Annotated in this window: 35 protein-coding genes (1 of these 35 only partly in view); 31 read left to right on the forward strand and 4 right to left on the reverse strand. The window is 40.2% G+C overall.

All coding sequences use genetic code 11. The annotated features are described in order from the left end of the window. Both KQP79_RS01900 and KQP79_RS01905 read right to left on the reverse strand, forming a co-directional pair. Window positions 1–145, reverse strand: partial view of a PD-(D/E)XK nuclease family protein gene (locus KQP79_RS01900; RefSeq protein ID WP_061448321.1) — the 5' portion only. It extends 1025 nt beyond the left edge of the window; only the first 145 of its 1170 coding nucleotides appear in the window; it begins with the start codon at window positions 143–145; the stop codon falls past the left edge of the window. A 68-nt stretch (window positions 146–213) separates the two neighbouring features. Further along, window positions 214–702 (reverse strand): hypothetical protein, encoded by a 489-nt coding sequence (locus tag KQP79_RS01905; RefSeq protein WP_008775756.1) that lies wholly within the window; start codon window positions 700–702, stop codon window positions 214–216. Window positions 703–1638: 936 nt separating this feature from the next. On the opposite strand from KQP79_RS01905, the gene KQP79_RS01910 reads away from it, so the two are divergent. The 31 genes from KQP79_RS01910 (at window position 1639) to KQP79_RS02060 (ending at window position 54120) form a co-directional block, all read left to right on the forward strand. Next, window positions 1639–4608 carry a SusC/RagA family TonB-linked outer membrane protein gene (locus KQP79_RS01910; protein WP_234120569.1) on the forward strand — a complete coding sequence of 990 codons (2970 nt, stop codon included), beginning with the start codon at window positions 1639–1641 and terminating at the stop codon, window positions 4606–4608. Window positions 4609–4628: 20 nt separating this feature from the next. Further along, the gene (locus KQP79_RS01915) at window positions 4629–6212 is read left to right on the forward strand and encodes a RagB/SusD family nutrient uptake outer membrane protein (RefSeq protein ID WP_229077673.1); all 1584 of its coding nucleotides are present in this window, start codon (window positions 4629–4631) and stop codon (window positions 6210–6212) included. A 37-nt stretch (window positions 6213–6249) separates the two neighbouring features. Then, complete coding sequence (locus KQP79_RS01920) at window positions 6250–7143, forward strand: Calx-beta domain-containing protein (protein WP_061448323.1); 894 nt, start codon at window positions 6250–6252, stop codon at window positions 7141–7143. A gap of 35 nt (window positions 7144–7178) precedes the next feature. Continuing rightward, window positions 7179–7667 (forward strand): peroxiredoxin family protein, encoded by a 489-nt coding sequence (locus KQP79_RS01925; protein WP_061448324.1) that lies wholly within the window; start codon window positions 7179–7181, stop codon window positions 7665–7667. A gap of 33 nt (window positions 7668–7700) precedes the next feature. Continuing rightward, on the forward strand, window positions 7701–9305 hold the full coding sequence (locus tag KQP79_RS01930; protein ID WP_032849475.1) for a DUF6029 family protein: 1605 nt from the start codon (window positions 7701–7703) through the stop codon (window positions 9303–9305). 35 nt (window positions 9306–9340) lie between these two features. After that, entirely contained in the window at window positions 9341–10438 is a 1098-nt protein-coding gene (locus KQP79_RS01935; RefSeq protein WP_008775750.1) for an Omp28-related outer membrane protein, read from the forward strand. 5 nt (window positions 10439–10443) lie between these two features. Continuing rightward, window positions 10444–11562, forward strand: coding sequence for an Omp28-related outer membrane protein (locus KQP79_RS01940; protein ID WP_008640461.1), 1119 nt, complete (start codon window positions 10444–10446; stop codon window positions 11560–11562). Between the two features lie 9 nt (window positions 11563–11571). Next, complete coding sequence (locus KQP79_RS01945; protein WP_061448325.1) at window positions 11572–12636, forward strand: Omp28-related outer membrane protein; 1065 nt, start codon at window positions 11572–11574, stop codon at window positions 12634–12636. 21 nt (window positions 12637–12657) lie between these two features. Further along, the gene (locus tag KQP79_RS01950; RefSeq protein WP_061448326.1) at window positions 12658–14874 is read left to right on the forward strand and encodes a hypothetical protein; all 2217 of its coding nucleotides are present in this window, start codon (window positions 12658–12660) and stop codon (window positions 14872–14874) included. 83 nt (window positions 14875–14957) lie between these two features. After that, window positions 14958–17495: a PL29 family lyase N-terminal domain-containing protein gene (locus tag KQP79_RS01955; RefSeq protein WP_151939906.1), complete on the forward strand. Its 2538-nt coding sequence runs from the start codon at window positions 14958–14960 to the stop codon at window positions 17493–17495. 35 nt (window positions 17496–17530) lie between these two features. Beyond that, window positions 17531–19375 carry a S41 family peptidase gene (locus KQP79_RS01960; protein ID WP_061448327.1) on the forward strand — a complete coding sequence of 615 codons (1845 nt, stop codon included), beginning with the start codon at window positions 17531–17533 and terminating at the stop codon, window positions 19373–19375. 129 nt (window positions 19376–19504) lie between these two features. Next, window positions 19505–25534 carry an FG-GAP-like repeat-containing protein gene (locus KQP79_RS01965; protein WP_061448328.1) on the forward strand — a complete coding sequence of 2010 codons (6030 nt, stop codon included), beginning with the start codon at window positions 19505–19507 and terminating at the stop codon, window positions 25532–25534. 2 nt (window positions 25535–25536) lie between these two features. Continuing rightward, the gene (locus KQP79_RS01970) at window positions 25537–26028 is read left to right on the forward strand and encodes a hypothetical protein (protein ID WP_008640454.1); all 492 of its coding nucleotides are present in this window, start codon (window positions 25537–25539) and stop codon (window positions 26026–26028) included. Between the two features lie 57 nt (window positions 26029–26085). After that, entirely contained in the window at window positions 26086–28035 is a 1950-nt protein-coding gene (locus KQP79_RS01975) for a protein-disulfide reductase DsbD family protein (protein WP_061448329.1), read from the forward strand. 421 nt (window positions 28036–28456) lie between these two features. Then, window positions 28457–29191 carry a DUF5131 family protein gene (locus KQP79_RS01980; RefSeq protein ID WP_061448330.1) on the forward strand — a complete coding sequence of 245 codons (735 nt, stop codon included), beginning with the start codon at window positions 28457–28459 and terminating at the stop codon, window positions 29189–29191. Between the two features lie 141 nt (window positions 29192–29332). Next, window positions 29333–31429: a glycoside hydrolase family 127 protein gene (locus tag KQP79_RS01985; RefSeq protein ID WP_234120572.1), complete on the forward strand. Its 2097-nt coding sequence runs from the start codon at window positions 29333–29335 to the stop codon at window positions 31427–31429. A 35-nt stretch (window positions 31430–31464) separates the two neighbouring features. Next, window positions 31465–33324: a right-handed parallel beta-helix repeat-containing protein gene (locus tag KQP79_RS01990; RefSeq protein ID WP_032856026.1), complete on the forward strand. Its 1860-nt coding sequence runs from the start codon at window positions 31465–31467 to the stop codon at window positions 33322–33324. A gap of 162 nt (window positions 33325–33486) precedes the next feature. Beyond that, window positions 33487–35691, forward strand: a complete 2205-nt coding sequence (locus KQP79_RS01995; protein ID WP_055235032.1) for an alpha-L-rhamnosidase C-terminal domain-containing protein — start codon at window positions 33487–33489, stop codon at window positions 35689–35691. A 182-nt stretch (window positions 35692–35873) separates the two neighbouring features. Then, the gene (locus tag KQP79_RS02000; RefSeq protein WP_015531067.1) at window positions 35874–36494 is read left to right on the forward strand and encodes an RNA polymerase sigma factor; all 621 of its coding nucleotides are present in this window, start codon (window positions 35874–35876) and stop codon (window positions 36492–36494) included. A gap of 5 nt (window positions 36495–36499) precedes the next feature. Next, window positions 36500–37492: a FecR family protein gene (locus tag KQP79_RS02005; RefSeq protein ID WP_055235030.1), complete on the forward strand. Its 993-nt coding sequence runs from the start codon at window positions 36500–36502 to the stop codon at window positions 37490–37492. A 27-nt stretch (window positions 37493–37519) separates the two neighbouring features. Further along, entirely contained in the window at window positions 37520–38275 is a 756-nt protein-coding gene (locus KQP79_RS02010; RefSeq protein ID WP_052587824.1) for a creatininase family protein, read from the forward strand. 373 nt (window positions 38276–38648) lie between these two features. Next, window positions 38649–41897: a TonB-dependent receptor gene (locus KQP79_RS02015; RefSeq protein ID WP_061448331.1), complete on the forward strand. Its 3249-nt coding sequence runs from the start codon at window positions 38649–38651 to the stop codon at window positions 41895–41897. Between the two features lie 20 nt (window positions 41898–41917). Further along, window positions 41918–43666, forward strand: coding sequence for a RagB/SusD family nutrient uptake outer membrane protein (locus tag KQP79_RS02020; protein ID WP_061448364.1), 1749 nt, complete (start codon window positions 41918–41920; stop codon window positions 43664–43666). Window positions 43667–43682: 16 nt separating this feature from the next. Then, on the forward strand, window positions 43683–45365 hold the full coding sequence (locus tag KQP79_RS02025) for a hypothetical protein (protein ID WP_061448332.1): 1683 nt from the start codon (window positions 43683–43685) through the stop codon (window positions 45363–45365). Between the two features lie 13 nt (window positions 45366–45378). Then, window positions 45379–47091: a hypothetical protein gene (locus KQP79_RS02030; protein ID WP_061448365.1), complete on the forward strand. Its 1713-nt coding sequence runs from the start codon at window positions 45379–45381 to the stop codon at window positions 47089–47091. A gap of 3 nt (window positions 47092–47094) precedes the next feature. Beyond that, window positions 47095–48666 carry a PQQ-binding-like beta-propeller repeat protein gene (locus KQP79_RS02035; RefSeq protein ID WP_008775735.1) on the forward strand — a complete coding sequence of 524 codons (1572 nt, stop codon included), beginning with the start codon at window positions 47095–47097 and terminating at the stop codon, window positions 48664–48666. 22 nt (window positions 48667–48688) lie between these two features. Beyond that, window positions 48689–50242 (forward strand): hypothetical protein, encoded by a 1554-nt coding sequence (locus tag KQP79_RS02040; RefSeq protein WP_015531070.1) that lies wholly within the window; start codon window positions 48689–48691, stop codon window positions 50240–50242. 31 nt (window positions 50243–50273) lie between these two features. Further along, complete coding sequence (locus KQP79_RS02045) at window positions 50274–51191, forward strand: dihydrodipicolinate synthase family protein (RefSeq protein ID WP_009039611.1); 918 nt, start codon at window positions 50274–50276, stop codon at window positions 51189–51191. Between the two features lie 11 nt (window positions 51192–51202). Further along, window positions 51203–52405, forward strand: a complete 1203-nt coding sequence (locus tag KQP79_RS02050; RefSeq protein ID WP_009039610.1) for an AGE family epimerase/isomerase — start codon at window positions 51203–51205, stop codon at window positions 52403–52405. Next, window positions 52402–52848 carry a YhcH/YjgK/YiaL family protein gene (locus KQP79_RS02055; protein ID WP_004296059.1) on the forward strand — a complete coding sequence of 149 codons (447 nt, stop codon included), beginning with the start codon at window positions 52402–52404 and terminating at the stop codon, window positions 52846–52848. The genes KQP79_RS02050 and KQP79_RS02055 overlap by 4 nt, the downstream gene beginning before the upstream one ends. Window positions 52849–52884: 36 nt before the next feature. Beyond that, window positions 52885–54120, forward strand: coding sequence for an MFS transporter (locus KQP79_RS02060; protein WP_061448333.1), 1236 nt, complete (start codon window positions 52885–52887; stop codon window positions 54118–54120). A gap of 444 nt (window positions 54121–54564) precedes the next feature. Here the strand turns inward: KQP79_RS02060 and KQP79_RS02065 are convergent, their stop codons facing one another. Both KQP79_RS02065 and KQP79_RS02070 read right to left on the reverse strand, forming a co-directional pair. After that, a complete protein-coding gene (locus tag KQP79_RS02065) occupies window positions 54565–55095 on the reverse strand; it encodes a GNAT family N-acetyltransferase (RefSeq protein WP_061448334.1) in 531 nt (176 codons plus the stop codon). A gap of 114 nt (window positions 55096–55209) precedes the next feature. Then, entirely contained in the window at window positions 55210–57642 is a 2433-nt protein-coding gene (locus tag KQP79_RS02070) for an ATP-binding protein (RefSeq protein WP_061448335.1), read from the reverse strand. Window positions 57643–57671: the final 29 nt, after the last annotated feature.

A 57671-nucleotide genomic window follows, 5' to 3' on the forward strand; every position in this document is an offset into this window, starting at 1 on the left:
CGGAATGTAATCTTATCTCATCAGACCATAGTCCAAGCATGTTGAAAACATTGAAGTAATCTCCGTTTCGTTGCTTCTGCTTCATCCGTTCTTGCTCAACAAGACATACCTTGTCTATTTCGATTAAAAATTCATTCAATTCCATACTTTAGACATTTTGTTGCACACAAAAATAATAAAAAACGATCCATTTTATATGGGCCTATAAAAGAATCACCTATTTTTCTCCTCCTTCATCATCTTCCTCCACCTCTGAAATGCCCTCATCAAACTTTCTTCTTCCACTAACCCTACCATATTATAATGTTCGACAAAAGTTTCCATTGATTTTTTGAACATGATGCCGTGGCAGTATTTATTTTCCAGTAGAAATTCATAAAGTTCGGCCCTCATTTCTACTTCCATTGCTTTTTCAATGATAAGTGCACTGTTATGACCTATATAATTATATACATTTGGATTTTTGCCGTTTCTGGGATGGGGGAGGGTGAAGGTAATATTTCCGGTTTCGTGCCATGAGGCGTTGGGAGGGTGGGGAATGGATAGCTGGTGGAGAAAGTGGTAGATGGGCTGGGTGTCGAGAAGATGGATCGCGGAAAGTGAGGAAGAAGAGCGGTCTGGAGGTACGTCGAGGTGATTTTTGTAGCGCATGTACATGTAAGCCGCTAGATAGGGCTTGATCTGAAAAGTAACTGTAACCATTGTTTTTAGATTTGATTTGTAAAATATTTATCAGTGGAGTACCGTGTTTGATATTGGTATCCGTTTTCTCTTGTTGGAAATTTTACTTAAAAAGAAAGGCCGGGAGGACGCTTTTGTAATGCTTTGCTTTTCAGATAGTTACATAAGTGGGTTTTGGTTTTAAACCAACGGGTCGTTCCTTTAAAAGGAACGACCCGTTGCACACCGAGAAACACCTCGTTGGTTTTAATGCAACGAGGTGCTCCTTAAAATCAAGAGATAAAGCTAGAATAAATCTCTCGAAATTTTGAAATCATGAAATAACTTGTTTGTTTTTGATGTAAATAAATAGTACTATTGTATATTTACTTGTTTTTATCTATATAAAGAAATATACAGAGTGTCATATATGAAGAAATTTTAGATGAAGTCTATTTAACATAGTTTAAATGAGCCTCTTTTATATTTCTGATTTTATTTTATGTTTGAGGGAGATTTAAAATATAATTATAATGTAACTGAAAAGTAGAATAGGAAGGAAATCCAAGTAAAATGGCTAATAGTAGCTCCTTAAAACGAAAAAGCACTAAGTTCTATCAGAACTTAGTGCTTTTTCATATTCTATTCTTATTAAAATAAATATATAGTTCTTAAAATACAAATTATATCTCTTTTTCGGATTGTATTTATTAACAGTTCCGGTTTGGTATTATATAATGGAACAAAAGTATATATTCTTTTTGCAAAAAACAACGAAAAGACATATTTTTTTTATGGAATAGTCATCTAAATTGATAGAAAAAGTAAAATCAAGCAACATTTCTTTCCAGAATTACATATTTGATGTAAAAACACTACAAAAACAATGGATTATAATTAAGTTCTGATAGAACTTATCTAAGTGTAAAAAGTGAGTTTAAATGTTTTAGGGCTATTTAATAATTTAAAAAGAGATTTATGAAGAAAAAATTAGCGCTGCTATTTGGATACCTTTTTATAGGTATCGGGCTGATAACAGCTCAAACGCAGAAAGTCACGGGGACAGTTATTTCCGATGATGACAAACAACCTGTTGTAGGGGCTTCAATTGTTGTAAAAGGCACTAACTTAGGTACAATAACAGACATAGACGGGCATTTCACTTTATTGAATGTGCCAAATTCAGCAAAAATATTGCAAATCTCTTATATCGGTATGAAAACGGAGTCGGTTTCTGTTCAGCCGACTGTTAGAGTTATCTTAAAGTCTGATACACAACTGATGGATGAAGTTGTTGTGGTAGGTTACGGATCAGCAAAGAAACTAGGGTCAGTAGTCGGTTCGGTAACAACGGTAAATAATAGCAAGATAGCCAATAGACCGGTTGCTAATGCCGGAGATGCATTACAAGGACAAGTTGCCGGTTTACAAGTATTTACTCCCAGTGGAGAACCAAGTGGAAGTGTTGTAATGCGATTGCGTGGAGTCAGCTCGATCAATTCAAATACAGAACCTCTCTTTATTCTCGACGGTTCACCTATATCATCCGGAGCATTTACAGCATTAAATCCGAACGACATCGAAAGCATGACCGTATTGAAAGATGCTTCCTCAACAGCTATATATGGTTCTCGTGCTGCTAACGGGGTAGTAATAATGACTAGCAAGAAAGGAAAAATGGGACAGAAAGCCCGTGTTAGTATCAATGCGCAATATGGCTGGTCGAGAATGACTGGGGATAACATAGAGATGATGAATACCGAACAATGGCTTAACCTGCAGGAAATGCTGGATCCGGGAAAAGCATACGATACTACATTTCAAAAACGGAAAAAGTTCTATATAGATAATGGTATATCTACAGATTGGGCGGATGTCTTCTTCGGAGATGCAGCTCCTACACAACAATATGATGTAAATGTGGTCGGTGGTTCCGAAGGTATCAACTATTATATTTCATTTGGACATTATGATACAGAGGGAATTATGGATGATTCCTCATTGCGCCGTGAGACTTTGCGCAGTAATGTGGAAGTAAAGGTGACCGACTGGCTGAAAGCCGGGATTAACGTGAACCTTTCCTATCAGAAATATAACACGACAACTTTCGGAACGGAAGCTAATAGCGTTTATAATAAAGCGTATGCTGCCCGTATTTATCGTCCTGACCAAACAATAAACGAGATATTGACAGACGAAGAAGGTAACTTTACAGGATATGGAAAACGATTGGACTATTTTGACGATATGGGATATTATAATCCGTATTACTTGGCAGAACTTCAACCGAATGACCGGAGTACGGTACGTATCAATGGCAATACCTTCTTTAATATAAACCCAATAAAAGGATTGAATATACGTACCTCGCAGGCAGTAGATGCCTTTGATTATCGTAACTCCCATAAAGCCTATCCGGAAGGCCCCTTTGAAGGGGCAGGGGTGGCGTCCGAGTCTTTCGAACGTTATTATTCATTTACTTTCACCAATACGGCGGAATATAAGTTCAGTCTGTCAGACAAGCATCTTTTTACCGTGTTGGCCGGTCAGGAGTCCATTATCACAAAGAATGAGAATTTCTCGGCAACTTCTAAAAAAATGGTAGATTCACGAATGATGCTGATGGCAGCTGGAGCAGAGTCAGAAGTGCCGATACATTCGATGTATGACAAGGTTTTCAATTCTTATTTCGGCACAATCAGTTATAGTTTCGCTGATCGCTATTATGTCGATTTGGCAGCACGGCGGGACGGTTCTTCTCTGTTTGCCAAAAACAACCAGTGGGCAAACTTTTATTCTTTGGGAGCCATGTGGGATATGAGAAAAGAGAATTTCCTGCAGAACGTTTCATGGTTGAACAGTTTACAGTTGAAAGTGAGCTATGGAACAACTGGTAATTCCGGTATCAGCGCCTATAATGCGTTGGCATTGGTCGGCTCCGGTTTGCTGTATAACGGACAACCGGGTATTGCTCCTTCTACCGTCGGAAATGATAACCTGACATGGGAAAGCATGAAAACACTGAATGTAGGCATCAGTACAAGAGTGTTTGACCGCTTTTCTGTAGAACTGGAATTTTATAACCGTCAGACGGACGATATGTTGATGGGTTATCCATTGTCATACACTACCGGACATGGTAGTAGTGTGGAAAATGTAGCAAGTATGCGTAATCGTGGTTTCGATATTACTCTGGGAGTGGATATTCTGAAAACGAGAGATTTCTCATGGAGTGTCTCCGGGAATCTGAATTATAATAAGAATGAGATAACTAAACTGTTTAACGGATTGGATGAATATACCTTGCCCGATACTGGTTTAAAAATGAAGGTCGGCAAACCTTGGGGAGAATATTACTATGTAAGATGGGCAGGAGTCGATCCGCGTGACGGATATAATATGTGGTACGACAAAAATGGAAATTTGACGAAGAGTTACTCCGAAGAAGATGCAGTTTTTGTCGGCAAACAACGCTATGCGCCATGGTCCGGTGGCTTTGGTACCCAGTTCGGATGGAAAGGGATTTCTGTTAGTGCCGACTTCTCTTTTATGCTAGGCCAGTATATGTTGAATAATGAGCGCTTTTTTACAGAGAATCCCACTTTTGCAGGTTCGGACAATCAAACTGTAGAAATGCTTACCATGTGGCAGAAGCCGGGAGATATAACCAGAATTACCACTCCCGACTCCCCGATGCAGTTTGATACGCATTTACTGGAAAATGCTTCATTTATGCGTATGAAAAACCTGACTGTCGGGTACACCCTTCCGGTCAAACTGATTCAGAAAACAGGAGTAATCAGTAACGCCAGAATCTACTTTGTAGGACGTAATTTACTCACAGTGACTAAATATAAAGGATATGACCCGGAAGTAGACAGTAATATCCAATTGGGTAACTATCCCAATACGAAACAATATTCTTTCGGAGTCGAACTAACTTTCTAAAAACATAAAGAATGGTGAATATGAAGAAAATATCTATGATAGCATTGACTATACTGACACTTGGGGTGACTTCTTGTGATATGGATAAAATGCCATACGATGCTGTTCCTACAGAAGAAGCGTTAACGACCATAGTCGGTTTTGAAGAAGCACGTGCCGGTATCTATTCCGTATATTTAGGACTGACAGGAGGAAGCTATGTATTAGCTCCGGAAGTTCAGGCAGATGCCTTTAATGCAGTGGCGGATTTCTCTAATAAATATGGTGAGTTGCACCGTTGGACTTTCGAGAGCACCAACTCTACCGTAGAAACAATCTGGTCGAACTACTATGCCGCTATCGGACGTGTCAACTTCTTTATTGACGGGGTAGGTAAGATCGATGAGAATCCGGAAATCGAATTGACTGAAACCCAGAGACAACAGATTAATGTGTATGAGGGGGAAGCGTATTTTACAAGAGCATACTGCTACTTTTATCTAGCTACTTTATTTTGCCGCGATTACGATGTAGCTACCGCAGCAAGTACTCCGGGACTGCCGCTTCAGGTAAAATATGAGCCTAAACTTTCTGCTACCCAATATCCGGGACGATCTTCATTGGAAGATACTTACAAACAGATATTGGAGGACCTCGAAGAAGCCGAAGAACGTATTGAGACTGCAAAAAATGGCATTGCTGATTATGACAGGTATATTAATGGTGCATACGTGACAGTCAACACGGCTCCCAAGAATTGTGGGAATTATATCACGGTAGATGTAGTGACTGCCTTGAAAGCACGTGTTGCCCTGCAAATGGACGACTATGAAAATGCGGCCAAATATGCAGGTGACCTGGTTAATTCGAATAGATATCCATTATCGAACACAGCAACAGATTTTGAAAGCGTATGGAAGAATGACAAGGGAACGGAAACCATCTGGCAGATTGCCATGACTAGTGCCGACGATGCTGGTGTACCTCTGGGGACTATTTTCATTGGTTATCCGACTACAAAGAAGGATTATATTCCTACACAAACACTGATTGACCTATACAATGAAAAAGATATCCGGCTAAAGACTTATTTCGGGAAATACCACTTAACCGTATCGTCAGGTAATGCGGCGGATATCTATTTCTTTAATAAATATCCGGGCAATGAATATTACAATGCATTAGGAAGCGAAACACGCTATTTGAATCAGCCGAAACCATTCCGAATTGCTGAAATGTATCTGATTGCCACTGAAGCTAATGCAAAGATTGGAACGGCAGCTGCTGTGAAAAAGGGTAATGACGCTTTGAATGCATTAAAAAAAGCGCGAATCGAGGGATGGACTGATGCAACCTACGATCAGGAAGCTTTATTAAATGAAATCATGAACGAACGGGAACGGGAGCTTGTAGGTGAGGGATACCGGTTGATGGACTTGAAACGTTGGGGGAAAGGTGTGAAGCGTGGAAAACCGCAAAGCAAAGGACTGGTGCTTTTCCCGGGACAAGCAAGTACTGACGGACTGGATAAACCTGTGGATGACCAGCGGATGCTTTGGCCTATTCCTAAAACAGAAATGGATGCCAACCCTCAATTGGCAGGTCAGCAGAATCCGGGATATTAATCAATGAATAACGTAAATTATCAAACACTTGAGTAAAATGAACTATCTGAAAATATACACCCTTTTTCTATGTGCCGTTCTGATCGCCGCCTGTTCGGACGATGAGGAACAGTTTAATTCCGGAGCGGCTACGGTAAACTTGCAGGAAACTGTAATGACGGTGAAAGAATCTGCCGGTTTGTGTACTGTGCCTGTTGTTGTGACGGGCGAACATACCGGAACTATCCGTGTGACGTTCGAATTAAAAGATCATAATGCCAAAGAGGATGAAAACTATATTGTCACAACCAAAACGTTACTTATTCCTGCCGGGCAGGAAACAATGAATTTTGAGTTTAAGACCGTTGATGACAAGCTTGTTAATGACGACCGTTCTTTTGATGTTGAAATTGCTGATGTGGAAGGGGCGTCTATTGGTGAGAACAAGCGACTGACAGTGACTATCAAAGACAATGATTCAAGCTTTTATGAAACGCTTTCAGGAACTTGGATATTTACCGGAACGGCTTCTGCCACCAATGTTTCCAATGTGCCAGTGGGATTCTCCGTTAGAGTAAATACAGCGGAAGAAGGCACGGAGGCATACGAACACTATCTGGTCTGTTCGAATAAGAATGGATTTGATCCGGATAATGATATTGAATGGGAATTTAGTTGGCGGTTGCATTATGAATATGATTCGGAGGTGCAGAAAACCTACCTGTCCATTGTGCCGGGTGAAGATGTCGCTTCTTATGGCCCGTATACCATTCGTTTCAGGAGACTGGCTTTGGACGGAAGTACTTCTGACGTATATCGCGGAGAATATGATGCTGAAACTAAAACTGTCACTTTCGAGAATGCCAATTTGATAGGCGATATGTATAAGGACGGCTTGATACAAATACAGAAATTCAGGCTATTTGGCTGTAAGATGGAACACATCAGATAAAACAAGATTATTAACATAACAAATAAAAAGAACTTATGAGAGCATTAATTGTCTGCATTACGCTGTTGTTCGCTTTTCTAACTTGTACCATGGCACAAATACCATCAGTCAAGGTTGAAAATACGAAAGGAGCACAGGTAAACACCTCCTCCCTGATTAATCACAAAACACCTATGATTATTTCTTTTTGGGCAACAACCTGTAAACCATGTATTCGTGAATTGGACGCTATAAATGAACAATTGCCCGATTGGTTGGAAGAAGCCAATTTCCGTGTAGTAGCTGTTTCGACAGATGACAGCCGTTCTACTGCTAAAGCGCGTGCATTGGCAGAGGGACATGGATGGGATGATTTTATCATGTTGTACGATAAAAATCAGGAATTCATGCGAGCTATGAATGTAAGCCTGACTCCACAGGTATATGTAGTGGATGCCGATGGGAAGATTGTCTATTCACACACCGGGTACGCGCCGGGAAGTGAGCTGGAACTATTGAAAGCGATAAAAAAACTACAGAAATAGAAACTGTTATTATTCATAGATAAACGCAATGACATGACTAGAATAAGAATTCAGGTGTTGGCTTTAGTAGCGTTAGCGTCTACTCTAACCTATGCGCAGCAAGATAACAAAAAAGGTTATCTGACAGGGAGCTTTGAAACGAATACGATTTACTACAAGGATGATAGTAAGACAAAAGCAGAATCTCCGGAAGATCATTTCGGTTCGAACAATTATCTGAAACTGGATTACTATCAAGGTAAGTTTGCCGTAGGTGTACAGTTGGAAGCCTATGAACCGGTACTGGTGGGATACCCGACAGAATTGGAGAAAGCAAAACTAACCAACTATTACGTATCTTGGGCCGACAAGGATTTTTCCGTAACAGCGGGTACATTTTATGAGCAGTTTGGGAGTGGACTGCTATTCCGTAGTTGGGAGGACCGTATGCTTGGTTTGAATAATGCGGTGATGGGAGCACGTTTTACCTACAATTACAAGAATATTGTAAGGTTGAAGGCCATTTGGGGAACTCCACGTTTTGGAATGGACTTTTCCGACACACAAGTACGTGGCGTAGATGTAAGTTTCTCCTTATCTGAAATGCTTAGTTGGCAAAATACGTCCTTGAGTATCGAAGGAGGGGCATTGAACCGGTATGAGAAAATCAATATCGACCTCGAAGAAGAAGGGGGAAAACCTTATTCGAATGGCTTCTCGGGACGGGTAAATTTTGAACGCTCCGGATTTACAGCGAAAGGTGAATATGTGGACGGTGGCAATAAATATTATAATTTCATCCATGATGATAAACTTTATGCAAGGAAACGTGCCAATGCGCAATTGCTGGAGCTGGGATATAGCGGCAATGGGTTGGGGGTAAATCTGACCGGGCGCCGTTTGGAATGGATGAATAGTGAGATTATTGCCGGTAATGGTTCGACTTCGAATCTGTTGAATTATGTCCCGGCTATGAGTACGCAATATACCTATATGTTGACCAACTTGCATCCTCATACTCCACAAATAGGAGATGTGACAAATGCAGTTAGCGGTGAGATGGGCGGACAATTGGATGTCTTTTATCATTTCAAAAGAGGAACGGTCATTGGAGGTAAACGCGGTTTGAAATTACATGCTAACTTTTCTACCTATTATGCTTTAGAAAAAGAAGGAACAGCCCAGATAGGTAACTTGGCATTTCGTGACTTTAGTGTTGATGTGGAAAAGCAATGGACAAAGTCATTCAAAATGAACTTGCTTTATTCTATGCAAGAATATAGCCCTTCGTACGGAGCGAATAAAACGACTAATCTGTCGAATATTTTTGTAGCAGATTTACAATATAAGTTCACGCCTTCTTTTTCAACTCGCATGGAGTTGCAATACCTAACTACAAAAGAAGATCAGAAGGACTGGATGGCAGCTCTGTTGGAGATAAATTTTGCTCCGGCATGGAGCATTTACGGAAGTGATATGTATAATCACGGCAAGGATAAAATCCATTATTACAATGTGGGAGCCAGTTATGCCAAGTCACGTACGCGTATAGCCTTGAGTTATGGTCGTAACAAGGAAGGGTACGTCTGCTCTGGTGGAGTTTGCCGGACGATTCCTAAATATACAGGTGCCAACCTGACTATAACTACTTCATTTTGAGTTCATCGAAACATTTATTAATTAGAATATAGAATATGAGAAAATTTACAATGTTTTTTATGTCAAGTCTGATATGCTTGTGCGGATGTTTTACAGCGTGCAGCGGTAATTCTGACGACAATGGTGAAGAGCCGGATAACGGCGAAGTGACAGGACCTATTACTTTGACTGTGGATAAAGCCAAGATTGAAGCCAATGGAACAGATATGGCGACTTTTACGGTGACTGATGCCAATGGAAAAGTACTGACGACTTCCGAATATATGAAGAATGTATATTTTGAAGATGTAACTACCGGTGATTATTTGGAGAGACGGACCAATACGTTCTCGGCAGTAGAGAACGGGACACATAAGTTTAAGGCATATTACCTGGACTGGGAGTCGGATGAAGTTTCCGTAACCGCACAGAATCGTAAGAATTATGAACTTTTCTATCGTAAAGTAGGTGTCTTCAAAATGACGGGAACTTGGTGTACCTATTGTCCGGCCATGACTTCGGCATTGAAGAAAGTGGAAGAACTGATGCCGGGACGTATGGTAAAAATGGCTTTTCATTCTTCCAGCAGTTCCGCCACTGACCCGTTCCATTTGTCACAGACAAGCACAATCATGGGCCGTTTTGGAGCGTCCGGTTTTCCTACCTGTATCTATGATTTGAAAGTCATGTCGATAGACAGGAACGTGAGTGCTATCAAACAGACTTTACAAAGTCAAATCCGACAATATCCGGCAACCTGTGGAATTAAGGTAAATACATCTTATAATTCTTCTATGGGTGAGATTACGGTGGATGCCGCACTGAAGTCGAGCTTGGGAGGAGAATATGACCTTGTTTATGTCTTGGTGACTGATGGCTTAACAGCATCCGGAGGAAATGAGACCTCGTACGATTATACAGTAAGAGCTATTTCCAACAATTACCTGTCGATGTCAACCGACGGACGGTTTACTGTGAAGGCAAACGAGGAGCACACTGCCGCAACTTTCAGCATTTCTAATGCAAAGAACCTGAATCCTGCCACATCGCGTGTAGTGGTTTATGCATTACGTAAAGTGGATGACGCATATATGGTGGATAATATAACCGAATGTTCTATCAATGGTAGCATAGACTATCTCTATAATGATTGAGGCTTATGAAAAAAATATACTCGACAATTCTACCAATTGTAATGATCCTTTGTTTAGCAATGCTGTCATCCTGTTCCGGCAATTCGGACGAAACGGAGAATGGGGGGACGGATGACGGCATTTTGCGTATTACAGCTGATAAGACGGCTATACAGGCAGATGGAGTAGAAAAAGTGACCTTCACGGTCAAACTGGGTACAAAAGATGTAAGTGAAGAAAGCACAATGAACCTGATTTTGGTAAAGGAATCGGGAGAGGAAAACCTGGATTATGGTGTTCGTGCTTTCAGCACTTCAGTGCCGGGTACGTATGTCTTTAAAGCCCGCTATTATGAAGGAAAAGCAATGGTCAGTGAAAATGAAGTGACCGTTCAGGTTGCTCCCGTATCAGGAGGAACCAGCTATTATCATAAATTACTGGGGATGCAGTTTACTTCTGTCGGGTGCCAGGCCTGTCCGGCGCTTAGCACTACATTGAAAGCAATTCAGACTGAACAACCGGGGCGATTGGCTATCGCTTCTTTCCACATGGATTTCGGAGGAATGACGGATCCCATGAGTACAGCAGCTACCAATAATTACCGGACTAATATTCTCGGTAATTTCTCGGGACTGCCTCGTTTCTTTTACAATCTGCGTAAGGGTACTAAAGAAATGATCAGTATCAAGAGCCAGATTGAAGAAGAGCTTCAGAAAGAATTAAGTAACTATCCGGCTTCTTGTGGGGTAGCTGTTGAGTCTGTGTATAATGCTTCTGACCGTACAGTGAAGATTACTGGCAAATTAACTTCCAACGTAACAAACACTTATCGTTGTTTGATTTATCTGGTAGAGGATGGAATCAAATACTTTCAAACGAATGGCGCGAATGATTATACGCATAATAATGTGGTGCGCGCAGTGGTGTCCACATCATTGAACGGCGACCGTTTTAATGGGGAAGTAAATGCGGGAGTGGAATCTACCATGCAACGATCTTATCAGTTGGAACCGGGATGGAATGTGGATAATATGCGTGTGATAGTGTCGATGCTGACAACTTTGGATGGAGGAAAGACTTATACGTGTAACAATGTAAATGAGTGTAAACTTGGAGAATCAGCAGATTACTTGTATAACGAATAAAGAAGAGTTATGTGTATAAATGTCTATAAAATAATATTGCTGGTCTGTATGTGCTGTGTGGGAATATGCTGGATTTCTTGTTCAGGCAATTCCGATGATTCGGAGCAGACGGAAGTGATTTTGAGCGTCGATAAAAATACGTTGACTGCGGACGGAAAGGATATTATAACCTTTACGGTAATGCATGCGGGAATAGATGTAACTGCTGATGCAATCATCCGTTCCGTGATGGACGGACAAACTTTGGATGGAAATACCTTTTCTACTTCTAAAGCCGGAACCTACGCTTTTGAGGCATCTTATGGCAACTATGTATCCAAATTGATAACAGTAGTTGCAAAAAGTACATCAGGTACAGTATCCAATTTTGTGAGACGCATCTGCGCAATGGAGTTCACCGGAACATGGTGCGCCATGTGTCCGGCAGGAATGACCCGTCTGAATTATTTGATAAGTTCGAGTTACGAGGGAATTGTTTATCTGATGTCATTTCATGTTGATGGGACAAGTGCCGATCCAATGACAATTGAACAGTCATCGATTCTTTCCAGAAAGTTTGCTATCTCCGGTTATCCTTCATGTGTGGTTGATATGCGTGGGACAATGGGGCTATCTGAAAACTATAGTGTCATGCGGGCTATATTTAATGAGTCTTTGGAGAAATACCCTGCTCATTGCGGAGTAGCTATCAGTTCTGTTTATAATGAGGTTGATTCCGAAGCTAAAGTTACTGTGAAAGTGACTTCGGAGAAAACGGCTGATTACCGCCTGGTATTGTATGTTGTTGAAAATGGATTGAAGTATCAGCAGAATGACGGAGGCAACTATCGGGACTATACACATAATCATGTAGTCCGCAAATTACTTTCTGCTTCTGTAGAAGGTGACAAACTGGGACAAATTGCAGAAGATAAGGAAGAAGTAAAGGAGTATACTGTGGCATTAGACGATACATGGAAAGCAGAGAATCTTTCTTTTTATGCATTAGTAATGGATGAAAACGGCTATGTAAACAATTTGGCTGTTTGCGAAGCAATAAACGGCAATGCCGATTATGAATATGTAAATGATTAATCACATTTATCACTTAGAATTATGAAGAAGAAATTAATTAGCTTATTATTTTTATTAGGGCTGGTGTTAGTTATAAGCCCTATGGTGCTATCGTGTTCGGATAAGGATGAACCTGCTGTGGAACCTGACGTGCCGGTGACCCCGGATGTACCACTTCCTCCTGTACCAACTCCAATCAGATGGGTAGAAAACGAAGTGGATGGTGGTGAACGTGGGGTAGGCATCAAAGTGACTAGCAAAACTACCAACAACTTTGTGTTTGAATGTACCCCGGGAGATAAGGTGCAATCTTATCGTTTGGATGTTTATCCTTTATGTCGTATGTATAACTACTTATTTGAAAGTGGCGGTTCAGGTGCAAGTGAAGAAGAAATCGAAGATTTGATTCTGAAAGCTCTCTATAATTCGGAGGGTGCCGGTGCTTATACTTTCAACAGGAAAACATTAGGAGATAGTTACCCGAATACAGAGTTTGACTGGACAAATTCCAAATATGCTCAATCGGAGATTGTGCCGGGAGCAGAATATTTGATTATAACGGTAGGGTGTAATGATGAAGGCGGACAAAATCCGGCTGATATGAAAATCTGTTATTTGAAAACTCCTTCAGGAGATGTAGCAGGCCATCCTCGTGTTGAAATTGATGTTAAAGCAAGTTATCAGGCAGCTGCCATTCAATATGTCCCCAATGAGGATTGCAAGTATTTCTATCAGTTCTGTGCGGATTCCGAACCTATCGATGCGTTTATTGAAGCTTATGGACAGAATATGTATATCGACTTTATGAGACACTGGACACAGACATCAGAAGATGCACAGGTACCTGAAGAAGAATTATTATATATAGTTGATTTTGGATATAATGCCGATTCGAAAAGAAAATTTACGGCTACTACTATCGGACTGGATGAGAATAAGAATAAAGGAGATTATGTACGGCAGGATTTCCAATTGAAAGAAATTCCTGATAATCCGGACGAGGCGGAATGTGACCTGAAGATTGCAAAAACAGGTGCTTCTATTGTTAACATGGATGTAAAAATGGAGAAAACTTGTTATGCCATGTTTTATCGTATATTCAGCGCTGCTGACTGGGCACCTTATGAAAATGCCGATGAAGCAACAATGACGGCACTTGCACAAGCTTTAGATCAAGAAGGATGGGGGATTAAGAATATAAATTTCAGTCAGGAAGGCTCGTATGCAACTACAGATTACCAACATGCTCTTGATCCTAATACTTCTTATGTTGTTGCTTATGTAGGTCGTAATATGTATGGACAATTATCAGAAGTGAAGACGGAAACTTTTTCTACCAAAGCACGAGTAACGGATAATCCGGGAGCATCTAAAGCTACGATAGATATTGCCATTTCCGATCCGGGACGGACAAGCCTGAAATTAACCTATACTTATAATCAGGAAGCGGCAGTATATTATCATCAATACATTATGACGCCGGATTTACTTGAAGAAGGTAATAAGGCTGAACTGATTAAATATCTGATGTCAGAAAATTCAAATATATGGGCCGCAAATAAGAACGGAGGAGTAGAAAGTTTTGCTTGGAGCGGTTTGGATCCTGGAACGGAATATACATTCGCTTATATGGCAGAAGACTGGGATGGCGTATTGACAGATGTGAAGATTGTGAAAGCAACAACTGAAGCTATTATAGCAGGTCCGAATCCAACGATGCAACTGAATGCCTACATGAGTGATTTGGGCAACTTTACAGTTCAGTATTCTATTGTGAAGGATGTTGCCAAACTATATTATACCATTATAGAAGATAACTATTCCGCAAGTGGTGACTATACTTATCAGGAATGTATGGATGTATGGAAAGAGCGTTGTCTGGATTATGGTTTATCAGGTGTCAATTCAACTACTCAATCGTATGATAAGACAAGTGAAGCCAAACGACTGGTTGCTTTATGTGTGCCTATTGGTGCCGATGCTGATGGAAATGAAGTAATTGGCGACCTTTATACAGTATTCTATGATAAAGAAAAAGGTATTATTACTGATCCTTCCGTATTATTCCCCGATGCTCCGAAATTAAAAAAAGGAATAAAGGGAATAGCGAAGCCTCAAGTAGTGAAGAAAGATAACCGGGTTCCTGCAAAGCTGATTGTTAATGAACAGGTGAAAGTGAATACTCCGGGAGTCATGAGAAGTGAAAGTGTTATTTATCTTGATTTGAAGAAATTAGGCAAACATCCTCACTCCAAATAAATATCGGCAAAACTAAATTTACCGCACGATAGTGTGTAAATCTATCGTGCGGTTTTTCTCTAATCATTAAACTTTTTATGGGTATGAGAAGAAATCAATTTTTAGGTGGCATAGGAAAATGTATGTGTTTCCTGGCTGTATGTGTTATGACATTTTCGTCATGCTATAATGACGATGATTTGAAGAATTCGATTTCCGGTTTGGAAGATCGCATGGATAAGTTAGAAGCTTCTTTGCAAAGTGTACAAACTGATATTTCCACATTGAAGACGCTGACTGATGCTTTATCTCAAAATAAATCAATTGCTTCTGTGTTGGAGAATGAAGACGGAAGTTATACAATTAAGTTTTCAGATAAGACGGAAGTAACTATTCGTAATGGTGAAAACGGAGAAGATGCTCCGCAAATAACTGTGATAAAAAACGAAGAAGATGGCGTTTATTATTGGGGAATAACCAGTACAGACGGCAAGAAGACATTCCTGAAAGATGGAGAAGGGAATATGATGCCCGTGACGGCTGCTGCTCCTAAAATTCGCATTAATACGAATACAAAAGAGTGGGAGATTTCGACAGACGGTGGAAAGACTTGGGAACCTACGGGTGTGTATGCATCCGGCGAAGGGACGGGGGATACCTCTCTTTTCAGTGGAGTAAGTCAGGATGATGATTATGCATATTTCACTCTGAAAGATGGCACAATATTAAAGTTGTCGAAATCTAAGGAATTGAAATGTGAAATATTATCGGGAAAACAATATTTTGCAAACGGTGAGGAGAAACTGATTTCGGTTGAAATGAGTGGTATTTCTAAGTATACCGTAACAAAGCCTGACGGTTGGAAAGCTTCATTGACAGGAAAGGGATTGACTATTATTGCTCCTGTTGCAGAGAATCAGTATGCAGAAACGGGGGGCAAAGTGGCAATAATGGCTGTTGCGTCTAATGGGCAAAGCATAATCTCGGAGATTCCGGTGATAATAGGTGAGGCTCCTGTTACTATATCTGTTGAAGGTCAAACGATTTCTACTACTTTGACGAATGGTGTAGAAATGTATTATTTGGGAGTGCTGGAAATTAATGAATATAGTGCAGAGGCCGTAGCTGAATTAGTGAACGGATATGCTGCCCGTATGTACATGAAGACAGCAGCTCTTGATAAAGTTCCATTGGCAGAACTGATAGGTAAGGATCCTGAAGCCGGAAAGACATATATGATTTGGGCAGTACCTCCATCTGAAGCTGGTAGTGAATATTTGCCTGATGACGTGATTGCCAGCGTGATTAAGACTGCTGCAACAGTAGAACTGAAGGTTTCGGATATAACGTTTGAAGGTGCAACGGTTTCTGCAATCAGAAAGGGTTGTGACGTTTATTATACAGGGATTATAGATAAGCCGAATTATTCACCTGAAAGAGTGATTGAAGATCTGGCTTATGGGGGAGGAACCAAACAATATTCGGATTATAACGGGCCGTTGGAAGGTAAGGTGTTAGATTTTCTTCCAAAGGTAATACCTGGAACAACGTATGTACTTTGGGCTATTCCTTATAAAGAAGAAAAAGGGTATAAAACAGAAGAACTGGTAGCTGTGGAGATTCCTGTGCCTGCGTTGACGTATGACGGGACAGCGTCGATAAATATTAATAGTGTTGTTACTACGGTTTCAAGTGTAAGTGCGACTATTACTCCCGGAACTGACTGTTATAAGTTCTATTATTCTTATATGAAAGAGCAAACTCTGGCAAATTATGGTACCGACAAGGAAGTTATTTCTTATCTTATTAAAAATGGAGATTCTTCCAAAGAGGCAGAAAACTTTGAAAGAGCCTCTTTAGAACCGGGAACAAAAGGCTTTTTTATTGCAGTAGCATTAAATGAGAAAGGGCAACTCGGGTCATTAGTCAAAGTACAGGCTGATTCCAAAGAAATATCTTATAATTCATCAATTTCGGTAGATGTGTCAATAGAGGCAGGAACTGTGTCTACGACTTTAACGTTGACCCCGACTGGAAATCCGGAAAAGTTCCGTTATGTTCACATGAAATTGAGTGATTTCAAAAGCTATCCGTATTGGGGAAATGAAGAAATGGTAAAACAAGCATTAATTATGAATGATAATGTTACTGAAATTGTTGCTGCTGAACTGAAAAATCATCAACTGGTGATCGAGGACATAGCATTTAATTCGGAATATGTATTGTTCATGATAGCAGTTGATACTGATGGTAACCCTTCTTCAACCATAACAAAGAAGGAATACACCAGTGCGAAGCCTACTTACGTGCGAAAAGACAGAGACCCGGATTTATGGAATGCCAGTGTGCCGGAAGTGACGATTGACAAGATAGAAAAGGATAAGTTCTATACCGTTTCTTACACTGTGAAACCTAAGGCTGCCTGCAAAGTATTTTATGTATTTGCCGGACCGGCAGATTATCTGACTGGTATGTATGATGAACAAATCAGGTATGTAATGAAAAACGGAGTAAAACAAACAACTACTTATTCAGGAAGTGTTTATGGAACATTACCTACTAATATCAATGTAACCTGGATGGACGAAGAAGGACGTTTTTATGAGGTTTCTAAAACCGTAGTAGAAGCTCCGGCACAATAATCTTTTTAATTTTTCTAATTTAATAATAATGATAGATGAAAAACTTATTTAATAGCTTTTATAGTATAGTATTGCTTGCCTTGTGTCTGATTGCTTTCAGTAATTGTTCGGATAGCGACGACGGGGGAGATGTCGGTGATACTGATAATGGAATCACTGCGATTGGTACTGAAACGGAAAAGACGGCTTCTATTTATGGAGAGACTGTTGAAATTTCGTTTACGGCTTCTGGAAAATGGACTCCTTCTCTACAATATTCTACAGGAGCAGATTGGGCTACTATAACTAATACCAGTGGTAATTCTGCTGCCGGTAAAGGGGGATTAAAGGTGAAAATTAATAAAAACGAATCCGGAAAAGAACGAATATTGACTGTGGTTGTACAAGTGGAAGGATATAAAGCTCCTGTTACAGTATGTACTATCACACAAGGAGGAGGATCCGGAGCGGCAGTAGACCTAGCTCTTAATGAGTATATGGATAAATATTTGAAGGAACATTATCTCTTTAAAGAAGAATATAATACATTAGATGTAGATTATGCATCGGTTTCTTATGATAATTTTCTGTCAACTTATCTTTTACCAATGAAAACCAATAAAGAGGATGGCGGAACTTATCGTGCATTTTCAGTCAATGCAGGCAAGCGTTATATCTATTCTTATATTATGGAAACAGGTTCCAGTAGAACTCGTGCAAATACTCGTGCAACAAGTGTTGTAGGATCGGGACTTGGAACGTTTTTCTCTTCTTACATGCCGGATAAAACAACTATTGGATTAGCCATTGGATATGTATATCTAGAATCTCCTGCTCAAAAAGCCGGATTGAGACGGGGGGATGTAATTGTTGCTGTAAATGGTACGACTTTGAATAAGAGTAATTACCAGCAATATATGAGCACTTTGTTTTATGCAGGTGGAGGTGAAACTTTTAAGATCGGCTATAGGCGTAAAATCTTTGATGAAAACCGGGGCGACTATGATTTGGTGGATGGAACTACTACATTAACCACTGGTAGTTATAATAATAGTCCTATCTTGAACTCAATGTTTATCAAAGACAAAAAAGAGAATAAATTCAATATCGGTTATTTAGTTTATCTAGGTTTTGATTTGAATTTTGAGGAAGACTTGAAATATGTAATTCAACAGTTCAAGGCTGAAGGCATCACAGATTTGATTTTGGATTTACGTTTTAACAATGGAGGTTCTGTTGAATTAGCTCGTTATTTAGCCGCTTCTATCGCTGGTACATCACATCGTTCGGATGTATTTATGAGAATGCAACGTAATTCCGGTGCAGATGAATATATCCGTTTTGGAGATGGTGATGATCTAAATCTTAAATCTGTAAGAATCATCTGTTCGGAAGAAACGGCTTCCGCTAGTGAATTGATAATTAGCGGATTAAGAGGCATAGATTTTCCTGTGAAATTATTTGGTAGCCGTACGGAAGGAAAGAACGTAGGAATGGAAGTGCAAGAATATAAATATGGAAATAAATATTATGAATTTGCTCCAATTACTTTCCGTTCTTTCAATGCAAAAGACTGGGGAGATTATGCTGACGGTATTGACCCGGATGTCATGTTGAATAATCAAAACTCAAGCTATGAAGATGATATTGATAATGTATTCCCTTATGCTTTCGGAGATTGGGACAATTTTGATTTTAATTATCCATTGTATTGGGCACTATGCGATGTTCAAGGGGTGGATCCGACTACAGGAGAACCTGTTAAACGTAGTGGAAGAGCAGGTTTGACACGTTCTTCAAAAGATGAAATCATCAGAGTACCATCTGTACCTTTGAAACGCCCTGCGGGAACTTTTGGCTCGCTCATTTACAACAAGCCGGAAGTAGAAAACTTATATTAGTAAGACTAAATCTCTTGTGAAATAAATTTTCTCTTAAGTTAAAGGGGATGCTTCTCGATAAGGTGTTAGTGAGAGCATCCCCATTTTGCTTTAATACTATAAAATCACATGTAATAATTATGACATATTATGGGATTCTGGAAAATTGCATTAATAAGTTTATTATTAGGAAACAATTCGGTTTTATCACAGAATAATCGATTGTTTTATGACTATGATAATAATGGAAATCGAATTTCACGGACAAATAATATTGAGAGTAAAGATCGTCAAATAATGATTACTGCTTCTGTTGATATTCCATATTTGGAATATGATGTAGCTGTTGATGTAAATAATCATACTCTTGATACACTTTTAGCAGTAGGATCTACTCCTTATTTTTTTGATATAGCAGCAAATGGTGCTTCTATCTTTTCAATTCCTCTCTCATTGCCTGTTGGCAATGGTGGAATAGGACCTAATTTGGAAATTGTATACAATAGTTATAGTGGAGATGGAGTTTTAGGTACAGGAATAAATTTGTCATGTTTATCTTCGATAACTCGTAGTAATGAAGAGTCTAGATTTAATGAATTATATTCTTGGAATAAATATTATTTGGATGGTATACCTCTAATAGCAAAATGGGTGGATGGAAAAACAGTCTATTATAAAGAAAATAATGATTATTCCTTAATAACCAGAGATGACTATAAACGTTACTTTGTATTGACCACTCAAGATGGAATGAAATATTATTATGGTGATTACAAAGGTACCAGAGCATACCAATTATCTAATGCTGACCAGACTACTATTATTTCCTGGTATTTAGCTTGTCAAGAAGATCCTTATGGAAATTATATATTGTATAATTATCAACAAGATATTGAAAATGCAGATATATGGTTGAAGTCAATTGAATATACATTAAATGATTCATGCAATTACACACAAACCAATCGAATTGATTTCTTATATAATCGTGTGAAAGATGTTCCAACTGGTTTTCTGAATGGTTTCAGGGTTAAACGTGATAAGATATTGAAAGAAATTTTTGTTTTTGCAGGAAGTGAACAGGTACGTATCTATAAAATGAAGTATATCAAAGATGAAAAAGATATATATCCAAAACTTAATAACATACAAGAGTTTGGAAAGAATAATGTAGCATATAATCCTATTATAATAGGCTGGGGAAAGCATCAAGGTGAGAAATGTTTGCAAAAATATGCATTTGAACATCGTCCGACAGATGTGATCCAAGGAGACTTTAATGGTGATGGAATAGAAGATTTTCTAACAATAGATAAACAATATATAATGAGACCTCCAGAATATATGGATTCTATAAATATTGTATTAGAGGTCCAAACAATAGATAAAAAAGGAAATCGTGAAAAAATATGGACTACAACCATTTATGACCAAAATTATTCTTTTACTGTTATTCCTGGAGATTTTAATGGAGATGGTTTATTGGATTTAGCTATGTTAACTAAGGATGATACGCATTTCATAATTATGAAAGCGTATCTGAATGAGGAAGGTAAATTAGGTTATAAAACAACAACCCGTTTGGGGGGAGTTGCTAGTCCTGTATTAGTTGGGCATTTTGAGGGAAATAGAAAAGATCAACTCCTAATCGGAAATAAATGCTACTCTTTTGATGATGAATTAGTAAAATATACTTCCCTAGAAATAAAAGGGACTTTGCCAAACAATGGGAGTTATGCAGTCATAGATGTTGATGGAGATAAATATGACGATATCATTGTGTATGATAAAAAAAAGAAGGAGTTTGTGGCTTATGCTATTAATTCTTATGGGAGTATCTTTGAATTGACGCATTTTTCATTTAATGAAGGGGAAATTAATGATCTCAAATTCGGGTACTTCAATAATGATCGATATGCAGATATCTTTTTTTATTGTAAATCCGGGGAACAATACAAACAATTGATATATTATTATAATGGAAAAGAATTTATTAAAGGAGAAATTACAGAATCACATCCTAATTTATCTTTTTTAGTTGCGGATTTTAATAATGATGGTATATCGGAATTAATGTCCTGTTATTATACAATTGATCAAGATAAAGAGGCTAGAGCTACGATTGTTAGTTATCCCGGATGTCATTTTACGAATAATATCTATGATATTGATGTTACGGATTTATTTCTATCTCCTGATATTTCTCCTGGAACGACAAGATTAGATGATGTGTATTCGTATAAAGGAAAATCGTATGTTTATCCTATAAAACATGATCTTTTTGCCGGTGATTTTACAGGGGATGGTAGAGCTGATGTATTAGCCATTTCTCAATCCAGAGTAACAGGGCCGGGGGTGATTACACGTTTTCGTGACGTAAAATACAGTTTGGTAACTTTTGATGAACAATGTTCTTCTGATGTGGTGATTGATATCATAGATGGTAATGCGGGTAGGCGCTCTATTGAATATAATAGTCATGTACAATCACGTGTGAGTAAGAATCCGCTAATAAAAGGATTATATACTCATTGGAATAAGCAATACTCATTAATTCGAAATGTAAATTATGTACTAACATCCGATTTACATAAAGACATTCATATTGGTAAGAAGTCATATTCATATACTACTCCTTTTTATAGAAAGGATAAAGGTAACTTTGTTGGATTTGAAAAACAAATAATAACAGATTCTCTTTTAAATACTATAACGGTTAACACTTATAATGTATTAGGATCTCCCTGTGTATTATATCTTGCCAAAAGCGAGTATCGTGTTGGACATGAAATCGTTTCGTCTACTAACTATGGAGCTGAATTACATGATTTGTCAGGGAGCTATTATTTGAGACATACATCCGTTTTTGAAACAGACTTGGATAAGCAATGTGAAAAAGTGGAGCAATATACTTATGATGAAATAGATAATATCATAATCTCTGATGTTAGTTATCAAGGATTTGCTAGGGTAAATAATATGCCAGAAAAAAGAATTTTAACCAATTATCAATATGTACGTCCGGATAATCTATTATATAAAAAGAAACCTTCAAAAATTACAACTGTCTACACAAGAGATGGAGCTAATAGTATCACTCAAACAAAAAGATACGCTTATACTCCACAAGGAAAAATTTCTTTAGAATCATTTAATTCATATTTTAAAAGATATCAATATAATGTATGTGGTCTTTTGGTTGCGGAGAGTATAGAAGATTCTATCACTAAAAAACAATTTGTTTATGAATATGATACTAACTTTTTACATCGGAGTAAGACTATATCTCCGACAGGCTTAATCTCAACTAATACAGCTGATGTCTACGGAAATACTCTTATTAATACCGGACCGGGAAATCTGAAAACATATTATACTTATGATGATTTATTCAGACCTTATAAAATTAAGGCTCCCGATGGTACTGTTTCAGTCCGGAAAGCAATAAGAAGAGGACGTGATAAACAAGGATTCTATGTTGCGAATTATGTTATATTGAATGGAAATACAGAAAAAAGTATTATTTTTAATAATGCCATACACTACGATTGTCTGGGGAGAGAAATTCGAAAAGAAAAAGTTCTATTAAATGGAACACATGAGCATATTGATATTTTTTATAACGAAAAAGGGTTATCAGAAAAGTTGTATTCATATAGAGGGAAAGTTTTAGTAAATTCGAAAGAAATGTATTATGATAATAAGAATCGTATTATACAAGAGAAAATATCATCTCCAGTTGATGTGGGCAAAAATGGAAAAACTATAGACTATGTTTATTATGATCCAAATGTCAGGAGAGGGAAAAAGGTAAAAGCTGTAATAACTAATGCATCTACTACTGACTCTATTGTTACAACAATAATATATAATCGTACTGCTTTACCTGTATTAAAAATTGAAAATAGTGATTCAATAGTTTACCAATATGATAGTGCTGATAACTTAATTAAGGTACGAACGGTAAGATATCCGACAGAGGATAAATATACAGATTATGGATTGAGAGTTTCTCATTTCAATAATTCTACAGGTAAATCGACATATGAATATAATAATTTCAATGAATTAGTTAAAGAAGTTGATGGTCAAGGAAATAAGATTGAATATGCTTATGATAAAGAGGGAAGAATAATAACAAAAACGACAGGGAAAAATACTGTTCATTATATTTATGACGCACTTACTGGTTGGCTAAAAGGAATTGAATCTTTATCACATAAACTGGAATATTTATATGATAATATAGGACGGGTTATTGAAGAAAAGAAAACGACATTAGGGATACCGATGGTCAAGAAATATCAGTATGACAACTTTGGACGTTTATCAGTGTATACTTCTCCGTCTGGTTTCAAGCAAAAGAATGTATATGATGATAGATTTTGTGAATTGGTTGAGATTCGTGATATAACTACAGGCGATTCAAAAATTCTATGGAAACGCGCGAAGGTCGATTCTTTGGGATATATTTCACAGGTTATTAATGGAGAGAATCGAACAGTAGATTATACGTATAATAATCGTGGAGAATATACACATATTTATTCTCCGGGAGTTATTGATTTTTTATATCAATATGATCATCGTGATTTGATGCTTTCACGTAAAGAAAAGTTTTATACAGATGATTTATGGAAAGGATTTGATGAGTATTTCAGCTATGATACTTATGAAAGACTTATTGCATCTGAAAGAAAAGGAAAAACAGGCCAAGAGGTTTCATATTCTTCCGGTTATCGGATTGCATCAAAATCCGACATGGGAACTTATTTATATACTAGCGATAAATCTCGAATTCATAGCATATCCACAGTGTCAGAAAGAGATTATTATCCTTCACAGATATTAACCTTTTCAACAAATAATCGTATTGCTACAATACAAGAAAAAGATAAGATATGGACTTATGATTATGATGTGAATGAGATGCGTGCAAAAGCGGTGTTGGAAGAAAATGGTATTGTACGATTAACTAAATATTATTTTTCTAATTATGAAAAAGAATGTACTGATAACCAATCGACTGATATTGATTATATTTATGCAGGTGAAAATTTGGTAGCTTTAAGAAAGACTACTGAAAATCAGGTGGCTATATATTTTGTCTATTCTGATAATTTAGGTTCTATTCGATGCTTGACTGATTTTCAAGGGAATGTAGTACAACAGTTGGGGTATGACGCATGGGGGCAACGTCGCAATCCATTGACTGGCGAGAAATTGACTTCTATAGAATTGATCGATTCTTATCGTATTACGCGACGTGGATTTACAACTCATGAGCATATTGATGAAATGAACCTGATTAATATGAATGCGAGAATCTATGATCCTTTAATTGGTTGCTTTATTAGTGTTGATCCTCACGCTGCCATGAATTATATAATTAATCCTTATACTTATTGTAATGGCAATCCATTAAAATGGATTGATTTAACAGGAGAAGATATGTGGAGTACGTCTGACCCTGACTTGATAGACCGGATGTTTAATTTATACAAGGATGGCCAGAATATGTTTGGCAAACCTTATTCTGTAAGTAATGATTGGTTTTATCTAACTCATGATGAGTTTGTTAGAGCCTATGCAGTATATGGAGTTGCTGTATTTTCTTACAATGGTAGCTATGACTTGAGTAGTTATGGGACTATAAGTGATGGGGAAATCACAATTCATGGGAAGCTTCCGAAAAAAGAGGAAACTGGCATTCCTAGTGTAGGTGATGCTTATTCTATGATAAATTATGCAGTAGGGACATATACTGGAATAAAAGCTTACTCGCGTGTACATGATGGAATGTGGCGTGGAATGGATGGTAAATGGTACAAAACATCTTGGGGAGGTAACCAATATACAGGGGCTCGTAGTACTGTGATGAAAAAGGCTCTACGTTTAGAGAAAATTGGTAAATATATGTTCTGTCTTGATGCTGTAATTAATGGAGTTGTAATTTGGAACAATGCTTCTGAAAATAATTACGAACTTATATTCCAATCTTCGGCAAATATTGTTTTCGGATATATTTCTACTTATGGTGGACCTCCTGGAATGATTGTGGGAACAATGTATTATTCTATGACTTTCGCTCCTCATGGATTTACATTTTGTCCGATAACAGAACCGACTTTCTGTTCATCTGATAATACTTATGTTGAACCATATAAAAAAATATATTGAGAATGAATATACTTAAACAAATATATGAGATATATGAATATCTGTTTTATCGAACATATATATGGCAGCTTAGATTGTGGGGAGAAAAGCGGTCGCCAGAAGTAGCAGGGTTATTACTACCGACCTCATTGTTTACTTTTGTTTTTGTTGGCCCAATAGTTGGAGTATTACATTCATTGGAAGTACAAAACAATGAAGAGTTAGGTATACTTTTGGCTGTTATATTCACTTTTGCTGCTCATAGATTATTTGTTAGCGATGGACGATATTTGTCTATTGCTGATAAATATCGTAATGAAACTAAAGAAAAACAACGACAACGTATGAAACAAGTTTGGATTTTTTTAGCAATAAATCTTATTTGGGTAATATTCTGTATCTTCTTATTCATCAAAGTGATACCCCCGCCATCAAATGCAGATACTTCTAATAAGAATCCTTCTCCAGAATATATAGAGATGCTGAAAGATATAAGGGACCAACGACCACAATAGAATATGAACAGTGAAATAAATTTGTTGTATAATAGATTATAATTTAGAACTTAGAAAATGAGAATTATTTTATTTTTATTAGTAGGTTGGTACACAATCGGGAATATACAAGCACAAATCAAAGAGCCTGTAAAGTTCAAAAATGAGTTGAAAATGACATCTGAAACGGAAGCGGAAATCGTGTTTACTGCTTCGATAGAGAAAGGATGGCATGTGTATTCGACCGGGCTAGGGGATGATGGGCCTATTTCCGCTACTTTCAACATCAATGCGAGTAATCATGTAGAAACAATGGGTAAATTGCAACCTGTTGGAAAAGAAATCAGCATCTATGATAAGATGTTCGAGATGAATGTGCGCTATTTTGAAGATACGGTACAGTTTATCCAAAAAGTGAAATTTGCAGGAAATGATTACTTTATGGATGGGTTTCTGGAGTTTGGAGCTTGTAACGATGAAAGCTGTTTACCTCCGACTCAAATTCCTTTTAAATATGGGAAAAAAGCAGAAGCAGATTTAATAGTTGCAAAAGGGAAAGAAGAGGCTCCGGTAAATGTGGTAGAGAAGCAATCGGAAAGTGATCTTTGGAAACCGGTAATCAATGAATTGCAGGTGTTAGGTGAAGAACATTCTCAAGAGGATAAATCTTGGTTGTATGTCTTTGTCACTGGATTTCTTGGCGGATTATTGGCTTTGTTCACTCCCTGCGTATGGCCGATTATTCCTATGACTGTGAGTTTTTTCCTGAAAAGAAACAAGGATAAGAAGAAAGGGATTCGGGATGCATGGACTTATGGTGCTTCAATTGTCGTGATTTATGTAACACTGGGATTAGCAATTACTTTAATATTTGGTGCCAGTGCATTGAACGCTTTATCAACAAACGCCGTATTCAACATCCTTTTCTTCCTGATGTTGGTTGTTTTTGCAGCTTCTTTCTTTGGGGCATTTGAACTTACTTTACCTTCTAAATGGAGCAATGCAGTGGACAGCAAAGCGGAAGCGACGAGTGGCCTATTAAGCATTTTTCTGATGGCATTTACGTTATCTCTAGTGTCTTTCTCTTGCACAGGGCCGATTATCGGCTTTCTGCTCGTACAGGTTTCTACGACAGGTAGCGTGATTGCTCCTGCTATCGGAATGTTAGGTTTTGCCATCGCTTTGGCTTTACCATTCACACTGTTTGCTCTTTTTCCTTCGTGGCTGAAATCAATGCCTAAGTCAGGAGGGTGGATGAATGTAATTAAAGTGACATTGGGTTTTCTGGAACTGGCTTTTGCTTTGAAATTTTTGTCGGTTGCGGACTTAGCCTATGGCTGGAGAATCCTGGATAGGGAAACTTTCCTTGCGTTATGGATTGTGATTTTCGGACTGATGGGGTTATATCTATTGGGAAAGATCAAGTTTCCGCATGACGGTGATGAAAACAGGGTAGGCGTGGGGCGCTTCTTTCTTGCGCTTGTTTCTTTAGCATTTGCTGTATATATGATTCCCGGACTTTGGGGGGCACCTTTGAAAGCTGTTAGTGCATTTGCTCCTCCTGTGATGACACAAGACTTTAATTTATATTCGAATGAGGTCCACCCCAAATTCAAGGATTATGAAATAGGTATGGAGTATGCACGACAACAAGGAATGCCTGTGATGATCGATTTTACCGGATATGGTTGTGTGAATTGTCGTAAGATGGAGGCGGCTGTGTGGACAGATAGTAAAGTGGGTGGTATCATCAATGATAAGTATGTACTTATCTCTTTGTATGTGGATGATAAAACTCCATTGAATGAGCCTATAAATGTTGTAGAGAATGGAACGGAACGCACTTTACGAACAGTAGGCGATAAATGGAGCTATCTGCAACGGGTGAAGTTTGGAGCAAATGCCCAACCTTTTTATGTATTGCTGGATAATGACGGTAATCCGTTGAATAAATCTTATGCATACAATGAAGATATTCCAAAATATATAGAGTTCCTGCAGGAAGGGCTGGAGCGATATGTGAAATGATGGATATTAGACATTCAGCTTGTATGTTATGGCTTATAGCTAAAGTTTGGAATGAGAAAAAGAATAATTCTTTTTGGGCATTTTCATAGAAATACATAGAATAGTGTTATCTTTGTAAAGTGACATCGGGTTTAATAGAGCAAATTGTATAATAATATTTGTGTCTGACATATAAGCAGCATGAGGGCGAAAATTTCTGCTGTGATGCTCTGAATTACATGATCTGAAAATGTGAATGTTGCCCTTGTCAAGATGGGCAGATTAAGATAAAGATCCCTCGTGGATCGGCTGCCTGTGAAGGTCGCTCTATTGTTTGTTTTGTTTGTGTTTTGGTGCACCTTTTTTCTGATAAAGAATAAGGTGCACTCTTTTTATAGTTATGTATATGTAATATTAAATATATTTTTGAAGAAAAAAAAAGATGGGTGAAAAAGCTTCAATGTGGAATCTATGGCACGGCTGTCACAAATTAAGTGAAGGCTGCCGACATTGCTATGTATACCGGACGGATGGTAAATATGGAAAAGACAGTTCGGTGGTGACAAAGACAGAAAAGTTCGATTTACCCTTGCAGCGTAAAAAGAATGGTACGTATAAGATACCTTCGGGGAATTTGGTATATACCTGTTTTACTTCAGATTTTCTCATTGAAGATGCGGATGAATGGCGTGCCGAAGCGTGGGAGATGATGCAGATACGGCAGGATCTTCGTTTCCTCTTTATCACTAAGCGGATAGACCGGTTGCAACAGTGTCTGCCTCCCGATTGGGGAGATGGCTATGACAATGTGACCATCTGCTGCACGATGGAGAACCAAGATAGAGTGGATTATCGTTTACCTATTTATAAAGAAATGCCTATTAAACATAAAATCATTATCTGCGAGCCGCTTCTTAGTCGGATTGATTTCAGAGGTGAGCTGGGAGAGTGGGTGGAACAGGTAGTGGCAGGAGGAGAGTCAGGCAAAGAAGTCCGGGTATGTGATTACGAGTGGGTATTGGATATCCGGCAGCAATGTATAGATGCGAATGTCAGTTTTTGGTTTAAACAGACAGGGAGTTATTTATTAAAAGACGGACATGAGTATAAGGTTGCACGACAATTTCAACATTCGCAGGCGAGAAAGGCGGAGTTGAATTATACACCTGATAAATAAGAAATAAAGATTAATACAGATCTTTTTTTACTGAAAGCGAGGGTTGCTTAGCAATCTTCGCTTTCGTTTTATTGAGTACAAAATACGGATAATCACGTCTTTTTATAAAGATATTGTGTAAATTTTAAATTATCCATATTAATGAAACAGATAAAACTGTTACTTCTTTTAGCTTCCGCCTCCGTTACGGGAGCACTTGCGCAAAGCAATGGATTGACGGATATGAGTCAGAGCCGTTTTGCGAAGATGGCGAATACCGGAATCAGTGCCGTACATTGGACAGATGGATTCTGGGGAGATCGCTTTCAGGTATTTAGCCGGACTTCCCTGCAAAGTATGTGGAACACTTGGAACACGCCGGAGATCTCTCACGGTTTCCGTAATTTTGAGATTGCTGCCGGTGTGTGCAAGGGTGAACATTGGGGACCTCCGTTCCATGACGGAGATATGTATAAGTGGATGGAAGGAGTGGCTTCTGTCTATGCTGTCAACAAAGATCCGGAACTGGATAAGTTGATGGATAACTTTATTGCTTGTGTCGTAAAAGCCCAACGTGCAGATGGTTATATACATACGCCTGTTGTTATCGAAGAACTGAATAAAGGGATTGACTCTCATGCATTGGAGGATCAGCATAAACAAACGGTCATTGGAACGAAAGTAGGTGACGAGAATGAAAAAGGAGCTTTTGCCAATCGGCTGAACTTTGAGACATATAACTTGGGACACCTGATGATGGCGGGTATTGTGCATCGTCGTGCCACCGGAAAGACTACTCTTTTTGATGCTGCCGTAAAAGCAACGGATTTTCTTTGCCACTTTTACGAAACGGCTTCTGCCGAACTGGCTCGTAATGCCATTTGCCCTTCACATTATATGGGAGTGGTCGAAATGTATCGTGCCACAGGAAATCCCCGTTATCTGGAACTTTCGAAGAACCTGATTGATATTCGCGGTATAGTGGAAAACGGAACGGATGATAATCAGGATCGTATTCCTTTCCGCGACCAATATCGTGCAATGGGGCATGCCGTACGTGCAAATTATCTGTATGCAGGAGTAGCGGATGTATATGCCGAGACAGGCGAACAACAATTGATGAAAAATCTGACTAGTATCTGGAATGATATTGTCACCCGGAAGATGTACGTGACCGGAGCTTGCGGTGCTCTTTATGATGGAACGTCACCGGACGGGACTTGCTATGAGCCGGATAGTATTCAGAAGGTACATCAGAGCTACGGACGTCCTTATCAGTTGCCGAATAGTACAGCGCACAATGAAACATGTGCCAATATCGGAAATATGCTTTTCAACTGGCGTATGCTGGAAGTGACAGGGGATGCGAAATATGCTGACCTTGTAGAGACTTGTCTTTATAATAGTGTATTGAGCGGTATCAGTCTGGACGGAAAGAAATATTTCTATACCAATCCGCTTCGTATCAGTGCGGATCTTCCTTACACGCTTCGTTGGCCGAAGGAACGGACGGAATATATCAGTTGTTTCTGCTGCCCGCCGAATACATTGCGTACATTGTGTCAGGCACAGAATTACGCCTACACATTGAGTCCGGAAGGCATTTACTGTAACTTGTATGGTGCAAATACGCTGACTACGACTTGGAAAGACAAAGGAGAGCTGGCATTAACACAAGAGACGGATTATCCCTGGGAAGGAAAGGTACGCGTAACGTTGGATAGAGTTCCTCGTAAGGCGGGTGCTTTCTCGCTCTTCTTGCGTATTCCTGAATGGTGCGAAAAGGCTACGCTCACGGTGAATGGACAGCCGCTGCAAACCAATGCAAAGGCAAATTCGTATGCGGAAGTAAATCGTACATGGAAGAAGGGGGATGTAGTGGAGCTGGTGATGGATATGCCTGTCCGTTTGCTCGAAGCCCATCCGTTAGCAGAGGAGATTCGTAATCAGGTGGTCGTGAAGCGCGGGCCGTTGGTTTACTGTCTGGAAAGTATGGATATTGCAAACGGGGAAAAGATTGATAACGTATTGATTCCCGCTGATATAAAACTAACTCCGAAGAAAATCACAATTGAAGGCAGTCCGATTGTTGCACTTGAAGGAATGGCACGTCTGGCATCTGCAACTTCGTGGGAAGGAGTGCTTTACCGGCCGGTTGTTCAGGCTGAAAAGACAGTAAATATCCGCTTGATTCCTTATTATGCCTGGGGAAACAGAGGAAAGGGAGAAATGACTGTATGGATGCCTCTTGCCAGATAGTCCGGATTGTTTAGTATACAGAAATGAAAAAAATCATGAAAAAGTTATTTGTAACGGCTATATGTATCTTGTGCAGCCACTGGCTATTGGCCGGTGAGATATGGATTTCTCCCAAGGGCAGTGACTTCAACGACGGAACTCGTCAATCTCCTAAAGCCACGCTGACTTCTGCCTTGCGACAAGCACGAGAATGGCGCAGGACAGAGGATAACCGTATCCAAGGTGGAATCACAATCTATATGGAAGGTGGAACGTATGCCTTCCATGAACCGGTTTTTATCCGTCCGGAAGATAGCGGAACCAAGGAATCGCCCACAATTATTCGTTCGGTAGGCGATGAAAAGGTGATATTGAGTGGAGGAATCAGCATAAAAGGTTGGAAGAAGCAAGGGAAAGTTTGGGTAGCAGATGTCCCGGCATTTAATGGACGTCCATTGGATTTCCGCCAGTTGTGGGTGAATGGAAAAAAGGCAGTTCGTGCCCGTGATGTGGAGGATTTCGAAAAGATGAATCGCATTTGCAGTGTAGATGAGAAGAATGAAATTCTTTATGTACCTGCAGTTTCCATTCGCAGACTTATTGATAATAAAGGAAATTTGAAAGCTAAATATGCCGAGATGGTATTACATCAGATGTGGTGTGTTGCCAATCTTCGGATTCGTTCAGTTGAAGTGCAGGGAGACAGCGCGGCAATACGTTTTCATCAACCGGAAAGCCGGATTCAGTTTGAGCATCCCTGGCCGCGTCCGATGGTGACGACGGACGGACATAATTCTGCTTTCTATCTGACAAATGCCCGCGAATTGCAGGATGTACCCGGAGAATGGTATCATGATATAGATGCCCGTAAAGTATATTATTATCCACGGGAAGGAGAGAAGATGCAGGAGGCGGAAGTGATCGTGCCTGCCGTTGAGACATTAGTACGGGTGGAAGGAACTTTGGATCGTCCTGTGTGTCATATTCGTTTTGAGAAAATTACTTTTTCCTATACTACATGGATGCGTCCGTCAGAAAAAGGACATGTACCTCTTCAGGCAGGTATGTATCTGACAGATGGTTACCGGATTGATCCGAAAATGCAACGGAACTACTTGAATCATCCGTTGGATAACCAAGGATGGTTGGGACGTCCCGCAGCTGCTGTTCGTGTGGTTGCTGCAAGGCAGATTGATTTCGAGCGGTGCCGGTTCGAGCATTTAGGCTCAACCGGATTGGATTATGAAGAAGCGGTGCAAGGCGGTGTTGTTCGTGGCTGTCTCTTCCGCGATATTGCCGGAAATGGTCTGTTAGTCGGCAGTTTTTCTCCGGCTGCCCATGAAACGCATTTGCCATACAATCCTGCTGATCGTCGGGAAGTATGCACACAGCAACAAATCAATAACTGCTATTTCACGGAAATAGGCAATGAAGATTGGGGATGTCTTGCCATTGCTGCGGGATATGTAGGGGACGTCAATATCGAGCATAATGAAATCAGTGAAGTGCCTTATAGTGGCATTAGTCTTGGTTGGGGATGGACGCAAACTGTGAATTGTATGCGTAATAACAGAGTACATGCCAATCTGATTCATCATTATGCGAAACACATGTATGATGTGGCAGGTATTTACACACTCGGTTCGCAGCCGAAAAGTTATGTAACGGAGAATTGCGTGCATAGTATTTATAAGCCGGGGTATGTACACGATCCTAATCACTGGTTCTATCTTTATACGGATGAAGGTTCTTCCTTTATCACTGTACGTGATAATTGGACAGAAGGAGAGAAGTATCTGCAAAATGCCAATGGTCCGGGAAATGTATGGGAAAACAATGGCCCGAAAGTGGATAGTGTTATTCGTGAACGTGCGGGACTGGAAGCAGGATATAAGGATTTACTAAATATCCAGTAGGTATTGACAAGTCATTTAACTGTAATACGTGATTCGTTCCACAGATATGGAACTAAAGGAAAACAATTGTAGAACTAAAGGGAAACAGATGTGGAACTAAACGTCAACCACTGTGGAACGAATTATTTCTTACGATTCAGTTTGTTAGTAATAGAAAGAAAAATGAAAAAGAAATATATGATATTGCTTAGTGCCTTGTCTTTGGCAAGCAGCACATTTGCCCAGACCTGGATATGGTATCCGGGAGACTACGAAATCTGGCTGGGAAATCAAATGAATAACCGTCGTACGGAACGAGGTGCATTTTTTCCTCCTTTTTGGAAAACGGACAGTCATTATGTTGTCGTAGAATTCAGCAAGCAACTGAATCTTTCCGAGCCGGAAGAAATTTTTATTGCTGCCGAAGGAAAGTACAACGTCAAACTGGATGGAAAGCTCCAGTTCGGTATGCCGGAAACCATGTTGCTTCCGGCCGGAAAACATAATCTGAACATTAAAGTCTGGAATCAGGCAACTCCTCCCACTATTTATGTGAAGGGAAAAACAGTGAATTCAGACTCTTCCTGGCGTGTAACTTACGAAGATAAAGAATGGATTGACGAGAGCGGAAAAGCGAGTGACACATCTGCCACTATCTATATGGATGCCGGATGCTGGAACTTTGACGGAGCTACCCAACGTCCTTCCCAATTCAGTCTGATGCGTGAACCGCAGCAACCTGTTACGAAGACAGAACAGTCCGAAGGAGGTATCCTTTATGATTTTGGAAAAGAAACATTCGGATTCATCACATTGAAGAATCTTTCCGGAAAAGGAAAAATAGAAATTTATTATGGTGAAAGCCCGGAAGAAGCAAAAGATAAAGCATATTGCGAAACATTGGACAAACTCTTGCTCGAACCGGGACAAGTGACCGACCTTGCTATCCGCAGCACTTCTCCTTTGAGTAATTCTGAAAACGAATATACATTGGAGAACAGCAAAGCCTTCCGTTATGTCTATGTAACTCACGAGCCGGGTGTACAGATTGGAGAAGTCTCCATGCAATATGAATATCTTCCTGAAGAATACCGCGGAAATTTCCGTTGCAATGATGAAGAACTGAATCGTATTTGGGAAGTTGGCGCATACACCATGCATCTCACTACCCGCGAATTCTTCATTGACGGTATCAAACGTGACCGTTGGGTATGGAGTGGCGATGCCATTCAAAGTTATTTGATGAATTATTATCTTTTCTTTGATAACGAATCCGTCAAACGTACAATCTGGTTACTTCGTGGCAAAGACCCTGTGACCAGCCACAGTAATACAATCATGGATTATACTTTCTACTGGTTCCTTAGCGTATATGACTATTATATGTATAGTGGCGACCGCCATTTTGTCAACCAACTGTATCCACGTATGCAAACAATGATGGATTACGTGTTGGGACGTACCAATAAGAATGGCATGGTAGAAGGCATGACCGGCGACTGGGTATTTGTGGACTGGGCAGACGGCTATCTGGATAAAAAAGGCGAACTCTCTTTTGAACAAATCTTATTTTGCAGGAGTCTGGAAACAATGGCTTTGTGTGCGGAACTGGTTGGAGATGCCAATAGCAAACAGAAATACGAGAAACTGGCTGCTGCTTTGAAAGCAAAGTTAGAACCTGCCTTCTGGAATAACCAGAAACAGGCATTTGTACATAACTGTGTCAACGGTCAGCAAAGTGATGCGGTCACCCGCTATGCGAATATGTTTTCTGTCTTCTTTCAATATTTGAATGAAGATAAGCAACAAGCCATTAAACAGTCTGTTCTGCTGAATGACAGTATTCTGAAAATAACAACTCCCTATATGCGTTTTTACGAACTGGAAGCACTTTGTGCTCTTGGCGAACAGGATGCTGTAATGAAAGAAATGAAAGCCTATTGGGGAGGAATGTTGAAGGAAGGAGCCACCTCCTTTTGGGAGAAATATAACCCGGAAGAAACCGGAACGCAACATCTTGCCATGTATGGCCGTCCTTATGGCAAGAGTCTGTGCCATGCCTGGGGAGCGAGTCCTATCTACCTGTTGGGCAAATATTATCTGGGAGTGAAACCTGTAAAAGAAGGATATAAAGAGTTTGCTATTGCTCCTGTGTTGGGAGGATTGAAATGGATGGAAGGCACTGTCCCCACTCCAAATGGCAATATCCATGTCTATATGAACAGCAAAACGATGAAAGTGAAAGCAACAGAAGGGAAAGGCTATCTAACCATCAAAAGCCGTCGTCCACCTAAAGCAAATATCGGAACACCAGAAAAAGTGTCGGTAGGAGTATGGCGGCTCTGGATCGATTCACCCGAAGAAAGAATTGTTACCTATCATTTATAATACATTGTTAATTAGTTAGTGGAGTAGTCCTTGATTAACGGTTCCTCTTTTTAATGGGGGATTGTTAATCGGGGACTTTTTTCGTAAATACCTCTAGGTTTTCTAAGGAATTTGCTACATTTGCTCTTCATAAAGAGAGAAACATTTAGTTCTTTTGGAAACAAGTAAACAAAATCCGAAGAATGAAAAACAAGATTGACCAATATACTGATACAGATGATGAGAAACTCTTCGCCTTGATTGAACAAGGTGATGAAGGAGCTTTCACCCAAGCCTATGAAAGGTATCATAAACTATTATATGTATTAGCCTATCGTTATTTAATGAGTTCTGATATGGCAGAAGATGTAGTGCAACATGTCTTTAGCCGTTTGTGGGAATTTCGTTCAGAACTACGTGTGGGAATCAGCCTAAAGAACTATCTCTTTACGATGACAAAAAATCATGTCTTGAACTTGATTCGTAATGAAAACAGCGCGATTGCAAAGAACTATGAGATGGCACAATCCGCTTCGCCTTACGAAGATAATCTGATAGAAAAACTGGAGAAAAAAGAGTTGATGTCCAGTTTTTATAAAGCTGTGGATATGCTTCCTGCGCAAAAACGGGATATTTGCTTGATGAAAGTACAAGAGGAACTGACAAATCAGGAAATTGCGGAACGGATGAATCTATCCGTAAATACTATCAAGACGCATTATTCGGAAGCGTTGAAACTTCTCCGTATCCATCTAAGTAAGATGTTAATAATTGTTGCATTTACCACACTAATGACTTTTTTGAGTGTCCATTTAATAAAGTGATAAAAATGAATAGACCTACTGATAAACAAATAGAAGAAGTCTTGGCAGGAATTGCCAGCCCGGAAGATGCAAAATATGTGGCAGAGTGGTTTGCTACGGAAGAAGGTAGCGACTATCTTGAAGCTGCTATGACACAGGATTCCGAACTGATAAAAAATGAGTTTGCAGACTTGTATGTAGACCATGATATTCCTTCAAAGAAAATATTAGAACAGATACGGAAGAACATTCGCATCAAGAAGTTGAAGCGTGTCTGTTTCCGAGTTGCAGCCGTATTGATACCTGTTGTCTTAATTGTCGGACTTTATATACAACTGAACTCAAAAGTCGACCTGTTCGGCACTTCCGAATATGAGGAAGTGGTGGTAGATAAAGGAGAACGCATACAAATCATGTTTCAGGACGGAACAAAAGTATATATCAATTCTGATTCGAAACTAAGATACCCGAAGAAGTTTGCTTTGAACACCCGGGAAGTTTATCTTGAAGGAGAAGCCTATTTCGTAGTAGCTAAAAATAAGAACCGTCCTTTTATAGTCAATTTAAGTGGACCGGCAATTCATGTATTGGGAACTTCTTTCAATGTACAGGATTACCCGGAGAATAAGGATATAGTAGTATGTCTGGATGAAGGAAATATTAATCTTACCCTTCCTACGGAAAAGAAATACCCGGTGCAACCCGGCGAAAGATTAGTGTACAACAAAGATAACCAGCAGTGTACTATTTCCAAAATGAACGATATGCAACGCCTATCGATGTGGAAACAGAATGTGATAGTATTTAAAGATACCCCGTTGCCGGAAGTCATTAAAATATTGAACCGCTGGTATAATGTAGAGTTTAAAGTCGAAGATGAAAACGTTTTGAAGTATGTCTATACATTGACTTCGGACAATACATTATTAGAGAAAGTATTAATGGATTTAGAGAAAATCGCTCCGGTGAAGTTTGAGTATAATGAAGATAAGAAAGAAGTGATAGTAAAAATGAAATAATATAATCATTAGAAATAAATGGGGTATATGAATAAAGAAGTGGATTTATCCGTATCTTGTTATGGAAAAGTAAAAGACAGGAAATATGATATTGTGATATTGCCGTGGGGAGCTACTGAACCTCATAATCTGCATTTGCCATATATGACAGATTGTATTCTTTCCCATGATGTAGCAGTTGATGCTGCATTGATAGCTAAACAGAAATATGGCGTGAACTGCATGGTTATGCCACCCATCGGCATGGGTTCACAAAATCCGGGACAACGGGAACTTCCCTTCTGTATCCATACGCGTTATGAAACACAGAAAGCAATACTGACTGATATTGTTTCTTCCCTTTATGTTCAAGGTATCCGAAAATTGGTTATTATCAACGGGCATGGAGGCAATACTTTTAAAAGTATGATTCGTGATTTGTCGGTAGACTATCCTGACTTCCTGATAGCATCGAGTGAATGGTACACCGTGTTAAAGGTAAAGGACTATTTTGAAAATCCGGGTGACCATGCAGATGAAGTCGAGACATCCGTAATGATGCACTATCACCCCGAATTAGTCAATCTTGAAGAAGCAGGGAATGGAGAATATAAAACTTTTGCCATACAATCTTTGAATGAAAAAGTAGCATGGATTCCCAGGAACTGGGGGAAAGTATCTAAAGATACCGGTGTTGGCGATCCACGTGGAGCTTCCGTAGAAAAAGGAAAGAAGTTTGCGGAAGCAGTCGCAGAGAAATATGCAAAGCTCTTTGACGAATTGGTGAATCAGGAACTTTACTAGATTGCAAAAAATATAGTGACGCTATCCTTTTGTGATAGTGACGGTATCCGGTAAGTATAGCGTCACTATGTGAACAGGATACCGTCACTATCACAAAAGACTGTTTCTAGCGAATTGCCAAGAACACGAATCTATTGTTATAAGTCCTTCTGAAAATAAAATCCGGAAGGACTTTTCTTTTTATATCCCATTTTCCTACAAATAAAAACTAAACTATATCTTGCTGAAAACTAATGTATTATCATACGAAAATTTATTGGAAATAAAAAAACTTCAGAAAAAAACGTTTTTTCCCTCACCCGCTTCTTAATCTCGTGTGTCCACTAAATACAAAGAGATTAAGAACCTATTTATAATTTTAAACAAACTAAGTATGAAGAACAAAGTATTGCTTGTATTGTTATTGAGCTTTGCTGTAAGTCTTGCGGCGTCGGCTCAGAAAATAACAATGAATCTTCAACAAGTCAAGTTGGAGAAAGTCTTTTCGCTCATTACTAAACAGACAGGACTTACGGTAGCATATAGCCGTACGATTGTCAATCCCGAACGGATTGTTTCTGTCCAGGCAAAAGACAAAGACCTTTCTAAAGTATTGGATGATTTATTCGCAGGTACAAATGTAGCTTATGAAATTGGAGAGAAGAAAATATATTTGAAAGCAAAAGAAGCTCCCGTTACATCACAAGGGAGCCAAAAAACAAAGAAAATAACGGGAACCGTGACAGATACCAAAGGCGAACCAGTAATTGGTGCCAGTGTATTGGTGAAAGGAGCGGGGACAGGTACTGTGACAGATGTAGATGGTAACTTTACATTGGATGCTCCGGCAGACGCTCTTCTGGCTGTCAGTTATATTGGTTATAAAACACAGGAAGTAAAGGTTGGGAATAAGAACTCATATTCTATCCAATTGCAGGACGACACCGAAGTACTGGATGAAGTCGTAGTAGTTGGTTACGGCGTGCAGAAGAAATCAAGCCTGACAGGTGCCGTTGCTTCCATCTCTTCTCAGGAAATCAGCAAACAGGTATCATCTAATGTTGCTTCAAGCTTACAGGGGCGTACACCGGGTGTAGACATCGTGCAGCAAGCTGGTGTTGCTGGGGCAGATGTAAACATCGTGATTCGCGGTGCCGCTTCTTTTGGCGCTACCGAACCTCTGTATGTCATTGATGGAGCATTCAGTAATGCCGGATTAAGCTCATTGAATCCCAATGATATTGAATCTATCGAAGTACTGAAAGACGGTGCGGCAGCCGCTATCTACGGTTCACGTGCCGCCAATGGGGTCGTTTTGATTACTACCAAGAAAGGAAAGTCCGGTAAGCCCGTCATTCAGATAGACGGTTCGTTCGCTTTCCAGAAAACGACTAATATTCCGGAGTTCCTCAATGCATCGGAATGGAGAGAGTTTGCCAATATGGTGGCAGATAACAGTGGCTTGCCTCATGCACCGGAGAATGACAATCCCACCAATCCGAACCTGAATACCGACTGGTCAGAAGAATGGATACAGTTTGCTCCGGTATGGAATCTGAATGCCAGTATCGCAGGGGGTGGGGACAACTCTACTTTCAGCACAAGCCTTGGTTATCTTGACCAAACCGGTATGACGATTTATTCGGATTATAAACGTTATAACTTCCGCCTGAATACCTCTTATAAAAAAGGACGTTTCTCATTTTCCGAAACTCTCGGACTGACGCATAAGGATAAAACTCCTACAACAGCTTTCAACATAGCTTTACCAACGTTACCTATTTATGATGAACAAGGACGGTTTACCTCTGGTGGCCCTGATTATTACATCAACCCCGAAGATGGCAAGGCGCAGAATAAGATAGCCCCGTTACATTATACAGACCAGTTTAATAAAGTGACGGATTTAATCGGCTCTTTAAATGCCCAACTGGATATTTGGGGCGGCTTAAAATACAAATTATCGTTAAGTGGAAATTATAGCAATAAGCATAATTACACCCATACCCCCGAGTACTATACAAAGTGGAACTCGGATGGAACTCCCGATAAAGATTATGGCAACACACGTAACAGTGTATCGGAAACAAGAGGTGAAGAGTTCACTTATACGATTGATAACTTGCTGACTTACAACAAGACATTCAACCGTCACTCAATAGACGCTTTATTAGGAACAAGCTGGATGAGAGAATACTATCGTTACATGACCAACTCTACCATTAACGATTTGGGAGGAACGGATATTACCGGATTCCAAAATGAAGATGGTAAGATTTCGGCAGGAGACAGTAATGCGGCATTGCTCTCTTTCTTCGCCCGTGTGAACTACGATTATGATAATAAATATCTGCTATCCTTGAGTATCCGCCGGGATGAATCTTCCAAATTCCATAAAGACAATAGAGTAGGTTACTTCCCCTCTGTCTCCGCCGGATGGAATGTGCACCAGGAAAAATGGTTCCAAAATCCTGTAATGAGCAAATTGAAGATCAGGGCTAGCTACGGTGAGTTGGGTGCCAACTTCCTCAATCCTTATAATTTTGACGCGATAGCTTATGGACCTATTCCTTACACAGTAGGCGGTGAACGTTATGTGACAGGACGCGCAGCCTATCTGAAATCGAAAGACTTGAAATGGGAAACTGCCAAAACCACAGATATTGGTATCGAACTGGGCTTCTTCAACAACGACTTGACCTTGTCATTAGACTATTTCGTAAAAAAGAACGTAGATTTGTTGGCACAGATAGACTTGAACTTGTCTTCCGGGCAAATCTTTGAAATTAACAGTTCACGTGAAAAACCCTACGTTAATACAGCTTCCGTAAAAAACACAGGATGGGAGTTTATGATGAATTACAGGAAACAATTGACGAAAGACTTCCATATAGATGCAACATTCAATATCGCAACGTTGAAGAATAAAGTATTATCATTGGGAGAAAACGTGCAGCCGATTACTTCCGGAGCAATGTCCAGCTACTTTAACGATGCTCCCTCTATTACCATGCCGGGAGAAGCTATCGGTTCATTCTATGGCTATAAGATTGACGGTTTTGATGCAGAAGGAAATTTCATATTTGCGGATATGGACAAGAATGGAGTAGTCAATGCAAATGATAAAGTTATTCTGGGCAGCCCTATCCCTGACTTCACATACGGTTTGAACATCAACATGGAATACAAAGACTTTGATTTGACTCTCTTCTTCCAGGGAGTGCAGGGAAATGATATATTCAATCAGAAAAAGTACACCTATTATTTTGATTATTCCAATAATGTGGTCAAAGAGGCTATGAATGGATGGACGAAAACAAATAGAAATACAGGAATCCCTATTATGAAAACCCAAAACACAAGTGGCGGAAATTCCCTGCCGAGTGAATTTTATATTGAAGACGGTTCCTATTTACGTCTGAAAAATCTTCAGCTTGGTTATTCGTTACCTAAAAAGTGGTTGGAAGCAATCCGGTTTAACAAACTGCGTGTTTATGCAGGCGTACAAAATCTGTTTACGCTGACCAAATACTCCGGTTATGACCCGGAAGTCAGTTCAAATGTATTGTTCTCACGTGGCATTGACATCAGTTCATATCCTAATGCCCGGACATTCACTTTTGGTTTTAACGCTTCATTCTGATAACTAAAAATATGATTAATATGAAAAACTATAAGAAAGTATATGCCGCATTTATCTTGGCGGGCGGCTTGATATTACACGGATGCAACGGTATCTTTGATGACCTGGCAATTAATCCGAACCAGCCGAGTATGGGAGCTTATTTCACCAGTCCGTCCGCTGTAAATGACGCAGTGATGACCATGTACGGATATATGTCTACGCAACGCTGCCTAGGAGCTTCCGGCTCTAAGACAACGATAATCCGCTCTGACGAGGCATCGTCCAATTCGGATTATGGCAAACCGGGCATGTTTGGTGCCGACTTGAATGCCAGTTATTACACTATTGAGCAACCTTATACATTGATGTACACCACTGCTTCCCAAGCATCCTACATCATTGAAACCGCCCCGTCTGTCGATTTCAGCGGCAATGAGGAACTGCGGAACGCATACATGGGTGAAGCCTATTTCTGGAGGGCATTTGCGCATTATTACCTATTGATTAATTTCCGGAATATATCTCCCATCAGACAGATGCCACGCAATGGAGATGACTATGTCCGTCCTTTGGAAAAACCTGCTGCCGTATGGGATTTTATTCAAGAAGACCTGGCACACGCGAAAGAATTGTTGCCCGTGAAGGGATATTGGGACAGCAAGAATGCCGGTCGTGTGACAAAAGCTTCCGCAGCCGCCTTATTGGGAAAAGCTTACCTATACCGTAGTGGAATCGAGCAATATTATGGTGAAGACAAGACTACATTTTACAGTGAAGCTGCCAAAGAATTTGGTGATGTTATAGACGGAAAGTACGGAACTTATGACCTGACTAAAAATTATGCCGATAATTTTGATGTCGCTCATGAAAATAACGAAGAATCAATTCTTGAATTTCAATTCCTAGGCGATGTCGATAATGCAGGATTCAATCCGGGGCTTGCCACTTCCGGTTTGGCGTTCGATTCACGTGGACTGATGTTGCCGGGAGCGGGAGTAGGTTATGAAGGCGTAGTACATAACTGGCTTTATAACGCATTTGTGAATTCGGTAGACAAGGACGGCTATACGGATATCCGAATGTTCTCCACAATGATATTCAATGATTTGGATGCGAGCATTCATTTGAGAAATGATGCAGGCGGCAATCCGGTACGTCTGGAAGGTCCCGGCGGTTATAAATGGGAAGAACTTTATCCTGCAAAGAATGGAAAAGAAGGATTTGCTACCGTGTCCAATCCTTTGGCACATTCATTCAAAGCAGGTATAAGAAAAGGGATTGATTGTTCCATGCCTACACAAACGGAAGCAGACGGGACTCCTAAACTGGTCGGTGTAGGTGCAGGCGTTAAGGAGTATGTATATAATCAGCCCCGTGCCCATGGAGTGAATTGGCGCTATATCCGCTATGCCGATGTGTTGATGATGTATGCGGAAGCTATCGTTAGCGGTGGCACGCAAGCATCAAACATGACTCCCTTGCAGGCGGTAAATAAAGTACGCGGACGTGTCAACATGAGCGAACTCCCTTCGGTAACCATGACTGATATTCAGAATGAAAGAATCCTGGAATTTGCTTTGGAAGGGCATCGTTTCTATGATTTGCTCCGTTGGGGCAAGCTAGCCAGCCGTTTTACAGAGTTGCAGGAATCCGATCCTAACTTCAAGAAGTTCATATCGGCAGATGACTTTAAAGGATTCGTCACCAATAAGCACGAATGGTTGCCGATTCCTATCAATGAAGTGAATTCTAACCCTTATATCACAGAAAATAATCCGGGATATTAACTAAGAAAGAATTAGCATGATAAATTTGAAAAATATTGCGGTACTACTGTTCAGTTTGGTAGTACCGGGGCTCGCTATTGCCCAAACAGAAGTACTTTACAATGGCATACACCTGCCTGAACAATGGCCACCCCGCTATGCGGAACCACAAAAAGCACAAGATATGCCGATACCCTATCTTGAACAAAAGCCGGGAGTAATTCCTGTAAATGTAGGACGGCAACTATTTGTTGATTCTTTTCTGATTGCAGAAACTAATTTGAATAGAGTGATTCATACTCCCCGGTTCTACGAAAGGAATCCGGTACTCGGACCTGATAAGGAATGGGAAAAGACAACCGAAGGCGGACTCTACGCTGCACCCTTCAGTGATGGGATCTGGTATGACGAAAAAGACGGGAAGTTCAAAATGTGGTACTTGGCAGGTGCAGGTGTTCTTCACAAAGGAGACAATCAGACCTTTTATACCGGATATGCCGAATCGGAAGACGGCAAGTACTGGACAAAACCTGTACTGGATATTTGGAACCAAACCAATATTGTAGATACCTGCAATCGTGACGCAGCTACTATTTGGCTGGACAAACAGGAGAAAGACCCGTCCAAACGGTACAAGATGTTCAATGTCGAACGCCGCCCCACCGACCGCAGATGGCAATTTATTTTGAAATACTCATCGGACGGGATTCATTGGGGAGAGGGAGTCGCCCAGTCCGGTGATTTATACGACCGTTCATCCGCATTCTACAATCCGTTCCGTGATGTGTGGGCATTGAGTATGCGTTACGGGACAACAGTTTCTTCCCGCTCACGCAGTTATTTGGAAAATAAAGACCCGGAAATGGCAGTAAGTTTCGCACATCGTATCCGAAAAGGAGTACCTGATAAGAATATGGTCTACTGGTTTACTCCGAGCGATAAAGAGCCGCGTCATCCGGAGTTTCCGGAAGTAGAACCGGGTATTTACAATTTTGATGCCATTGCTTATGAAAGCATTATGTTAGGATTGTACAGTGTATGGCAGGGACCGGAAAATGGAGTTTGTGCCAAACTAGGTATTCAGAAAAAGAATGAAATCTTTCTAGGGTATAGCCGTGACGGCTTCCATTTCTATCGTCCTTCTTTCAAGCCTTTCATGGCAGTGAATGAGACGGAAGGAGCATGGAACTGGGGAAATATGCAGTCTATCAATGGAGTGCCTTTGATAGTAGGAGATTCACTTTATTTCTATTCTAGCGGACGCCAAAGGAACAAGATTATGTGGGATAGCTATACATCTACCGGACTGGCTACTTTGCGCAGAGATGGTTTTGTCTCCATGCATGGAGATAAGGACGGCTATCTGCTGACAGAGAAGGTTCGTTTTGACGGCAAACATCTTTTTATCAATGCAGATGTAAAAGGTAGCTTGGCTGTAGAAATTCTGGATGAAAATGGAAAGCCATTAGAAGGATTCACACGGAAAGACTGTGTACCGATGAAGAAAACAGATAAAACAAAATTGTTGGTTACATGGAAGAAACACCAGAATATAGCATCACTTATCGGGAAGGCTGTCCGTTTGAAGTTCTACCTGGATAACGCTGATATATATGCATTTTGGATTTCTCCGTGGCAAACGGGCGAAAGCCGTGGATATACAAGCGGCGGCGGACCGGGACTGTCAACCTGTGGCATAGATATTCCTGCAAACAAATAAAAGATAAATGACTATGAAACGTTTATTTTATACATTACTATTTTTCCTGCCTTGTATGCTGATAGCTTGCGGTGGCAGTGATGATACTCCGGATGGAGATAATAATCCCCCGGTAGTGGCTCCCCCTTGCGAAGAGCCGGTAGATTCACGGCTATTGTACAATGGTATTCGTCTGCCCGAACAGTGGCCGCCGGTACGTTCATCTTCGTCTGAACTGGAAAAAGGAATGTCACCTTTTTATCTGTCGGATAAACCTTCTGTTATTAATATCTCGGTAGGACGCCAGTTATTTGTAGACAATTTCCTGATAGAATCCACTAATCTGAAACGTACGTTCTATTATCCTGAATATTATTCAGGCAATCCGATACTGACACCAGAACAGGATTGGGAGAAAACTGGAACAAAAGGTGCGGCATTCGCCGCTCCTTTCAGCGACGGGGTATGGTATGACGAAAAGGAAGGAAAATACAAAATGTGGTACATGGCAGGTGGTGGCTCCTATGCAACTAGCGGAGCAGGAGTGACTTGTTATGCGGAATCAACGGACGGTATTCACTGGACAAAACCCACTCTTTCCGTTGTAGCCGGAACAAATATCGTTGACTATAACTCAGAACGTGACGCGTCTGTTATTTGGCTGGATAAACAGGAAAGTAATGCTTCGAAAAGATACAAGATGTTTTTAGTTGCCCGTGAATCCGGGAAATGGAGATACCATTACAAGACTTCCCCGGACGGCAAAGTCTGGCGTGCCGCAGTTCAATCGGAACCGATTGCCGACCGTTCAACAGTATATAAAAATCCTTTCAGAAACGTTTGGGTATATAGTATGCGGCATAATGTTCGGGTGGATGCGAATAAGCTGGTACGTGCGAGGGATTATAATGAAAACACCGATCCGGAAGCCGGAACAAAGAAAGCGGAAGCATTATTGAGTGCATTCTGGTTTGGTCCGTGGGCTAATGAGCAACACCATACAGACTATCCGAATATAGCGCCTGCGATATATAATCAGGATGCCACGCCTTATGAAAGCATTATGCTGGGATTCTTCTCCGTTTGGCAAGGGCCGGAAAATGATGTTTGTGCTTCGGACAACGTAATCAAGAGAAATCAAGTTATGGTAGGATATAGCCGTGACGGTTACAGTTGGTTCCGTGAGGATATGAATCCTTTCCATGCCGTAAATACGACCACCTCGGACGCATGGAATCAAGGTAACCTGCAATCCGTAGCCGGAGCACCGTTAATAGTAGGTGACAAACTCTATTTCTATCTGAGCGGTCATCGTTTGAGAGGCACTCAAGAGATTACCACTACCGGGCTTGCCATGCTTCGTCGCGATGGATTTGCATCTATGAAAGGAACAGGAGAGTTGCAAACTTCCTTACTGAAATTTGACGGTTCGTACTTCTTTGTCAATGCCAATGTCACGGGAGAAATGAAAGTGGAACTTTTAGATCCCAATAATAAAGTAATCGAAGGATTCTCAAAAGATGAGTGCAAAGCCTTTAAAGGGGATAATGTAAAAGCGAAGATAGAATGGACAGGCAACGCTTCATTAGCCTCTTTGAAGAACAAACAACTGAAAGTGAAATTCTATATTGATAACGGTGAAATATTTGCTTTTTGGATTTCTCCTTCTGCGAATGGAGAGAGTATGGGATACACCGCTGGCGGAGGTCCCGGGTTGAATATTTCCGGAATAGATAAAACCAATTAAAAAATGAATACTATGAACAGATTAGCTTATTTATTATCATTGATTTGTATTCTTGCATTTTCTTCTTGCGAAGAGGATAAAGTATATTATCACACTGCGGCAAAGGCAGACTTCACCATTGGTGAGAATATGTATGAACTGGGACAGACTGCTGTTTTTAAAGATGCTTCCATACCCGATGAAGGAAGCCGGATAGTAGCATGGTTATGGGAGTTTGGCGATGCAAAAAAATCCGTCTCGACGGAACAGAATCCAACTTTCGTTTATCCGTCGGACGGTACATTTACCATTAAACTGACGGTGACTGATGATAACGGCTTGAGCGCCACAGCTAAGAAGGACCTTACCATCTTAGACCCGGCTAAAGCAATCAATGTAATGTGGCAGAAAGAAATGGGCGGACCTATTGAAAGTACAGTCTCACCCGCATTGTCGGCTGACGGTAAAACGGTTTATATGATTACCGACCAGACTTCCACAGGAGCATTTGACGTGAAACTTTATGCTTATGATACAGAAAACGGAACACAGAAATGGGCATTTGACGTAACTGCCAATATGAATGAACTGAATCCGGGCGGAGGGGCAAGTATGGTATATGCAAGTCCGGCAGTAGGACCGAATGGAGATGTGTATATTGTGGTTCGTGATTTGAAGCCAGCTACTGCTGAACACCCCCGTGCTTTGTTTTTATTTGCTGTAGGAAGTAATGGTAGCAGAAAATGGGCATACAAAGCTGCCGATTCTAATTTGTATGCTGTCACTCCGGCTATTGATGCATCCGGTAATATTTACTTCGGACATAGAGGAAAGAAAATAATCGTATTAAGTCCTGCCGGTGATATAGTCAAAGAAATAGCTTTAGATGTAGAAGTGTTGTCCGGTATGTCTCTGTCCAAAGACGGAACTGTCTATTTCGGCTCTTCCAAGAATACGGGATATTTCGGTTATGATTTTGCTACCGGTACTCAAAAGTTTGTCTATCAGAAAGATTTGGGTGGTACAGCATTGAAAGGAAATTCTTATACGATAGGAGCGGATGGAACCATTTATACCATAGCCGAACTGACATCAGGTGGCGCTATCATAGCTCTGAATCCTGACGGAACGGAAAAATGGGTGTACAAGACTCCGGGAGCCATTGTCAACGGTGGTGTTGTGATTGGTACGGATGGAACGCTTTATGCCAACGGTGGAAATGCTGTTGCCGGTGAAGCTTCGGCAGGTGTTTTCGCTTTGAATTCGGACGGTTCTTTAAAATGGCATTATGCTACAACGGAGGACGTTAACAACTGCGTACCAATCATCGATAACAGAGGATATATCCATATCATCTCGAACAAAGCCGTCTATTATATAGTGAAACAAGACGGTAGTTTACTTGCATCCGCAGAGTTAGGCGTTAAATGTACTTCCAGTCCGGTAATGGATTCAAGAGGATATTTATATGTCGGCATTGAAGCTGTTGCAGGTGCATCTGATATGGTATGTATCTCATCTGGAGCTACTTCCTATGCGAACTCTGGATGGCCGATGAAAGGCCAGAATCCGCAACGGACAGGTTTGCAAAAGTAAGTAGTTTAAAATGTCGACGATTATGAAGAAATATTCTTTATTGGCAGTTTTCTTATTATTAATGTGCAATGTTTCGGTATGCGGGCAAACAGGACGTATCCTTTTTGTGGATACAACATTCATTGAGAAAACAAATCTGCAACGAATACATCATTCGCCCATCTATTATTCTGGCAATCCTGTTTTGAAAGCTGATAAAAAATGGGAATTGAATATAAATGGCGACCCTTATGCCGCTCCATTCAGCGGTGGCGTATGGTATGATGAAGAAGAACATAAATTCAAGATGTGGTATTCTGCCGGTGGCGGAAAGTTATTAGGACTCGTCACTTGCTATGCAGAGTCGTCCGACGGGAAAGTCTGGATAAAACCGGAGCTGGACGTTGTTCCGGGAACCAATATCGTAGATACATTAGAGCATGATTGCGTTTCCGTGTTGCTTGATAAATTTGAGAAAGACCGGACGAAGCGTTATAAAATGTTTGTTGTAGAATTTAATAATCGCTTCACAGTCAGCATGAAACTCAAATATTCTTCTGACGGAATCCATTGGAGTGAGCCGAAAGCTCTTTCGGGAGAATTGTACGACCGTTGTGCGGCTTATTACGACCCGTTTCGCAAGAAATATGTCCTGTCATTGAAAACCATAAATGGAGTGTATAGGCGTTCACGCAATTATTTGGAACATGAAGATCCGGAAATGCTGGTTAGCCTGGCACATAGGATATATGACAACAAGAGTGATAAGTTTATCCGTTATTGGTTTAATGCCGATGCCGATGACCCGCGTCATCCTCAATTTCCCGAACTGCGTCCACAGATATACAATCATGAAGCAATGCCGTATGAGGGCTGTATATTAGGCTACTTCACCGTTTGGCAGGGACCGGAGAACAATGTTTGTGACAGTCTGAACATTCAAAAAAGGAATGAAGTCCTGATAGGTTGGAGCAAAGACGGTTTTCATTGGAACCGGGAAAACAAGAAACCATTTCTTCCTGTCAGTGAGGACTTTCATGCATGGAATGCAGGCAATGTACAGTCTACTGCGGGTAGCCCTCTGATAGTCGGAGACTCTCTTTATTTTTATGTCAGTGGACGCTATAACAGCAAGCCGAAACATGATTCCAATTTTGCCACAGGACTTGCGATGCTTCGTCGTGATGGTTTTGTTTCGATGCGGGCAGGAAGAAAAGAAGGATATATAGAAATAAAAACTCAGATTCCGGCAAATGGAAACTATTTGTTTGTAAATGCAGATGTGAAGGGAACTTTAGCGGTAGAAGTGTTGGATGATAACGGTCAGCCAATGGAAGGATTTACAAAGAAAGACTGCATATCAATGAAAAAATCGGATAAAACGAAACAGATGATTTCATGGGAAAAACATCCAGGCGTAACATCACTGGTGGGGAAAACAGTCCGGTTGAAGTTTTATCTGAATCAGGCGGATATCTATGCATTTTGGATTTCGGCATGGCAAACAGGCGAAAGTGGTGGATATACCGGCGGTGGAGGACCGGGACTATCAGACGAGGGTATAGATACCCCCATGGATAAATTGAAAAATAACTAAATATATTAAACTTAAAAAAAGAAACTGTATTATGGAAAAGATTATAGGATTAATCAATGCTCCTTTTACTCCGTTTTATGAAAATGGAGAAGTAAATTATGAACCAATCGAAGCCTATGCAAAGCTACTTGTAAAAAATGGCTTGAAAGGTGTTTTCATCAACGGTTCTTCTGGAGAAGGGTATATGTTGACTGATGAAGAACGAATGAAGTTGGCAGAACGTTGGATGGAAGTTGCACCGGATGGTTTTAAGGTTATTGTACACGTGGGGAGTTGCTGCGTAAAGTCAAGCCGGATGCTGGCGGAACATGCCCAGAAAATCGGAGCTTGGGGAATTGGTGCAATGGCACCTCCTTTCCCGAAAATAGGACGAATAGAAGAATTGGTAAAGTACTGCGAAGAAATCGCTGCCGGAGCACCGAAGCTGCCCTTCTATTATTATCACATTCCTGCATTCAATGGAGCATTCTTATCGATGCTTGCTTTCCTGAAAGCTGTTGAAAACCGTATTCCCAATTTTACGGGAATCAAATATACCTTCGAAAGCCTGTATGAATACAATCAATGTCGTTTGTATAAAGACGGCAAGTTCGATATGCTTCACGGGCAGGATGAAACCATTCTTCCTTGTCTCGCAATGGGAGGGGCGCAAGGCGGAATCGGCGGAACGACCAACTATAACGGTATAAACCTGGTAGGTATCATTGATGCCTGGAAAGCCGGTGAATTGGAGCAAGCCCGTGAATTGCAAAACTTCTCTCAGGAAGTGATTAACGTAATCTGCCATTTCCGTGGGAATATTGTTGGTGGCAAACGTATCATGAAGCTTATCGGACTTGATTTGGGCGGCAACCGTACTCCTTTCCAAAACATGACCGCTGACGAAGAAAAACAAATGAAAGCGGAACTGGAAGAAATCCGTTTCTTCGAACGTTGCAATAAATTCTAACAGGAGGACGTATGAAGAATATTACTGACTATATACAACAATGGGCTAATACCTATAAGGATGATATGCAGAATAATATCATGCCCTTTTGGATAAAGTATGGACTGGATAGAGTGAATGGTGGTATATATACTTGTGTAGATCGCGACGGTGCATTAATGGATAGTACAAAATCCGTTTGGTTTCAGGGGCGTTTTGCATTTACTTGTTCCTATGCCTATAATCATATAGAAAAGAATCCGGCATGGTTGCAAGCCGCAAAAAGCACACTAGACTTTATAGAGAAGTATTGCTTTGATTCGGATGGGCGTATGTATTTTGAAGTGACAGCGGACGGTCGCCCTTTACGTAAGCGCCGTTATATTTTCTCCGAGTCATTTGCAGCCATAGCGATGTCCGAATATTCGATAGCGTCGGGGGATAAGACGTATGCGGTGAAGGCACTCGAACTGTTCAAACGTATGCAATATTTCCTGCAAACTCCCGGACTGCTTGCTCCCAAATATACAGATACGCTCCCCATGAAAGGACATTCCATCACCATGATATTGATAAACGTAGCTTCCCGAATCAGGGAAGCTATTCAAGACGAATGTCTGACACGGCAGATTGACGAGTCCATTAGCTGTCTGGAAAAAGATTTCCTACATCCGGAGTTCAAGGCATTATTGGAAACCGTAGGACCGAACGGAGAATTTATAGACTCCAATATGGGGCGTACCATCAATCCGGGGCATTGTATCGAAACAGCTTGGTTTTTGCTGGAAGAATCCAAGCTCCGGGGAAGGGATCAAAACATAAAAGAACTGGGGCTGAAGATTCTGGACTGGTCATGGGAGTGGGGCTGGGATAAAGAATTCGGCGGTATTATCAATTTCAAAGATTGCAGGAATCTTCCTTCGCAGGACTATGCGCAGGATATGAAATTCTGGTGGCCGCAAACAGAAGCAATTATCGCTACCCTGTATGCCTATCTGATGACGAAAGAAGAGAAATACCTGAAGATGCATCAACAAATCAGCGAGTGGACATATACACATTTCCCGGACAAAGAATACGGAGAGTGGTATGGCTATCTCCATCGGGATGGAACAGTCGCCCAGCCGGCAAAAGGAAATTTATTTAAAGGACCTTTTCATATCCCTCGCATGATGACAAAAGGATATATGCTTTGTGAGGAAATAATGTCTGAAATAAAAAAAGAAATAAGATGATTGTATCCAATTTACAAAATAGCCAACGGGTGGAGAAACTTCACCCGTTGTTCAAACAGCTTTTCGATTATGTGAAATCGCACGATCTGTTGCACGAGGAACTGGGAACTATCAGACTGGATGGTGATAATCTGATTGTCAATAATATCTATCCCGAATGTATTCCTGAAGGAAAGCGTTTATTAGAACTGCATCACGATTATATTGATGTGCACATATTGCTTGAAGGCAAAGAAACCATTGGCTGGAAAGCCTTGGAAGAATTAAAAGTGGAAAGGCAAGCTTATGATAAAAAGAGTGATTGTGCCCTATATGGTGACGTTCCTACTACTTTCATCAATCTCTTGCCCGGACAATTCGTCATTGTATATCCGGAGGACCCCCATGCTCCGGCTATCGGTAAAGGCTGGATACGCAAACTGATAGCTAAAGTAAAAGTCTAAGTAAACAGTCTCAAAAATCTTTTAAATACAACTACCATGAAAAATAAAAATATTTATCCATGGGTAGTGGTTGCGTTGCTTTGGGTAGTAGCGTTGCTCAACTACATGGATAGACAAATGCTTTCTACAATGCAGGAAGCAATGAAAATAGATATTGTAGAACTGACGAAGGCAGAAGCTTTCGGTGCATTAATGGCAGTCTTTCTTTGGATTTACGGCTTTATGAGCCCGGTTGCCGGAATTATTGCAGACAGGCTTAGTCGTAAATGGTTAATCGTCGGAAGCTTGTTTGTTTGGTCGGCTGTAACATTCCTGATGGGATATGCCACGACGTTTGAGCAATTATATGGTTTGCGTGCAGTGATGGGGATTAGTGAAGCATTGTATATTCCTTCCGCTCTGTCCTTGATAGCGGATTGGCATCGGGACAAATCACGCTCATTGGCAATTGGAGTTCACATGACCGGACTGTATGTCGGTCAGGCAATCGGTGGGTTTGGAGCTACGGCAGCCGCTGCATTTTCCTGGCAGAGCACTTTTCACTGGTTTGGCATTGTAGGTATTGCTTATTCTGTGGTTCTTATCTTTTTCCTGCATGAGAATCCTGTCCGAATGAAAATAGAAAAGGTTGTTGCTAATGGCATTAGCAAGGGGAATTCAATTGGAAAAGGGCTGTTACTGTTATTTTCAAATATTTCTTTTTGGGTGATATTATTTTATTTTGCGGCTCCAAGTTTACCGGGGTGGGCTACAAAGAACTGGTTGCCAACGCTATTTGCGGAGAATCTGGATATTCCGATGTCACAGGCAGGACCAATATCTACGATTACCATTGCTCTATCTTCATTTGTCGGAGTAATATTGGGAGGATTCTTGTCGGATAGATGGGTGCTGAAGAATATCCGCGGACGTGTCTACACAGGGGCAATCGGACTGGGGATGACTATCCCCGCACTGTTATTGTTAGGTTTCGGACACGGTTTCATTAGCGTAATAGGTGCAGGATTGTTGTTCGGCATCGGCTTTGGTATTTTCGATGCCAACAATATGCCTATTCTATGCCAGTTCGTTTCTGCTAAATATAGGGGGACGGCATATGGTATTATGAATATGACAGGAGTTTTTGCAGGAGCTGCAGTAACTCAATTATTGGGAAAATGGACGGACGGTGGAAGTCTGGGCGAAGGATTTGCTATGCTTAGTATTGTCGTTGCACTTGCATTAGGGCTACAAATCTACTTTTTAAGACCTAAAACGGATAATATGGAGTAATACAATGATAGTTATAGTTTGGGTTGTTATGAGTAATAAGAAGAAAAGAATATTAGTGTAAAGCTCATTTATTATCTCAAATGTATAGATATATTTGTGAATATTGCATTCGTACTATTCTTACTCTTAAACTGTTTTCTTTTTATTATACAGGATGCTGATAAACTCAATTTGCATTTTTAATAAATAATGAAACAGTTTATTATAAACGGGTCTTACATTTATAATAAACGATATTCGGGATAATTCACTAAGTAGGCACGAATATATTAAACAAAATGGGGTGAAATCCATGTAGATTCCACCCCATTTCTATTCTTTCAGACACATATTTATGTTTCTGTAAATTCTCTTTATGTCTTTATTTTTGTATATATCATATCTGTTGTCTGCTAATTGGTTATTGCAAATATACGAAATTAAAAGAGGAAAGTCAATAGCATTTTAAAATTTGATGTGATACAACACATGCCTGCACAACGGATGCTCACCAGGGACAAGCGGATGATCGAATTCCCTCACTCGTTCCATTCCTATTTTCTGCATTACACGTTCTGACCGTTGGTTGAGAAGGGAAGTAAAAGAAAAGAGTTCTTTTATATCCGTTTTATTGCGTGTATATTCCAAACAAGCTGTTGCAGCTTCAGGAGCATAACCCTGTCCCCAATATTCGTGTGCTAACCGCCAGCCTATTTCTATGCCCGGAGCAAAGTCTACATCAAATGCAATCTGATGTAGTCCGGTATAGCCCATAAAAGCATGATCTTCTTTTCGTTCTACAGCATACAAACCGAAGCCACAGGTTTGGAACTCATTTTGAATACGCTGATAAAAGGCAAATGATTCTTCCGATGACAATGAACTAAGAAAAAACTCCATCACATTCGGATCGGCATTCATACGGGCAAAAAACGGGATGTCTTCTTCTTTCCAGTCGCGGAGAATCAGACGAGGTGTTTCTATATACTTTTGCATAATAATGATAATAATGGAATGCAAAGATACAATTCTTTTTTCCTTGTTGGAGGTTATTCATTATTATAAGTATTAACTATTATTCATTGAATCCCCTCTTCACTTATGGTCAGTCTAGTCAGCAGCATGGTACGGATGTGTAAACCAGAAGCAGGAACCTATTCCTTCGGTCGAATCCACGCCAATTTCTCCTCCCATTTGGGAAACAATGCTTTTGCAGATAGAAAGTCCAAGTCCTGTACCCTGAACAAAGGTATTGAGCTTCACAAAACGTTCGAATATACTCTTTTGCTTTTCTTCCGGTATTCCCATTCCGGTGTCGCGCACATAGAATTTTATTTTCTGATGGGATACTTGTTCATATCCCAGGGTGATACAGCCTTGCTGGGTGAACTTTAATGCGTTATTTATAAAGTTACTGATAACTTGAGTGAATCTGTTTTTGTCAGTGTAGAGATAACATTCCGGCAGTGGTTCCTCAAAAATCAATTCAACACCTTTACTCACTTTCATACTCATTGATTTGATGATTTCAGCACACGTCTCATTTACATCCACATTGGTATATACAAAATTAAATGTTCCCGCTTCGATTTTCGAAAGATCGAGAATATCCGATATCAGTTGCAAGAGAAGTTCATTATTCTCTTGCACAATCTTGATATATTCCTGCCGTTCGTTTCTGCTGTCCGTTTCTGCCAGAAGACTGGAAAAACCGACAATAGCATTGAGAGGAGTACGGATCTCATGACTCATGTTAGCTAGGAAAGCCGACTTCAGACGATCCAGTTCTTCCGCTTTATCGCGGGCAATAATCAATTTCTGTTCAGTTTCTTTCAAAGGCGTGATGTCATAATTGATACACAACATCTCAATAATGCCGTCTTGCGGACGGTAATCCCTGACCATCACATTGATGCTGGTCCATGTATATTTGCCATTCTCCCTGCATACACGAACTTCTTTACGCAAACTGGTTGCCTTTCCCGTTTTCACTTCACCTACAAAGTTTTTCAGAACAGCCTGATCTTCAGGAACTACATGTGCATATACTCCAATAACCTGTGGCATGGGAGTACCTTCTTTTTCACCCAAATTCCTGTACCATGTATCTTGGGCATATCCGTCTCTTGTCAATACATTGAAATGAGCAAATCCTACCTTGGCATAATCACCGATTAGAAGAAACAGATTCTCAAACTCCTGTATCTTAGTGTATGCATTGGTCGTTTCCGTTGTATCTATATTGATAAACAGATAGTTGATAAATCGATTTTGAGAATCATAGAGAGCAGTAACCTTAGTAGTAAGATTAATAATCCCATTTCTCCGGCTATCTACATATTGATTTATTTTTGAGAAGTCATAATTGATGGAGAAGTTTACATCTTCTTTCGCTCTCAATCTCTCTTTAACCTCTAAAGGAATATTGGGATTGTCGAACAGATTAACTCCCAATGCTTCATTCTTGTCAGACAAGCCGAATATTTCAAGCTCTTTATCATTAATATCTACCAGATAACCGTCTTTGTCATAAAGTTCGACGCCTGCCGGAAGGTTCTTATAGATGTTTCTCAATATCTTCTCGCTGTTGTCCAAAGCAAGACGATCTTCTTTGGCTTGTAATTCCGACTTTCGCAATTCGATGCAAATACTGATAATATTAGCAAGAGAGGAGAAGCATTGATAATCCACATTGCTCCAGCTACGCTGCGTTCTTACCATATCAATTCCCATATAGCCCCATACCTCTTCTTTAGAGATTAGCGGAACTACCATCAGCGATTTGATATCCTGCATTTCCAATGTCTGACGATATTCCGCAGCTTCTTCGGGCATGTCGTCCAACGTGTTCAGAATGATAGCTCTTCTTTCGGCTATCTGATGGTTCCACCAGGTAGAAGGGTCCCAGGGAATATTGCTCAAGAATTCCTGTTCCTTGGATATTCCTTCGGCGGTAACCTCATAAGTGCAATCCTGGCGTTGTTCTTTTCTGTTTATTTCGAAGATATAGATACGATCGCCCAAAAACTGGTTGAGGAGATCTCCTAATGTCTTGTTAACCACTTGAGTGACATCATCACATTGCAGAAAAGCAAGCAATGAATATGAAATATTAGTTTGTTGGTAAAGCAGATTGCTCACTTGAAAGAAATCAATGTTTTCATTCGTAGTATCGATCGGTCTGTCAATATATTGCAGAAAGCCCGTCATATTCCTATATCCCTCTTTATCGGGCTTTTGGAAATTAATCTTAGAGTACACCCATATTTCCCCGTCTTTTGCCCGGATTGGGAACATTTGTTCGTATGTCTCCAGATAAGAAAGAGACATATATTCATTTTTAAGACGCAGCCGGTGATCTTCACGTATTCTTTGGTGAAATTCGGTGAAACTGATGCGGTTACTTTCAAGGCCGAGTAAGTCAACAATAAAGTCAGAGCAGATATATTCTTTATTTTTCAAATCTGACTCCCACCATCCCATTTTGGCCATTTGTGCTATCTGAACGTATTTTTCATAGTCATAATTTGTTTGTTCTTTCATATTGTTTGCTCTTGTTTTCTGTTTTATAT

This window comes from Bacteroides sp. DH3716P, from assembly GCF_025914115.1.
In the GTDB taxonomy this organism is placed as follows: domain Bacteria; phylum Bacteroidota; class Bacteroidia; order Bacteroidales; family Bacteroidaceae; genus Bacteroides; species Bacteroides ovatus.

Bases quoted from the DNA above. Each gene is read 5' to 3' on its own strand.
- KQP79_RS01940 (WP_008640461.1), top strand. From the start codon at position 10,444: ATGAAAAAAATATACTCGACAATTCTACCAATTGTAATGATCCTTTGT.
- KQP79_RS02040 (WP_015531070.1), top strand. From the start codon at position 48,689: ATGAAGAAATATTCTTTATTGGCAGTTTTCTTATTATTAATGTGCAAT.
- KQP79_RS01970 (WP_008640454.1), top strand. From the start codon at position 25,537: ATGAATATACTTAAACAAATATATGAGATATATGAATATCTGTTTTAT.
- KQP79_RS01960 (WP_061448327.1), top strand. From the start codon at position 17,531: ATGAAAAACTTATTTAATAGCTTTTATAGTATAGTATTGCTTGCCTTG.
- KQP79_RS01945 (WP_061448325.1), top strand. From the start codon at position 11,572: ATGTGTATAAATGTCTATAAAATAATATTGCTGGTCTGTATGTGCTGT.
- KQP79_RS01915 (WP_229077673.1), top strand. From the start codon at position 4,629: ATGAAGAAAATATCTATGATAGCATTGACTATACTGACACTTGGGGTG.
- KQP79_RS02005 (WP_055235030.1), top strand. From the start codon at position 36,500: ATGAATAGACCTACTGATAAACAAATAGAAGAAGTCTTGGCAGGAATT.
- KQP79_RS01935 (WP_008775750.1), top strand. From the start codon at position 9,341: ATGAGAAAATTTACAATGTTTTTTATGTCAAGTCTGATATGCTTGTGC.
- KQP79_RS02070 (WP_061448335.1), bottom strand. From the start codon at position 57,642: ATGAAAGAACAAACAAATTATGACTATGAAAAATACGTTCAGATAGCA.
- KQP79_RS01965 (WP_061448328.1), top strand. From the start codon at position 19,505: ATGGGATTCTGGAAAATTGCATTAATAAGTTTATTATTAGGAAACAAT.
- KQP79_RS02020 (WP_061448364.1), top strand. From the start codon at position 41,918: ATGAAAAACTATAAGAAAGTATATGCCGCATTTATCTTGGCGGGCGGC.
- KQP79_RS01910 (WP_234120569.1), top strand. From the start codon at position 1,639: ATGAAGAAAAAATTAGCGCTGCTATTTGGATACCTTTTTATAGGTATC.
- KQP79_RS01920 (WP_061448323.1), top strand. From the start codon at position 6,250: ATGAACTATCTGAAAATATACACCCTTTTTCTATGTGCCGTTCTGATC.
- KQP79_RS02045 (WP_009039611.1), top strand. From the start codon at position 50,274: ATGGAAAAGATTATAGGATTAATCAATGCTCCTTTTACTCCGTTTTAT.
- KQP79_RS02035 (WP_008775735.1), top strand. From the start codon at position 47,095: ATGAATACTATGAACAGATTAGCTTATTTATTATCATTGATTTGTATT.
- KQP79_RS02065 (WP_061448334.1), bottom strand. From the start codon at position 55,095: ATGCAAAAGTATATAGAAACACCTCGTCTGATTCTCCGCGACTGGAAA.
- KQP79_RS01990 (WP_032856026.1), top strand. From the start codon at position 31,465: ATGAAAAAGTTATTTGTAACGGCTATATGTATCTTGTGCAGCCACTGG.
- KQP79_RS01955 (WP_151939906.1), top strand. From the start codon at position 14,958: ATGAGAAGAAATCAATTTTTAGGTGGCATAGGAAAATGTATGTGTTTC.
- KQP79_RS02050 (WP_009039610.1), top strand. From the start codon at position 51,203: ATGAAGAATATTACTGACTATATACAACAATGGGCTAATACCTATAAG.
- KQP79_RS01975 (WP_061448329.1), top strand. From the start codon at position 26,086: ATGAGAATTATTTTATTTTTATTAGTAGGTTGGTACACAATCGGGAAT.
- KQP79_RS01980 (WP_061448330.1), top strand. From the start codon at position 28,457: ATGGGTGAAAAAGCTTCAATGTGGAATCTATGGCACGGCTGTCACAAA.
- KQP79_RS01950 (WP_061448326.1), top strand. From the start codon at position 12,658: ATGAAGAAGAAATTAATTAGCTTATTATTTTTATTAGGGCTGGTGTTA.
- KQP79_RS01925 (WP_061448324.1), top strand. From the start codon at position 7,179: ATGAGAGCATTAATTGTCTGCATTACGCTGTTGTTCGCTTTTCTAACT.
- KQP79_RS02030 (WP_061448365.1), top strand. From the start codon at position 45,379: ATGAAACGTTTATTTTATACATTACTATTTTTCCTGCCTTGTATGCTG.
- KQP79_RS01995 (WP_055235032.1), top strand. From the start codon at position 33,487: ATGAAAAAGAAATATATGATATTGCTTAGTGCCTTGTCTTTGGCAAGC.
- KQP79_RS01905 (WP_008775756.1), bottom strand. From the start codon at position 702: ATGGTTACAGTTACTTTTCAGATCAAGCCCTATCTAGCGGCTTACATG.
- KQP79_RS02055 (WP_004296059.1), top strand. From the start codon at position 52,402: ATGATTGTATCCAATTTACAAAATAGCCAACGGGTGGAGAAACTTCAC.
- KQP79_RS02060 (WP_061448333.1), top strand. From the start codon at position 52,885: ATGAAAAATAAAAATATTTATCCATGGGTAGTGGTTGCGTTGCTTTGG.
- KQP79_RS01930 (WP_032849475.1), top strand. From the start codon at position 7,701: ATGACTAGAATAAGAATTCAGGTGTTGGCTTTAGTAGCGTTAGCGTCT.
- KQP79_RS02010 (WP_052587824.1), top strand. From the start codon at position 37,520: ATGAATAAAGAAGTGGATTTATCCGTATCTTGTTATGGAAAAGTAAAA.
- KQP79_RS02000 (WP_015531067.1), top strand. From the start codon at position 35,874: ATGAAAAACAAGATTGACCAATATACTGATACAGATGATGAGAAACTC.
- KQP79_RS02015 (WP_061448331.1), top strand. From the start codon at position 38,649: ATGAAGAACAAAGTATTGCTTGTATTGTTATTGAGCTTTGCTGTAAGT.
- KQP79_RS01985 (WP_234120572.1), top strand. From the start codon at position 29,333: ATGAAACAGATAAAACTGTTACTTCTTTTAGCTTCCGCCTCCGTTACG.
- KQP79_RS02025 (WP_061448332.1), top strand. From the start codon at position 43,683: ATGATAAATTTGAAAAATATTGCGGTACTACTGTTCAGTTTGGTAGTA.